The organism is Bacillus sp. UNC438CL73TsuS30, assembly GCF_000482325.1.
Lineage (GTDB): Bacteria > Bacillota > Bacilli > Bacillales > Cytobacillaceae > Neobacillus.
The window spans coordinates 1,215,474-1,273,144 of record NZ_KI535295.1 but is presented as its reverse complement, the minus strand read 5'-3'; the positions used below and the strand labels follow the sequence as shown (position 1 = coordinate 1,273,144).

Annotated in this window: 63 protein-coding genes, 2 pseudogenes and 1 riboswitch (2 of these 66 cut by a window edge); of the genes and pseudogenes, 23 read left to right on the top strand and 42 right to left on the bottom strand. The window is 38.1% G+C overall.

The window, feature by feature from the left end; translation table 11 throughout:
• A pseudogene (locus tag M028_RS30510) lies at positions 1-440 on the top strand (MBL fold metallo-hydrolase) (its annotated part extends 208 nt beyond the left edge of the window); the annotation flags it as partial.
• 419 nt (positions 441-859) lie between these two features.
• Here M028_RS30510 and M028_RS0120115 read toward each other — a convergent pair.
• From M028_RS0120115 to M028_RS32925, 4 genes are all read right to left on the bottom strand, one after another.
• On the bottom strand, positions 860-1,822 hold the full coding sequence (locus M028_RS0120115; RefSeq protein ID WP_026575477.1) for an aromatic acid exporter family protein: 963 nt from the start codon (positions 1,820-1,822) through the stop codon (positions 860-862).
• A gap of 210 nt (positions 1,823-2,032) precedes the next feature.
• A complete protein-coding gene (locus M028_RS0120110; protein ID WP_026575476.1) occupies positions 2,033-2,308 on the bottom strand; it encodes a hypothetical protein in 276 nt (91 codons plus the stop codon).
• Between the two features lie 213 nt (positions 2,309-2,521).
• On the bottom strand, positions 2,522-3,679 hold the full coding sequence (locus tag M028_RS0120105; protein ID WP_026575475.1) for a DUF4317 domain-containing protein: 1,158 nt from the start codon (positions 3,677-3,679) through the stop codon (positions 2,522-2,524).
• A 235-nt stretch (positions 3,680-3,914) separates the two neighbouring features.
• A complete protein-coding gene (locus tag M028_RS32925) occupies positions 3,915-4,049 on the bottom strand; it encodes a BA3454 family stress response protein (protein ID WP_133333306.1) in 135 nt (44 codons plus the stop codon).
• A gap of 398 nt (positions 4,050-4,447) precedes the next feature.
• Here M028_RS32925 and M028_RS0120095 point away from each other — a divergent pair, with 398 nt between their 5' ends.
• A complete protein-coding gene (locus tag M028_RS0120095) occupies positions 4,448-4,750 on the top strand; it encodes a hypothetical protein (RefSeq protein WP_026575474.1) in 303 nt (100 codons plus the stop codon).
• Positions 4,751-4,983: 233 nt separating this feature from the next.
• Positions 4,984-5,424 (top strand): YaiI/YqxD family protein, encoded by a 441-nt coding sequence (locus tag M028_RS0120090; protein WP_026575473.1) that lies wholly within the window; start codon positions 4,984-4,986, stop codon positions 5,422-5,424.
• Between the two features lie 176 nt (positions 5,425-5,600).
• Here the strand turns inward: M028_RS0120090 and M028_RS32215 are convergent, their stop codons facing one another.
• Both M028_RS32215 and M028_RS0120080 read right to left on the bottom strand, forming a co-directional pair.
• Entirely contained in the window at positions 5,601-5,741 is a 141-nt protein-coding gene (locus tag M028_RS32215; RefSeq protein ID WP_081810794.1) for a DUF3934 domain-containing protein, read from the bottom strand.
• A 61-nt stretch (positions 5,742-5,802) separates the two neighbouring features.
• Positions 5,803-6,912, bottom strand: a complete 1,110-nt coding sequence (locus tag M028_RS0120080; protein WP_026575472.1) for an alpha/beta fold hydrolase — start codon at positions 6,910-6,912, stop codon at positions 5,803-5,805.
• A gap of 260 nt (positions 6,913-7,172) precedes the next feature.
• Between M028_RS0120080 and M028_RS0120075 the strand changes: the two genes are divergently transcribed.
• Positions 7,173-7,739, top strand: a complete 567-nt coding sequence (locus M028_RS0120075) for an MOSC domain-containing protein (protein ID WP_026575471.1) — start codon at positions 7,173-7,175, stop codon at positions 7,737-7,739.
• A 149-nt stretch (positions 7,740-7,888) separates the two neighbouring features.
• Here the strand turns inward: M028_RS0120075 and M028_RS0120070 are convergent, their stop codons facing one another.
• Complete coding sequence (locus M028_RS0120070) at positions 7,889-8,515, bottom strand: fumarylacetoacetate hydrolase family protein (protein ID WP_026575470.1); 627 nt, start codon at positions 8,513-8,515, stop codon at positions 7,889-7,891.
• 177 nt (positions 8,516-8,692) lie between these two features.
• Between M028_RS0120070 and M028_RS0120065 the strand changes: the two genes are divergently transcribed.
• On the top strand, positions 8,693-10,066 hold the full coding sequence (locus M028_RS0120065) for a dipeptidase (RefSeq protein ID WP_026575469.1): 1,374 nt from the start codon (positions 8,693-8,695) through the stop codon (positions 10,064-10,066).
• A gap of 56 nt (positions 10,067-10,122) precedes the next feature.
• Here M028_RS0120065 and M028_RS0120060 read toward each other — a convergent pair whose 3' ends face one another.
• Both M028_RS0120060 and M028_RS0120055 read right to left on the bottom strand, forming a co-directional pair.
• Entirely contained in the window at positions 10,123-10,491 is a 369-nt protein-coding gene (locus M028_RS0120060) for a Gp49 family protein (RefSeq protein ID WP_026575468.1), read from the bottom strand.
• Positions 10,492-10,718: 227 nt separating this feature from the next.
• Positions 10,719-11,174: a C40 family peptidase gene (locus M028_RS0120055; RefSeq protein WP_026575467.1), complete on the bottom strand. Its 456-nt coding sequence runs from the start codon at positions 11,172-11,174 to the stop codon at positions 10,719-10,721.
• 212 nt (positions 11,175-11,386) lie between these two features.
• On the opposite strand from M028_RS0120055, the gene M028_RS0120050 reads away from it, so the two are divergent.
• On the top strand, positions 11,387-12,847 hold the full coding sequence (locus M028_RS0120050) for a flavin monoamine oxidase family protein (RefSeq protein WP_026575466.1): 1,461 nt from the start codon (positions 11,387-11,389) through the stop codon (positions 12,845-12,847).
• Positions 12,848-13,121: 274 nt separating this feature from the next.
• On the opposite strand, the gene M028_RS0120045 is transcribed toward M028_RS0120050, so the two are convergent.
• Positions 13,122-14,192 (bottom strand): BMP family lipoprotein, encoded by a 1,071-nt coding sequence (locus M028_RS0120045; protein WP_026575465.1) that lies wholly within the window; start codon positions 14,190-14,192, stop codon positions 13,122-13,124.
• Between the two features lie 225 nt (positions 14,193-14,417).
• Between M028_RS0120045 and M028_RS0120040 the strand changes: the two genes are divergently transcribed.
• Together M028_RS0120040 and M028_RS32920 are read left to right on the top strand one after the other, a co-directional pair.
• Positions 14,418-15,290 carry an SDR family oxidoreductase gene (locus tag M028_RS0120040; protein ID WP_026575464.1) on the top strand — a complete coding sequence of 291 codons (873 nt, stop codon included), beginning with the start codon at positions 14,418-14,420 and terminating at the stop codon, positions 15,288-15,290.
• Between the two features lie 263 nt (positions 15,291-15,553).
• Complete coding sequence (locus M028_RS32920; protein WP_155925666.1) at positions 15,554-15,700, top strand: hypothetical protein; 147 nt, start codon at positions 15,554-15,556, stop codon at positions 15,698-15,700.
• On the opposite strand, the gene uvsE is transcribed toward M028_RS32920, so the two are convergent.
• Both uvsE and M028_RS32915 read right to left on the bottom strand, forming a co-directional pair.
• Complete coding sequence (uvsE, locus tag M028_RS0120030; RefSeq protein WP_026575463.1) at positions 15,688-16,653, bottom strand: UV DNA damage repair endonuclease UvsE; 966 nt, start codon at positions 16,651-16,653, stop codon at positions 15,688-15,690. The genes M028_RS32920 and uvsE overlap by 13 nt on opposite strands.
• A 100-nt stretch (positions 16,654-16,753) precedes the next feature.
• Positions 16,754-16,924, bottom strand: a complete 171-nt coding sequence (locus M028_RS32915; RefSeq protein WP_155925664.1) for a hypothetical protein — start codon at positions 16,922-16,924, stop codon at positions 16,754-16,756.
• 262 nt (positions 16,925-17,186) lie between these two features.
• Between M028_RS32915 and M028_RS0120020 the strand changes: the two genes are divergently transcribed.
• Complete coding sequence (locus M028_RS0120020; protein WP_026575462.1) at positions 17,187-17,360, top strand: hypothetical protein; 174 nt, start codon at positions 17,187-17,189, stop codon at positions 17,358-17,360.
• Positions 17,361-17,404: 44 nt separating this feature from the next.
• Entirely contained in the window at positions 17,405-17,764 is a 360-nt protein-coding gene (locus M028_RS0120015; RefSeq protein ID WP_026575461.1) for a carboxymuconolactone decarboxylase family protein, read from the top strand.
• A 161-nt stretch (positions 17,765-17,925) separates the two neighbouring features.
• Here M028_RS0120015 and M028_RS0120010 read toward each other — a convergent pair whose 3' ends face one another.
• The 4 genes from M028_RS0120010 to M028_RS0119995 all read right to left on the bottom strand — a co-directional run bounded on the left by M028_RS0120010 (position 17,926) and on the right by M028_RS0119995 (position 21,046).
• Complete coding sequence (locus M028_RS0120010; protein ID WP_026575460.1) at positions 17,926-18,438, bottom strand: DUF3231 family protein; 513 nt, start codon at positions 18,436-18,438, stop codon at positions 17,926-17,928.
• 98 nt (positions 18,439-18,536) lie between these two features.
• A complete protein-coding gene (locus tag M028_RS0120005) occupies positions 18,537-18,878 on the bottom strand; it encodes a hypothetical protein (RefSeq protein ID WP_026575459.1) in 342 nt (113 codons plus the stop codon).
• Between the two features lie 109 nt (positions 18,879-18,987).
• A complete protein-coding gene (locus M028_RS0120000; RefSeq protein WP_026575458.1) occupies positions 18,988-20,364 on the bottom strand; it encodes an amino acid permease in 1,377 nt (458 codons plus the stop codon).
• Between the two features lie 229 nt (positions 20,365-20,593).
• Complete coding sequence (locus M028_RS0119995) at positions 20,594-21,046, bottom strand: MarR family winged helix-turn-helix transcriptional regulator (protein ID WP_026575457.1); 453 nt, start codon at positions 21,044-21,046, stop codon at positions 20,594-20,596.
• Positions 21,047-21,200: 154 nt separating this feature from the next.
• Here M028_RS0119995 and M028_RS0119990 point away from each other — a divergent pair, with 154 nt between their 5' ends.
• Positions 21,201-22,124, top strand: a complete 924-nt coding sequence (locus tag M028_RS0119990) for a DMT family transporter (protein WP_026575456.1) — start codon at positions 21,201-21,203, stop codon at positions 22,122-22,124.
• 242 nt (positions 22,125-22,366) lie between these two features.
• Here M028_RS0119990 and M028_RS31565 read toward each other — a convergent pair whose 3' ends face one another.
• The 5 genes and pseudogenes from M028_RS31565 to M028_RS0119960 all read right to left on the bottom strand — a co-directional run bounded on the left by M028_RS31565 (position 22,367) and on the right by M028_RS0119960 (position 27,989).
• Positions 22,367-22,888 (bottom strand): ferric reductase-like transmembrane domain-containing protein, encoded by a 522-nt coding sequence (locus M028_RS31565; RefSeq protein ID WP_026575455.1) that lies wholly within the window; start codon positions 22,886-22,888, stop codon positions 22,367-22,369.
• Between the two features lie 275 nt (positions 22,889-23,163).
• Positions 23,164-23,690 (bottom strand): annotated as a pseudogene (locus M028_RS30500) (DinB family protein).
• A gap of 33 nt (positions 23,691-23,723) precedes the next feature.
• The gene (locus M028_RS0119970; RefSeq protein WP_026575454.1) at positions 23,724-24,050 is read right to left on the bottom strand and encodes an antibiotic biosynthesis monooxygenase family protein; all 327 of its coding nucleotides are present in this window, start codon (positions 24,048-24,050) and stop codon (positions 23,724-23,726) included.
• Between the two features lie 174 nt (positions 24,051-24,224).
• Positions 24,225-26,357 carry an outer membrane protein assembly factor BamB family protein gene (locus M028_RS0119965; RefSeq protein ID WP_026575453.1) on the bottom strand — a complete coding sequence of 711 codons (2,133 nt, stop codon included), beginning with the start codon at positions 26,355-26,357 and terminating at the stop codon, positions 24,225-24,227.
• Positions 26,358-26,507: 150 nt separating this feature from the next.
• Positions 26,508-27,989, bottom strand: a complete 1,482-nt coding sequence (locus tag M028_RS0119960; protein WP_026575452.1) for a multicopper oxidase family protein — start codon at positions 27,987-27,989, stop codon at positions 26,508-26,510.
• 256 nt (positions 27,990-28,245) lie between these two features.
• Between M028_RS0119960 and M028_RS30495 the strand changes: the two genes are divergently transcribed.
• Positions 28,246-28,752 carry a hypothetical protein gene (locus tag M028_RS30495; protein WP_051591114.1) on the top strand — a complete coding sequence of 169 codons (507 nt, stop codon included), beginning with the start codon at positions 28,246-28,248 and terminating at the stop codon, positions 28,750-28,752.
• 221 nt (positions 28,753-28,973) lie between these two features.
• Positions 28,974-29,207, top strand: coding sequence for an ABC transporter (locus M028_RS0119950; RefSeq protein WP_026575451.1), 234 nt, complete (start codon positions 28,974-28,976; stop codon positions 29,205-29,207).
• 50 nt (positions 29,208-29,257) lie between these two features.
• Here the strand turns inward: M028_RS0119950 and narI are convergent, their stop codons facing one another.
• From narI to M028_RS0119890, 12 genes are all read right to left on the bottom strand, one after another.
• Positions 29,258-29,947: a respiratory nitrate reductase subunit gamma gene (gene narI / locus M028_RS0119945; RefSeq protein WP_026575450.1), complete on the bottom strand. Its 690-nt coding sequence runs from the start codon at positions 29,945-29,947 to the stop codon at positions 29,258-29,260.
• Positions 29,948-29,959: 12 nt separating this feature from the next.
• A complete protein-coding gene (gene narJ, locus M028_RS0119940; RefSeq protein ID WP_035424215.1) occupies positions 29,960-30,559 on the bottom strand; it encodes a nitrate reductase molybdenum cofactor assembly chaperone in 600 nt (199 codons plus the stop codon).
• Positions 30,559-32,061, bottom strand: a complete 1,503-nt coding sequence (gene narH, locus M028_RS0119935; protein WP_026575448.1) for a nitrate reductase subunit beta — start codon at positions 32,059-32,061, stop codon at positions 30,559-30,561. Before narH ends, narJ begins: the two co-directional genes overlap by 1 nt.
• Entirely contained in the window at positions 32,051-35,716 is a 3,666-nt protein-coding gene (locus M028_RS0119930; protein WP_026575447.1) for a nitrate reductase subunit alpha, read from the bottom strand. Before M028_RS0119930 ends, narH begins: the two co-directional genes overlap by 11 nt.
• Positions 35,703-35,993, bottom strand: a complete 291-nt coding sequence (locus M028_RS0119925) for a hypothetical protein (RefSeq protein WP_026575446.1) — start codon at positions 35,991-35,993, stop codon at positions 35,703-35,705. The genes M028_RS0119930 and M028_RS0119925 overlap by 14 nt, the downstream gene beginning before the upstream one ends.
• Positions 35,994-36,010: 17 nt before the next feature.
• Positions 36,011-36,316 (bottom strand): hypothetical protein, encoded by a 306-nt coding sequence (locus M028_RS0119920; RefSeq protein ID WP_026575445.1) that lies wholly within the window; start codon positions 36,314-36,316, stop codon positions 36,011-36,013.
• A complete protein-coding gene (locus M028_RS30490) occupies positions 36,300-36,764 on the bottom strand; it encodes a hemerythrin domain-containing protein (protein ID WP_051591112.1) in 465 nt (154 codons plus the stop codon). The genes M028_RS0119920 and M028_RS30490 overlap by 17 nt, the downstream gene beginning before the upstream one ends.
• 152 nt (positions 36,765-36,916) lie before the next feature.
• A complete protein-coding gene (locus M028_RS0119910; RefSeq protein ID WP_026575444.1) occupies positions 36,917-37,297 on the bottom strand; it encodes a VOC family protein in 381 nt (126 codons plus the stop codon).
• Positions 37,298-37,415: 118 nt separating this feature from the next.
• On the bottom strand, positions 37,416-39,068 hold the full coding sequence (locus M028_RS30485; protein ID WP_051591111.1) for a PAS domain S-box protein: 1,653 nt from the start codon (positions 39,066-39,068) through the stop codon (positions 37,416-37,418).
• The gene (locus tag M028_RS0119900; RefSeq protein ID WP_026575443.1) at positions 39,069-39,269 is read right to left on the bottom strand and encodes a PAS domain S-box protein; all 201 of its coding nucleotides are present in this window, start codon (positions 39,267-39,269) and stop codon (positions 39,069-39,071) included. It lies immediately after the preceding gene.
• Positions 39,270-39,374: 105 nt separating this feature from the next.
• A complete protein-coding gene (locus tag M028_RS0119895; protein WP_026575442.1) occupies positions 39,375-40,070 on the bottom strand; it encodes a Na-translocating system protein MpsC family protein in 696 nt (231 codons plus the stop codon).
• Positions 40,071-40,289: 219 nt separating this feature from the next.
• Entirely contained in the window at positions 40,290-41,030 is a 741-nt protein-coding gene (locus tag M028_RS0119890) for an HAD family hydrolase (RefSeq protein ID WP_026575441.1), read from the bottom strand.
• Positions 41,031-41,365: 335 nt separating this feature from the next.
• Between M028_RS0119890 and spo0A the strand changes: the two genes are divergently transcribed.
• Entirely contained in the window at positions 41,366-42,133 is a 768-nt protein-coding gene (gene spo0A, locus M028_RS0119885) for a sporulation transcription factor Spo0A (protein WP_026575440.1), read from the top strand.
• Between the two features lie 167 nt (positions 42,134-42,300).
• Here spo0A and M028_RS0119880 read toward each other — a convergent pair whose 3' ends face one another.
• From M028_RS0119880 to glnA, 4 genes are all read right to left on the bottom strand, one after another.
• Positions 42,301-42,765 (bottom strand): hypothetical protein, encoded by a 465-nt coding sequence (locus M028_RS0119880; RefSeq protein ID WP_026575439.1) that lies wholly within the window; start codon positions 42,763-42,765, stop codon positions 42,301-42,303.
• 251 nt (positions 42,766-43,016) lie between these two features.
• Entirely contained in the window at positions 43,017-43,148 is a 132-nt protein-coding gene (locus M028_RS32210) for a YjcZ family sporulation protein (RefSeq protein WP_081810793.1), read from the bottom strand.
• Positions 43,149-43,179: 31 nt separating this feature from the next.
• Positions 43,180-43,290 carry a YjcZ family sporulation protein gene (locus tag M028_RS32205; protein WP_081810792.1) on the bottom strand — a complete coding sequence of 37 codons (111 nt, stop codon included), beginning with the start codon at positions 43,288-43,290 and terminating at the stop codon, positions 43,180-43,182.
• Between the two features lie 144 nt (positions 43,291-43,434).
• A complete protein-coding gene (gene glnA / locus M028_RS0119865) occupies positions 43,435-44,799 on the bottom strand; it encodes a type I glutamate--ammonia ligase (RefSeq protein ID WP_026575438.1) in 1,365 nt (454 codons plus the stop codon).
• 318 nt (positions 44,800-45,117) lie between these two features.
• Between glnA and M028_RS0119860 the strand changes: the two genes are divergently transcribed.
• The 4 genes from M028_RS0119860 to M028_RS0119845 all read left to right on the top strand — a co-directional run bounded on the left by M028_RS0119860 (position 45,118) and on the right by M028_RS0119845 (position 49,254).
• On the top strand, positions 45,118-46,086 hold the full coding sequence (locus M028_RS0119860) for an NAD(P)-dependent alcohol dehydrogenase (protein WP_026575437.1): 969 nt from the start codon (positions 45,118-45,120) through the stop codon (positions 46,084-46,086).
• 206 nt (positions 46,087-46,292) lie between these two features.
• Entirely contained in the window at positions 46,293-47,717 is a 1,425-nt protein-coding gene (locus tag M028_RS0119855; RefSeq protein WP_026575436.1) for a Na+/H+ antiporter NhaC family protein, read from the top strand.
• Between the two features lie 330 nt (positions 47,718-48,047).
• Entirely contained in the window at positions 48,048-48,794 is a 747-nt protein-coding gene (locus M028_RS0119850) for a LysM peptidoglycan-binding and 3D domain-containing protein (protein ID WP_026575435.1), read from the top strand.
• Between the two features lie 268 nt (positions 48,795-49,062).
• Entirely contained in the window at positions 49,063-49,254 is a 192-nt protein-coding gene (locus M028_RS0119845; protein WP_026575434.1) for a hypothetical protein, read from the top strand.
• 154 nt (positions 49,255-49,408) lie between these two features.
• On the opposite strand, the gene M028_RS0119840 is transcribed toward M028_RS0119845, so the two are convergent.
• From M028_RS0119840 to M028_RS0119825, 4 genes are all read right to left on the bottom strand, one after another.
• A complete protein-coding gene (locus M028_RS0119840; RefSeq protein ID WP_026575433.1) occupies positions 49,409-50,209 on the bottom strand; it encodes a rhamnogalacturonan acetylesterase in 801 nt (266 codons plus the stop codon).
• A 271-nt stretch (positions 50,210-50,480) separates the two neighbouring features.
• On the bottom strand, positions 50,481-50,711 hold the full coding sequence (locus M028_RS0119835; protein ID WP_026575432.1) for a DUF2187 family protein: 231 nt from the start codon (positions 50,709-50,711) through the stop codon (positions 50,481-50,483).
• Between the two features lie 74 nt (positions 50,712-50,785).
• Positions 50,786-51,955 (bottom strand): hypothetical protein, encoded by a 1,170-nt coding sequence (locus M028_RS0119830; protein WP_026575431.1) that lies wholly within the window; start codon positions 51,953-51,955, stop codon positions 50,786-50,788.
• A 158-nt stretch (positions 51,956-52,113) separates the two neighbouring features.
• On the bottom strand, positions 52,114-52,599 hold the full coding sequence (locus tag M028_RS0119825) for a GNAT family N-acetyltransferase (protein WP_026575430.1): 486 nt from the start codon (positions 52,597-52,599) through the stop codon (positions 52,114-52,116).
• Positions 52,600-52,833: 234 nt separating this feature from the next.
• Positions 52,834-52,942, top strand: a riboswitch (TPP riboswitch).
• A 16-nt stretch (positions 52,943-52,958) separates the two neighbouring features.
• On the opposite strand from M028_RS0119825, the gene M028_RS0119820 reads away from it, so the two are divergent.
• Together M028_RS0119820 and thiO are read left to right on the top strand one after the other, a co-directional pair.
• Positions 52,959-53,672, top strand: coding sequence for a thiamine phosphate synthase (locus M028_RS0119820; protein ID WP_231510843.1), 714 nt, complete (start codon positions 52,959-52,961; stop codon positions 53,670-53,672).
• Positions 53,656-54,780, top strand: a complete 1,125-nt coding sequence (gene thiO, locus M028_RS0119815) for a glycine oxidase ThiO (protein WP_026575428.1) — start codon at positions 53,656-53,658, stop codon at positions 54,778-54,780. Before M028_RS0119820 ends, thiO begins: the two co-directional genes overlap by 17 nt.
• A gap of 39 nt (positions 54,781-54,819) precedes the next feature.
• On the opposite strand, the gene M028_RS0119810 is transcribed toward thiO, so the two are convergent.
• Complete coding sequence (locus M028_RS0119810; RefSeq protein ID WP_026575427.1) at positions 54,820-55,569, bottom strand: MBL fold metallo-hydrolase; 750 nt, start codon at positions 55,567-55,569, stop codon at positions 54,820-54,822.
• A gap of 141 nt (positions 55,570-55,710) precedes the next feature.
• On the opposite strand from M028_RS0119810, the gene thiS reads away from it, so the two are divergent.
• The 3 genes in view from thiS to M028_RS0119795 are tightly spaced (at most 1 nt apart) and all read left to right on the top strand, a layout consistent with a single transcriptional unit that may run on beyond the window.
• Positions 55,711-55,914: a sulfur carrier protein ThiS gene (gene thiS / locus M028_RS0119805; RefSeq protein ID WP_026575426.1), complete on the top strand. Its 204-nt coding sequence runs from the start codon at positions 55,711-55,713 to the stop codon at positions 55,912-55,914.
• Position 55,915: 1 nt separating this feature from the next.
• Positions 55,916-56,683, top strand: coding sequence for a thiazole synthase (locus tag M028_RS0119800; RefSeq protein WP_026575425.1), 768 nt, complete (start codon positions 55,916-55,918; stop codon positions 56,681-56,683).
• Positions 56,680-57,671: the 5' portion of a thiazole biosynthesis adenylyltransferase ThiF gene (locus M028_RS0119795; RefSeq protein ID WP_026575424.1), read on the top strand. It continues 28 nt past the right edge of the window; the window shows 992 of its 1,020 coding nt (coding positions 1-992); the start codon lies at positions 56,680-56,682; the stop codon falls past the right edge of the window. The genes M028_RS0119800 and M028_RS0119795 overlap by 4 nt, the downstream gene beginning before the upstream one ends.

Here is a 57,671-nt window from a genome sequence, read left to right as displayed (position 1 = left end):
TTTTACAGGAAGATACAGTTTTTGAAGATATCCAATTAATTAAAACAAAAGGCGAGCACGGAAGAGGAGAAAAGTTATTAAAACGTGCCGGTCTAGTGTGTGGTGTAGTCTTCAAACACTCAACAGAAAAAACGCTATATGTGGCTGGAGATACAGTTTGGTATGAAGCAATCCAGGAAGTAATCGATACGCACAAACCAGAAATCATTATTGTAAATGGTGGAGATAATCAAATATTAGAACTTGGTTCTCTGGTAATGGGGAAAGAAGACATCCTTGAAGTGTATAAGGCTGCTCCTAACGCCAAAATCATTTCTGTTCATATGGAAGCTGTCAACCATTGGACATTATCAAGAGATGATTTGAAGAGCTTTATAAATAAAAAAGGAATCTCTTCTCATATTTTAGTGCCTGATGATGGTGAATCTTTCACATTTTAACTTTTAAAAAAAACAGTTTGCCAATGTGGTGGTTTAATTTCTTATTTACTTTATAGACCTATAAGGTGCCATGATGATGCTGTTGATCATCATGGGCTTTTATCTTGTTAAGTGACAAGAATTGAATTTATTTACCCTTAAGTAACGGCACAATTTTCGATTCTAATATTATAGGAAAGAGGAAGTACTACCTTATCATTTCCGCATGACGATAATAATTTTGTGGTTTCAATCCTCCATTACTTCTCTTTCTTTGATCTTATCCAAATACCAATAGCACAAGCAATTACCACTGTAATAGTTCCTAAATAAAATTGTACCTTCAGATAATTTGGGATGTATTCCATCAGACAAAAAATCCCCCTTCAAAGGAGTCATATCTCTTATAAAAGGATGCATTTTTTAAAAGCGTGGTGTTTTTAGGAAACATCAATTTGTTTTTCGTCGTAATAGTTTATTTTTGTTTTTAAATAATACTCCATCTCATTCATTAAATGGAAAACAGATGCCCTAGTTTCAAATTCTATGCGGGATTTTGGCAACTCAAGCTCGTTCATTTTTTGGTGCTGACTTTCCAGTTTTTGAAGATGTTTGTAAGCTGTGTTTGCACTCTTCACATCGGCGCTGATATCGTAAAGAAATTCGGAGAAAACATGACGTTGGACGACATCTTCATCGAGCGACGATACAATGGGCAGCATGCGACTTAAAATAACAAACTGTTTCTCCCTCATATCGAAATAATAAAAATATCCCTTTTTATCAGAAAGCAATTGGTTTTCGTCATACTGGATAGCTAACCTTTTACCTTCATTAAGATTTTCTTCCAATTCTAAAAGTTCTTTTCCGTCCCACCCTTGATCCCCTTTTTCCAAATAGGCTCCATATTCAAATAATATTTTTTTGAACTTCTCTTCTATGGCTGATTGGGTTGCCTTAAGGTTTTTTTCTACGTTTGGCATGTAACTGTTTAACAGAATCGCAACCCCTACACCAATGATGACGATTTGGAGTTCATTTAAAGCGATGGGAAGAGTGAATTTCTCAAGCGTGAAGATGTGAAGAACAATCACTACGCTATTCACAAACCCTTTTTGCAGTCGAAGTCGAACTAACAAGGGAATCAGAATCAAAATGAATAACGAAAATACAAGAGGATTAAATCCCAGCATTCGAAACACAAGACCACTCAAAACCAAAGAAAGTGTACAGGCAGCAAATCGTTCTAGTGAAGATCGGATGGACTGCTTTTTTGTCTTTTCTATGCAAAGGATGCAGATAATGGCGGCGAAACTAGCAAACTGAAGCTGAAGCAATTCGGCAATCCAGATGGAAACCCCCGCACCCAACGCTGTTTTGATTGTCCTTAAACCAATTTTCATAAAAACACCCCAGTTATTTCTATTCATGCTAGTTTACCATGTTTAGCATGGATTTTTGGGTTATTTGTTTGTAAAATTTTTGGCATCGCTTTCTTTGATGGTCAAGGGAGTGGAGTTATGGAATATGCAATTACAGGAAATACTCGTGGATGAACGTTGACTATTCTCGGATAGGCAATAAATACTCTTAAAAATGGATTTTCCTCTGCTCTAATTCTTCATCCAGGTAAGTACCCTTACAATTTGAACTGGTTGGCTCCAAACAATAATAGAACTTAAGAAAAATAACGCAGCAACTGATAAAAACTTTGCATTTCCTTTTTCACTTTTAAATAGGGCTCCGAAACAAAATAACGAGCCAACAATTAGTAATCCAAATCCTGATGCCATAAGCGGCTCAAAAAATTTTGGAAACAAATACGAAGACCCCAAAATCAAAACACCAAATACTGCAAATACGAAAGACCAAAAACTAAAACTTTTCATTAAGACACCCCCATTTAACTTATTTTACCAAAAACCCTTAAGAGTTGAGAAGAAATTGGATAAAATTTGAGCTTAAACAGTTCGATGAACCTACATCATGAACTAATTCTTCATTCTACAATATGAAAAGACCTTACTCGGTACCGAATAAGGTCTTACAAGGAATTACGCTTTAAATGGATGAAAGTTTGTGGTGAAAAAGTGTTATCACATCTAGAGTGTCTCTGATTCTAGTTTAAATCCTTCCACCATCACTTCTTCATCGACCTCTAACAAGAGGCACCGTTTTCCCTCGAATGTGATATATTTTACATATTTCAAGTCTTTTGGGTTAATCGTAACGTCTGCTAGTTTTGTATTGATTTTAATTGTTTTTGGTACTAAATTGCTTGCTTTGAATTCATATTTTTCATCATCTATGATCGCTTTGAAGGCATGTTCCACTTTAGCTGGCTCTACATTTTCGACCCCGCTGACCGTTAAGATTCTTTCAATGTCCCGAGTATCCAATGTTGGGATTTCACTTTCTTCCTTTTCTGCATTCTCTTGGATCATCTTATCGATTTCTTCATAAACATTGGAAATGACCCGAGGTTCAACTTCGTCACCCATCACTTCTTTTAAGATAAAATCGAAGCAATCCTTATCATCCTGAGCAGTCATGATCTCTTCACTATTTAGAACCTCTTCAATAAATCTCAAATCCGGCTCATTGGCTTTTCCGGCACAATAAAGAATATGGTTTACATCTGAAGCATTATCATTAAACGTTGGGAACAGAAAACCTGACATAGGAGATTCTAAATTAATTATAGGATCCACCACATGAAAGGACTTATATTCTTTTTCGATATAGTCAAACATCAAGGCTTTTTTCGGATGATCGGTTTTATTAAGGCTGCAAAGGATAAATTCATTGGAATAAACCGCATCATCCCCACCTTCTTCTGATTCAGGATTCCGCTTCTTGGTAGGCTTTCGGTATTCTCCCCGGATAAATGTTACCACCATATCAAAGTCATAAGTACCTTGGGCCAGCATTTTCCCAACGATTTCCACCATGTTATCTTGCCAATCTTCTGAGTCTGCTTGTAAACCTTCGAAAAGGATTGATTGTGTACTATATTCCACATCCCGCTGGAATTTTAATTCAAACAATTTAGCATCAAGATTACCTGTTAAAACCTTTTTAAAGTTGGCTAAAAACAATTCTTGTGCTTCCTGTTCCAACATTTGAAACGGTTGACAAACTTGATGGTAAATCTCGCCCGATTCTTTCTGAACATACACATTGAAGATTTCACGGATGTTCATACGATAATTATCTAATTTAAATTGCTTTCGGATATTCGCGATGTCTTTTTTATTCATATATCTCATCTCCCATTCCTGATTATACTGTTCCAACAAGAAAATAGTAATACTTGATATTATTTCAATTCTAATAGCAAATAAGCAGTAAGTTGGGATTATCCCATTTTAATATTGAATAAATCTTCACTCACTTTTAATGATTTTTAACGTGTTACGAAAAAATAATTCAAATTTAGGTCAATAAAAAAAGCCGCCATTGGCAGCTAGATACATAAAAGCCTTGGATTCTTATTTAATTTGCCCATTGCTTCAAAACTTGTTCTTTTGCTATACGATGAACTTCTTCTTCTGTTTGGTTTTTATCCGCAATTACATTTGTTTGATAAACCTTACCATTATGTGTTACATAAATTGTATACTTGTACATGTTTTCGACCCCTTTATATCATTCTAGTAATTTGCTCACTAATTTCATTTAGTTTTTTAACTTTTTTTTATTTTACAAATAAAATGAAAGTGATGAAAGCTAAAAAAAAGGTCAAGATTTGACAAACTCTCAACTTAACAAGAATGAATATACTCACTAATATTGGTTAATGACTCACAAAGCCAATAAAATCAACGAACTTTTTATGATATTAATTGGCTTATGTTTAACTGGATCATTACTAAAAATGCTGAAACTTGTCGAAATAAAATTGCAGTGTCCTTAAACCTTTGTCTAAATAGGGTCAACTTTTGTATACTTTAAACTAGAATAGCTATTGGTATTTCAAATGTCCGTTTGGTGAATTTCCCCATTCCCCAAAACCAAGGAGTGATGATGTGATCAATCGTGTTAAAGAAAAATTGGAAACTGCCCTTGAAGATTGGGAGTTGATGAAAAAAGCGACCGAGGATGAAAGTGAAGAATGTGCCGAACGGTTCGAGAGGCATTTTTATGAGTTTATTGATGAATTAAAGATCTGGTTTCAGCATTTAGATCAACCTCCATCAACGATCGAAGAGGCAGAAGATCTTATCGATATCAGGGAAATTATTAACCTCTTACCTGCCCCGCTAGAACTCAACTTTTTAACAGAACTTGAGCTAATTATTGAAGGGAAAGATCAAGTTCGCTATGATTAATTGACACTTAGGGCATGGGATTTATCTAACAGGTCCTCACCTAGTCCATTCAAAAAAGCCAATCAGTAAGATTGACTTTTTTTGATTTAGATTGAATTTTTCTATTATTTGGGAGAGAGTATCAGAAAAAGTTTTACGAATGATAACTGGTTTTTAAAGATCTTCTTTATCGTTTGACAAAGGCTAAATTTGCCATTATCATCAACTCAAACTTATTTACGGGAGCGGTAAAGATGAAAATCTATGTTGATGCAGATGCTTGTCCGGTGAAAGATATCATTATCTCTGAAGGTACCAATGCTAAAATTCCTGTTATCCTTGTTACTAGCTTTTCTCATTTCTCAAACGCGGAACAACCATTAGGAGTAGAAACCATTTATGTTGATTCTGGAGCAGATGCTGCGGATTATCGGATTATGAAGTTAGTTGAAAAAGGAGATCTAATCGTTACGCAAGACTATGGTCTAGCTTCGCTAGGTTTAGCAAAAGGGTGTACCGTACTTCATCATACTGGGTATACTTATACGAATGAAAACATTGAACAATTATTACAAACACGTTATTTGAGTGCCATGGCTCGAAAAAGCGGTAAGCGCACAAAGGGGCCAAAACCATTGACTGCTGAAGATAGGGAAAAATTTAAAGAGCTTTTTATAAGAGCGATTTTACGTTAAAAAGAACCATACATTTTAAGAAAAACTTGGAAAAATAAATTGTGACAAATATTTAACCTAACCTGCCCCCGTTAGCTGGAAAATTAAAAAGCGAACTCCTTTAAAGGAGTTCGCCACAAGTTGGATCATAAAAAATGGATTTATTCAGCATAAATGACTTAACTATTGCCCGTGGCTCATTCCACATCCGTCTTTTTTGTCCCTTTACTTGTATAAGGTTTTGCACTCTTTTTTTTGTTTGCACTTGCCTGCCAACGGTTCCAACCCTTCTTGTCTGTTCCTCTCCCGGTTCCGCCTTTTCCTTTAGCTTTACTCATAAGATCACCTCATTCTCATCTATTTTTCTATTCGTTCCAACAAAATACAAGTACTACTCCTTTAATTTAAAAATTCAGCTATCTTTTCACCAAACAAATGTGTTTCCAATACGCCGGCCAGATGTCCTTTTAAACTAGCAAATTCATATAGTTCCGCTTGTTTATCTTGCGTTTTCATGATTTCGATCATTTCTCGATTATAAACGGTAGGCTGCAATAAATCACTGGTACAGGATACCATTAATACCTTTGCGGTGATTTTCTCCAAAGCCGTTTCCAACGATTTCTGACCGTGTGCGATATCATGCATCATCGTTGCCCTGCACGTGTAATACCAATGACTGGCATCAACAAATGCCGAACCAGATTCAATCGCCTCTGCAACTTGTTTTTCATAAGAAGCTGGCACCATATAATCCTGATAAGGTCCTTGCTCACTACTATCTCTTGGATAGGTGGTTTCATAGAATTCCGGAGTAAATGCCCCGGTATTCATCATTTGAACAGCTAGATGAAGGCCTTCTAGCGGTTCCTTCCCGTCCTGATAAAAACCATCCTTCCAATTGGGATCAAGGGCAATGGCACGCATCCCCTGTTGGGTCACATTTAATGAGGTAAGAATTGGATTTTGCGGATTGGTGATTACGCCAATCATCCGTTCCACTTTTTCAGGGTAATTCACGGCCCAATGAAGCGAAATAAATCCACCGGCAGAAGCCCCCATCACGGCATATAGTTTGTTGATCCCTAATTGTTTTGTTATAAATTCATATTGAATACCTGCAATATCACGGTACGTGAAAGCCGGAAAATCAAGGCCCCATATTTTACCTGTCTTCGGGTTGATGGATCTTGGTCCTGTCGTAATCACATTGGGGTTTTTCACCTGGACATTGGCAAGGTTATCAGTGCTTATGACAAAAAATTTATTGGTATCTACTGCTTTTCCGGGGCCAATTAAATCATTCCAATATCCTGGATTCGGGTCCTCCGGTGTGTATTTTCCTGCGGCATGGCTTGTACCGCTAAAATAATGAGGAACTAAAATCACATTCGATTTATCCTCATTTAATTCCCCATAGGTTTCATATCCAAGTGTAACTGGAATACTTTTCCTATTTTCCAACGTATAGTTTTCAATTGTAAATTGTTGTTTCTTTACATGATTCATATCCATTATCCTTCGCCTCCAAGGTTATTCCCTTTTTCAGACCATAAGTACGAGCTCATCTTTAAATATATACGCTTTCCCCTTTAATCGGATAACACCCGATGCAAGAAAAAGTACCTGACCCCGGTGCTTTACGTAATTTCTATGTTTCTTGGTGTGGAGTAACCTTCCATTAAGTGCTACAATACTCTTGAAATGGTAAATTTACAATATACTAGGAGTACATACCAGTTTAACGATATGTTCAAAGAGGTGCTTAAATGAAAACTGCAGAAGCAGAAGTACGTGCAATCCTGATAGCGGATAACCCAGAAACGTTTGTTACACGAAGAATTCCTGAGGTAAATCTTGAATTTGGCGGAATCCGCGGGGATCGTCACTTTGGAGTTACTTTCCCCGCGGATTCGCGCCAGCCCATGTATCCTAGAGGTACAGAAATCCTCAATCGCCGTCAGATTACCATTTTGGCTGAAGAAGATTGCAGGCAGATTTCTGAACAATTAGGTATTGAGAAGGTACTGCCTGAATGGCTAGGGGCAAATCTATTGTTGAGTGGATTCCCTGAGCTGACAAGTCTCACGTTGGGTTCACGAATTCTCTTCCCTAATGGTACAGGCTTGATTTGTATGGGTCAAAACCTGCCATGCGTTTTTCCTGGCGAAATTATTCAACAACAATATGAGGATCGTCCGAAATTAGCAACAGATTTTGTTCGTGCGGCCTTTAAGCGAAGAGGTATTGTTTGTGCAGTAGAACGACCGGGTAAAATTCATCAAGGAGATCAGGTACAGATTCTAATTAATAACTTTTCAAATCCAATGCAATAAGAGGTTGTTATTCGACTTATTGGGAACCATGCGCCCAGATCACGTTTAATTTACCTCAGTAATGTAAATATTTTTAAGCCTCTAATGAATTGAATAGAGGCTTTTTCTATCTTTAATTAGGATTCCTATATATGCCAAATCTGAAATTCTTAAGTTAATTTAATCAAACACTCACCAAGAACCTTATTATCCCAAATCAGTGAAAGCTGATCTCCGTCCGAAACTTGCCCGACCCCTTCTGGTGTTCCGGTAAAAATGATATCCCCTTCCCCCAATCCGAAGTTCTTTGCTGTAAAATCTAAAATCGTTTGCAAATCAAAAATCATATTTTTTATATTTCCTTGCTGAACCTTCTCCCCATTTTTCATCAGGATGAAATCCGCTTTCTCTACTTTTTCAAGCCCAGGAAAATCAATGAACTCACTTACAACTGCCGAATCTGGAAACCCCTTTGCAAGCAACCATGGGTGGCCTTTCTTCTTCAGTTCCGTTTGAACATCCCGTAAAGTAAGGTCAAGCCCGATTGCCATACTGTCGATCGCTTCATCTACACCCATGCCCATCTCATATCGTTTACCAACTCTTACAACAAGCTCTGTTTCAAAATGGATAGAACCACGATTACCTGGCAGCTGGATTTCTTGTCCTTTCGCTTCTACCAAGGCATGAGTAGGTTTTGAAAAAAGAAATGGTGAAGTAGGCACTTCATTGTTTAATTCCTTTGCATGTGCTGCGTAATTCCGCCCCACACAATAAATATTTTTGATCTCCTTCATGTCCGATCCCTCTTTTTTACTATGTAATGTTATCACTTTTCATTCTACCACATTGAATTTGATCCGTTTTTAGAATATTTCATTTTCTGCCCGCTCATGTTTTCAACTTGAAACATTTAACATTTTGATTCAAAATTAACTTATCGGTAAAAACTAGATTTTTAGGAGGTTATATTCTTGGAGCAATCTGTTATTACATACCTTACAAAAAACAGAGAAAAGCATTTAACGGAATTAAAGGAGTTTTTGGCGATTCCAAGTATCAGCTCTCTCCCTGAGCATAAAGAGGATGTTCAAAAGGCTGCAAAATGGGTGTCCAATGCCCTTCAAGAAATCGGAATGGAAAAAATTGAAATCTACGAAACAAAAGGTCACCCTGTTGTTTATGGGGAGTGGTTGAAGGCAGAAGGAAAACCAACTGTTCTAATTTATGGCCACTATGATGTCCAGCCCGTTGACCCGGTTGAATTATGGGACAGCCCTCCTTTTGAAGCAGAAATTCGTGATGGAAAAATCTATGCTCGCGGGGCTAGCGATGACAAAGGCCAAGTGTTTATGCATCTCAAAGCATTGCAAGCGATTTTTGAAAGCACTGGAACCCTTCCCATCAATGTAAAATTCCTGATTGAGGGCGAAGAAGAAATCGGCAGCCCTAATCTCCCACTTTTTGTAAAAGAAAATAAGGAATTATTGTCATCCGATGTGATTGTGATTTCCGATACGAGCATGATGGAGCGTGGAAAGCCCGCCATTTGCTATGGGCTGAGAGGTTTGTGCGGTGTACAAATTGATGTTAAGGGACCAAAAAGCGATCTTCATTCGGGATTATACGGCGGCATGGTTCAAAATCCGATTCATGCATTAGTCGATATTATAAATTCCTTCCATAATGAAAAAGGACAAATCACCGTTGAAGGCTTTTACGATAAAGTTGCCGAGTTAACAGCGGATGAAAAAGCTGCTTATGCATCACTAGGGATTACGGATCAGTCTTTTATTGACCAATTAGGGGTTCCGGAAATGTTTGGCGAAGAAGGCTTTACGTCATTAGAAAGAAATTGGGTTCGTCCAACGCTTGAAGTGAACGGGATTTATGGCGGGTTTCAAGGCGAAGGCATTAAAACGGTTCTTCCGTCAGAAGCACATGCGAAAGTCACTTGCCGTCTCGTGCCAGATCAGGACCCAGATGAAATTGTGGAGCTATTGCAAAAACATATCAAAACGCATACACCGCCTGGAGTGACAGTAAATGTATCTCTTTTTGACAAAGGCCCTGCGTTTGTTACACCATTTGACCATCCAGCGATTCAAGCTGCTGGGAGAGCATATGAAAAAGTCTACAATGTACCTACCTCCTATACACGTGGAGGCGGTTCGATTCCAATCGTAGCTACCTTTGATCAAATTTTAGAAAAGCCGGTTGTGTTAATGGGATTTGGACTTCCGGATGAAAACTTCCACGCACCGAATGAACATTTCAACCTTGAGAATTTCGATAAAGGGATGGAAACGATTTGTTACTATTGGTACGAGCTGGAACAATCTTTATAAAAATTGTAAAGGGCTACTCCAATTGGATTAGCCCTTATTGATCATACTTTTTCAAATTATACTAAGTATGCACCTAATGCAACCATAGCCTTCTTTAAGGCTTGTTCATATGCTTTGTCTTTACCAATAATCGTTCGAAAATCAGCCATGTCGCGAACCGTTGAACGTCCTTCAATTTCATAACCATTTTCAAAGATTAGTAGGCAAATAGTTGATTTATCACTCATTCGATGAAATTTTTTCTCGACAATCATTTCCTCTAATTTTTTCCTTCGATCATCCTTAATTCCAGCGGTTCTGGAATAAGGAATGACTATATGGTCATAGATATGTTTGTTTTTACAAGTAACAAATAGAAGGTCTTCCCCTTTATGCTCAACATTATTTATTTCTCCACATTTTGGGCAAATACTTTCAATCATCATAGTGTTTCTCTCCCTTAGGTTATAATATTTTCGGACTTTCCACTTACCCCTTTGTTTATTCACAAAGGTTCAAGAAATGGGAGTTTCTTTATGAAATTTTCCTTAGTTTATTACGGAAAGTATACACAGTCAAATTAAACTTTCTCTAATTTTTCTGATAATTCAATAAAGTTTTTCAATGGTTAAAAAAATCAGAAAATAGAAAAAGACCACCGTTCCCGATGATCTTACACTCGTTTTGCTCCAATATATCTAGCATGCCAATATGGGTTGCTTGTTTTTGTAATCATAACTCCCTTTGAAGAAGAAGCCATAATCATTTTCCCGTACCCGATATAGATCGCAACATGTGTTGGTCTGCTTGCTTTTGATGGTGCGAAGAACATTAAATCGCCAGTTTTTAGTGAAGATACATGATATCCGTTCCCATAATACATTGTTGCCGCAGTACGGTTTAACGTTCTTCCAGCTTTTCCATAAGAATATTTAACAAGACCTGAACAATCAAAACCATATGGTGACATCCCGCCCCATTGATAAGGCACTCCCATATGATTTTCTGCTACTTGAATTGCTCTGATATGATAATTATAAGATGCCGCTTCCGCTTTATCACCAACATTGGCAAACAATGTGCCACAAGAAGCAAGAATGACAAAGGCCATGATGAATTTTTTTAGCATATTGGTTACCTCCTCGTGTGATTTGATAGTTCCAATATACTAGGAAGGTATAACAGGGACATCACAGCAAATTTACAGTTTTGTTACAAAGTTATTCTGAGATAATTTTACTCTTTAACGTCTTCATACAACTCTTTAACACATAGGCGTCTCTCCAAGTGAATATAATGTAATATTCCTTTTCCAAAAGGAGAGATGAAATGCCTGAAAACATAAACGAGCCCTTAACTATACAACAGATGATTTGCTTTATTCGGAATGGTCTTAAAAAATCGACAGTCCCTAAGAGGATTACGATTGTCGGTGCAGGGATATCAGGACTTGTTGCCGCGTCGCTTTTGAAGGAGGCCGGGCATCAGGTAACCATCCTGGAAGCAAACAGCCTTGTTGGAGGCCGGATCTATACCATCCGTGACCCTTTTAGCAACGGACTTTACTTAAACGCGGGACCCATGCGAATTCCCGATACTCATTTATTGACGTTAGAGTATATTAAAAAATTCGGGTTACCTTTAAACCTTTTTATCAACCGAACAACTACAGATATTCTTTATATAAATGGAATCCGGACACGTCTCAATATGTATGAACAAAACCCAAGTATTCTAAACTTTCCGGTTCGTCCCAATGAAAGAGGTAAAAGCGCAGAAGAGCTGTTTAATTTAGCTTTCCAGCCCATTGTTAATTTTATTAAAAAAAATCCAAAGAGAAATTGGCCTTTAATAGCAAAAGAATTTAAAAATTACTCACTTGGTTCTTTCTTAAATTCGTACCATTATCAATACGGTACTATCTTCTCAGATGGGGCAATTGATATGATAGATGTGCTCCTTGACTATGAAGCCTATATGGGAATGTCATTTCTTGAAGTTTTGCGTGAAGCATCAACCTTTAGTACCAATCGTTACTATGAGATCACTGGTGGTATGGATCTTCTCCCAAAGGCATTTGTGTCCCAATTAAAAGAGAATATCAGGTTCAATCAGAGGATGACTAAAATGATCCAACATAACAATCGTGTCACCATCCATTCCACCGATCAGACCAACTTAGAAAATTCCTCTATTACGAGTGATCTTGCCGTCATAACAATCCCCTTTTCAGTGTTACGATTTGTGAAGATTGAACCATTCCATTCTTTTTCTTACTATAAACGCAGAGCCATTCGTGAAATCAACTATATGGCAGCAACAAAAGTTGGAATTGAATTTAAAAGTAGATTTTGGGAAAGGCATGGTCAATATGGTGGTAAATCTATAACGGATTTGCCGATTCGGTTCACCTATTACCCGAGCCAAGGGATTGGCTCTGAAGGACCCGCGGTTGTTTTAGCAAGTTATACATGGTCAGATGAAGCTTTAACATGGAATGGTTTATCCGATGAAGATCGCATTCAATATGCCTTAAAAAACCTAGCTGAAATTTTCGGTGACCAAGTCTATTCTGAATTTATAGGAGGAACTTCTTTTAGTTGGATCGATAACCCCTATTCTACAGGAGCTGTTGTGGCATTTGATCCGGGCCAGGAAAATGAATTGTTTCCTTATATCACGTTGCCCGAGGGAAGAGTTCATTTTGCAGGTGAACATACAACCCTAACCCACGGTTGGATGCAAGGAGCGATTGAATCTGGAATTAGGGTTGCCAATGAAGTGAATGACTTACCGAAATAAAACCGGGAATTCAGTTCATTTTGCTTTGATCGAACAAAAAGGCACATGTCGGCAATCTTCCTTAAAAAATAACCTTCATAAATTTTCTATGTTTTTTCAAAGAAAAACTTATAACTTTCTGAATTTAGTTCATAATAAGATTACTTCAAGAATACCCCTAAATTCTTGAAATTGTTGTTTATCCATCCTTCACTATTAGAAGGGTGGATTTTTTATGCAGAAAAATTCCAAAAGAATTGAATAAAAGCTGCCAAGGGGCAGCTTCTCTTCAAAATTATTTAACAGTAAAAGTTTTTAATTCATTAAGAGTGCCAGGAACTTTGAGAGCACCAGATTTAATTTTATCAGTCCAATCTTTTACTGCCTTTTCAATAGCAGCTTTGTTTGCAGCCTTGGCATTAATTGGAGCTAAAGCTACACCATCTTCTTTTAGACCATAAAGAATATCCTGTCCTCCAGGGAATTTGCCGTCTTTTGCTTTTTGTGCAGTATCCTTTACAGCTACGTCCACACGTTTCAGTGCAGAAGTAAGAACAACATCAGGACCCATGTCGCTTTGATCACGGTCTACACCAATTGCCCAAATTTCACCATTTGGATTCTTTTTCTTTCGGTCTGTCGCTTCTTTAAATAAACCGTTACCAGTACCACCAGCTGCATGAAAGACCACATCTGCTCCAGAAGTATACATTTTAGATGCAATTGCTTGACCAGCCTCTGGTTTATCGAAAGCACCTGCATATTGGACATCAACCTTAGCCGTTGGTTTTGCTGCTTTTACTCCAGCAAGAAAACCAGCTTCGAAACGTTCAATTACAGCATTTTTCATACCGCCGATAAAACCTATATGATTACTTTTTGTTGTAAGCCCTGCTGCAACCCCTGCAAGGAATGCTGCTTCCTGCTCTTTAAAAAGAATGCTAACAACGTTTGGCTCCTTCACTTCCGAATCAATAATGGCAAAATTCGTATCCTTCTGCTGCTTTGCCACTTGATCTACCGCGTTTTGCATTAAGAACCCTATACCAAATACTAAATTAAAGCCTTGGCGGGCAAGTGTCGTTAAGTTTGTCACATAATCAGCATCAGATGTAGATTGCAGGTAATCATATCCACCTTTTCCTTTTTCCATGTTATTTGCTTTACCAAAGGCTTGAAGACCTTCCCAAGAAGATTGGTTGAAGGATTTATCATCCACCCCACCAACGTCCGTAACCATGCCAGCAGAAAAGCCATTCTTTTTGTTACCTCCAGTTGCGTTGTTATTACCCTTTCCACATGCACCCAGAATGGTCCCTGCAGCTAGCAATAACGTTAATAGCAATGCCATTTTTCTCTTTATCACCTTAAAGTCCTCCTAAAAAGTTGATGAAATACAAAAACTAACCTGTCTTTTATAAATTAGTTTGTCAAAAAAGGACAGGTTCATTCCATAAATCTTTAATGGCACAATTTCTCCTTTAAACTCTTTTCCATTTTATTATTTACGTTATTGACAAAATCACATAAAGTAACTATTATGATTACAGGTAACTTATTTAATTACATTTAAAAATTGGAGGAAATAATGATGAAAATGCTCGTTACGGGTGCTACAGGAAAATTAGGATCTAAGGTTATAGAAACTCTATTGAAAACTGTACCAGCAAGTCAACTCGCTGTAAGTGTACGTAATCCGGAGAAAGCGGAAAATTTACGGGCTCGTGGAGTAGAAGTTCGCCAAGGAGATTTTGATCAACCGGAGAGCTTAGATTCAGCTTTTGCGGGAATTGACCGCTTGCTTCTTATTTCTGCCGATAAAGACAATGAAACACGAATTCGACAGCATGCGAATGCAGTCGCTGCGGCAGAGCGTGCAGGGGTTAAATTTATTGCCTATACTAGTTTAGGCAATGCAATGGAGAGTAAAAATCTGTTCGCTCCAACTCATCAGGCAACCGAGGAAGCGATCCTGAAAACAGGTATTCCCTACTCCTTCTTGCGCAATAACTGGTACTTAGAAAATGAAATACCAAGCATTCAAGGTGTCATAGCAGGTGCGCCGTGGGTGACATCAGCTGGAAACGGAAAGGTTGGTTGGGCGCCACAGCAAGATTATGCCGAAGCTGCGGCAGCAGTTCTCTCAGGTAACGGTCACGAGAATACTATTTATGAACTTTCTGGTAAAGTATTGACCCAGGAAGAACTAGTAGATGCTCTTGGAACTGTACTAGGTAGAGAAATACCTGTGCAGCAGGTCGATGACTCCACTTATGCCGACATTATGAAGGGTGCGGGCGTACCGGAATTCCTTCTTCCATTGCTTGTAGACATTCAAAGAAGCATTCGAGAAAGCACACTAGATGTTGAAAGCAATGATTTTGAAAAACTAATCGGCCGTCCAGCAACACCAATTAAAGAGGCGTTATCAGAAATCGTGAACGGAATCTCTCAAGTAAAATAATGAATGAAAAAACGACCTTATAAAAAAATAAAGGGTTCCATTTTCGAGTGCTTTCTTATTAAAAGACACAAGAATTGACGTATGTATCATTGGCATACGTCTTTTTCTTTATTTATTATTGGTTTTGGGAAAAGGTTTAGCACCCGAGCTGATAAATAGACGAAAAAAATTCGCTTATTTAGAAATTATTATTAAAAAAGGCTTAAATAAACGCAGAAATTTCGCCTATTAACTCAAAAAATGCGAAAATAGGAGATTTTGCTTTGCATAATCGAAAAATCTTCCCTTATTTACTCCGAAATGAGCTCCATTCTGCATTTAACCGAAAAATCTCCGTTTATTTTACTTTTACTGATTACTCGATTAAGGACAAGACAGCTTATTTAAAAGGGAGTGATTACCTTACGTAAAATGAAGAACCATCGATCACCTCGATGTCATTCCTCGTTTTGATCTCTTCCATTAATTTAAATAAAGAATCATCTTTTCTTTTTGCCTCAATCATACAATCAATTTGCGGAATGCTGCCTTTAATCTCTTTTAGGAACTTGAAAAACATATCAATATCTATGTAATCTGAATGGTGGCGAATTTCTTTTTCACTTTTGGGACTTGATATATGCATTTTTATAGGGAGAGGAGAATCCACCCATGTGTGTACAACTTGACTCCAATTCTCTTCCCAATTTGGATTTTTATGATGGACAAGATGATGATGATAATCGAAAACAAGTGGAATCCCTAACTTTTCACATAGAAAAAGTGTATCTTCTAAGGTAAAAGAAGTATCATCATTTTCAAGCATGATTGTTTTTTGAATAGAACGCGGAACTTCCATCCAATTATCAATAAAGCGTTCAAGAGATGTTTCTGTTTCCTTATAGTTTCCCCCAACATGCATGACACAACGATGGGTCGGATCTATTTTCATCCCCTTTAACAATAAGTAATGCATTTTTAAAGTCCTTATTGAATTTTTCAAAATATCCTTATTGGGTGAATTAATTAGGACAAAGTGATCGGGATGGAAGTCAATTCTTATGTTATGTTTTTTGACAAAATCACCTATCTCCTTCAAATCTGCTTTTAAAGGATCCATATAATCCCAATCAGGGAGCTCCTCATGGTTCGCTAAGGGTATAAGGCGGGAGGTTAACCGATAAAAATGAATCTTAGAAGCTGCAGCATGCTTTAAAATCCTCAATGTATGCTGTAAATTTGATAGGGCAATCCGTTCTAATTTGCGAATCGCCGCTTCCCTATCTGCTATCTTCTGGAATTGTGCAAAGGTCATCGTTTGAGAGGGGGAAGCATTTTTTAATTCCATGCTCATCGCAACAAAGCCAAGGCGTACAATCGTCACTTTCTTCACCCTTTCTCACTCATGGGTATGAATCGTTGATATCTTAAACACTAAAAAGTAAGGCCATCAATGTTGATGACCTTTTAATCATTAAAAACAATTATTGGCTAGTTTTATTTGTGTTGTTGCTTAAACCTTGTGCATTTGGGTCTACAATATTTGCTCCGTAATCTGGGACATGACTTGCATGCTCTTCATGATATCGGGACCCTGATCCTTGCTGATACTTCCCGCTTTGTTTTTGATTATTAAGAGCTTGTTTATTAGACATATACTTATTCTCCTATCAAAGGTATTCTGAAGTTTTAGCTATTAATTATTATCGATATGGATATGTTCTAACAGCTATCCACTCCTTATATTTTTCATTTGTACTATTATGTATTCATCGGAAGTTGTTTGCACGTTGTACCATTAAGAAATATACAGGGATTTTTTCTCTTGTATCTAATCTCTGTACCGGAAAAATACTATTCCTGAACGCTCAATGAGAAGGTTCAATTAACGATAACTTTACTGGGGGGTAAAACAGTATGAATATTAAGGAAGGTATCATTCCTGCTGTTTTAGGCACAGCGGTTACTGCAACTGGTTATGCACTAAAACAGAAACGAGGATCTAATAAAATGATTGCCAATACTGTATTTGGTTTTGGATTAGCTCACATCGTTTTGGGATCAATTGATCTTATTCAACATCGTCGATAGACATATGCATCTTTGGTTTAAAATTCACTTAAGGAGTGAGCCACGTGGAATTACAAAATCAATCAGTATCCTCGTTATATGATTATAAAGAAGGAATTGGCAACTTTACTAAGAAAATGCCGAATTTGGCAAGGGCCTATAATGAATTTACAGAAATCTGCTTTCAGGAAGGGAAATTGAGTCAAAAAGAAAAACAATTAATTGCTTTAGGCATCAGTCTTCATGCTCAAGATGAATATTGCATCATTTATCATATGAAGGGCTGCCTAGACCAAGGGTGTTCTGAGGAAGAAATATTAGAAGCAATTGGTGTTACAGCAGCATTTGGCGGCGGTGCAGTTATGAGTCAAGCAGTAACATTAGTTCAACAAGTAATGAATGATTTTAATCAAATAAAACAATAAAATTTATTTATCCCCGAGGAACCGATACCCCGGGGCTTTTGAATTTACTGCAAAAAGACGTGTCAAAAATTCACACGTCTTTTTGTCTATCCTAAACGGAACCTTTTAGACATATTTCAAGGTCTCCCCAAGTGGAAAAACCCTAAAGATCGGTTAACCGTTTAACAATCCCCATGCTTATTCAGATGTAATGGAGGAGGAACGAGCCAGCCTTTCTCCTTATTTAATCGGAGTACCTTTGCCCCGAGTGCTGCTTTTTGAATATGGATTTGGCCATACATTAAAGCAACATCTTCCCTGATTGATTTCCCTATAATTTGACTGCACGCCACTAAACCAGCAGCAATATCAGCGGCAAGTGTCGCAGCAATGGCGGGATCAGGAATTCTAGCTCCTACTGGAATATCCTCTAAACAAGCTTCAGGTGGTTCTGGTGAAGCTGGCGGTAACCCAATTCCATTCTCTTTTAATAACTCCTCTACTTGCTTTTTTTCCTGCTGACATGTATCGGCGGCTTCTAATAATAACTTTTTTAAATCCTCGTCCCCCGCATGGTTGATCAACGTTTGATACCCTGCAATCATTCCATTTCCCGCTAATACTGAAGCCCATAGATCAAAAACTTCTCCATAATGCAAAGGCTCTTCCTTCGGATTCCCACTTAAAATTCCCATTGTTGCCCTCCTTAGCGTGTAAACAAATTTATTCATTGACAGAAACACCTTTCATGAACTACCCATTTAGTTTTCCCGGCCATTGGTGCGGCTATGAATTATTTTTTATTCCCTTTTTTATCACTTTCCTTCTCACTTAACGTTCGAAAAATTTGAGTATACATGCTGCCTTGGACTATATTTTCCAAAAAAAATTCTCCAATTAGCTCTATGTACTCCTCATCTTCAAACATCTTTTTTCCTTGCAATTCCATTTCAGCTAATCCTTCATATGTCGTTAGAAAAGTGTATGTATGGTCTTGCCCCGTAACAGGGGTTAATATTTCAACCTTCTGATCATAATGATCATTTCTAAACTTTTTAATCTCCCTTAAATTATTAATTGCCTCTTTATATTTATCCTGTTTGATTTCAAATGTTTGATAAACTAAAACGGCCATGTATTTCACTCCTTAAAGAGCTTCATATTTTGGTTATCAGGGAACTATTGTATTATTTGGTTAGGAAAATACCCCCCCCTTTTTGATAGGGGCCAGAACGGATACTAAGTTATGAGAACTCTCCCAAAGGATTATGCCCTTCTTTCTTATTCCAAATCTTCTTTTGCATGATAAATGAAACAATGCCAATAATCGCTACAAACAGTAAACTAACAAAGAAACCCATTCGAATATTTTTTTCCATCAACGTCCCGCTCACCGCAGCTAAAATGAGCGCGATTCCGATAAAAGCCATGATCTTTCCCCATATTTTTATCTTTAAAATATGAAGTGCAGAAATAATGATGAACGACCAGTTAAATAAGATTAAGATGCCTGCGGCGGTAGTAATATATTCATAAATTTTACCAGGCAAAAATAAGGCGGTTATGATTGAGGCTATCAATCCAATTGTCGCAAGGCCCAAAGAAGGTAAGGGAAGCTGCTTAAAATTTTTTAGTTTTTTTGAAAATAACTTCGGAGCGTCCCCACTATTTGCCAGAGTCACAAGAAGTGTCGTTACCCCAAATAAGGACGCTGTCATCGTTGAAAATCCGGCTAAAATAATTGCTGCATTAAATACATGTGGAAAAAATCCAAAATGGTATTTATCTAATGCAGTTATAAAAGGACTTTCTTTTTCATTAAATGCCCCGTGAGAAGCCATATAAACGGCTAGTCCCAGTGAAATTATGTAAATCACGACAAGAACGATTAACATGATGATTCCTGCTTTGGGAGCATCTTCTTTCTTTTTAAGCCTTACCGACATAAGGCCAATAACCTCTATTCCACCATAAGCGTAAAAGGCATAAATTAAAGAGGACCAAAAACCTCTCCAGCCTTTTGGAAAAAGTTCATGAGCTGATTGGGGAAAACCAGGATGTTTTACATCTCCATGGAGCCATCCAAATACTGCCGCCGCGGCAAGTATAATAAACATAACGATCGCAGCTGTTTTTATAATGGCCAGTAGATTTTCTACCTTGTCGAAACCCTTATTTCCCATTATGACAACCATAATCGATAGAATCGCGTATCCGGCAGCAAAGATCCAAAGAGGAATATTTTGGAACCAAAATCTCGAAAGAATAGATAGTGCTGTCAGTTGACTTCCCATGATCAAAATATTGGAACACCAATAATTCCAGCCACAACTGAATCCCGCCCAACGCCCGTATGCTTTGTTTGCATAATAACAGAATGATCCTTCTTGTGGATCCTTTGCAGACATTTTAGCTAATAAGCTATAAACAATATAGGTTCCAATGGCTGCTAAGGCGAAAGAAAATACAATCGATGGTCCCGTTGTTTCAATGCCAATCGTCGATCCAAGAAAAAAACCAGTGCCAATCGTGCAGCCAACACCGATCAGCGACAAATGCCACCACATTAAATTCTTATCTTTACTTTCATTTTTTTTACTACTAGGTATAAAAAAATCCATTCTTAATCTCCTCGTATAAATGATTGCTAGGAAAATTCATCAAAGCCTTGTTTCCTCACTCTATCGTTTTCGTAATGATGGCTAAATATTCATACCTTCTTAGTTCCATCCCGGATTATTGTATTTCTTCCTATGAGTAATTTTTATTTGTCATCTTAATCAAAAAAAGAATGGTCAAGAAATTAGAAATGCCTACATTTTCTTAAAATGCAGGCATCTTCAATCCTCTTCAATATTCCCTCTTGTTCCCTTTTTTAACATACTCCCATTCTACATCGATATTCGATCTTACCCTTTGAAGTAGATGATGAATTGTCTCTATTTCATCTGGAGAAAATCCATTTAATGCAACCTTGTTTGAATAATCCCCTTCTCTTTTTAGAAATGGATACACTTCCTGACCTTTTTCTGTAGCATAGAGCTTTTTAATTTTTTTATTTTCTTCATCGTTTCTTTTTTCAATAAAGCCTTGAAGTTCAAGCTTTTGAATGGCCCGAGCCGCAGTTGTTCGGTCTACTTTAATCATTTCTGCCACTTTCTCTTGAATGATTCCAGGGTTTTCACATATGCGAATTAAGTACAAATATTGGCCTTTTGTTAGGTCGAATGCTTTAAATTCAATATTACTAATCGAATCAAGCGCTCTGGCAATCATTCCAATTTCTCTTAGTATTTCTCTCATAAAAACAATCCCCTCAAAATATTTTGTTGTATTTACAACAAAATATTTTTCATATATACTACATTATGACCTAACAAAGAAATATAGAAAAGTGAGCAAACCTATTTAGAAACACTCTGCACTGATTTGCCACTAAAAAAGGGAGTTGTTTTTATTGATTCATAATCGTTGGCTTGTTAATTCTGCATTGTTGAGTATCGCATTCATTTGGGGGATTACGTTTGTTGTGGTCCAAGAAGCCATATCAACCATCGATCCGTTTTCCTTTAACTTTCTACGATTTGGTTTAGCAGCCGTACTGATTTTTTTCTTTCTATTTTTTTCACAGAAAAAAAAATTTTCTCTTAAAATCCTCATCACTGAATTTAAAATTGGTTCTTTTCTTGGGTTATTATTGTTTTTAGGATATGCCCTGCAAACCTTTAGTTTATTACACACGACATCAGGGAAATCTGGCTTTTTAACTGGATTGGCCGTTGCACTTGTGCCGATTATTTCATATTTCATTCTGCGGCAAAAACCTACCTTTCAAGGAATAATTGGCGTTCTATTCGCTGTTTTTGGACTTTACCTATTGGCCTTTATGGGCATGACAGGAGTAAATATCGGGGATTTGTTAGCACTTTTATGTTCATTTGCGTTTGGTCTCCAGATGGTTTTTACAGGAAAGTTTGCTTCTCTGGCCTCTGTCTTATATCTTGTTTTATCTCAATTAATTACCGTTTCGGTTTTGAGTGGAATTTTCGCCTTGATCTTTGAACCTACGCTCAGTGTAACGATTTTGTCACATCCATCGGTGATTATTGCGTTATTGATCACAAGTATTTTTGCAACAGCGTATGCGTACATTGCCCAGACTTTTTTTCAAAAGTCGACCAGTCCTTCAAAGGTGGCTTTAATGTTTTCAATGGAACCTGTTTTTGCTGCATTAGCTGATTATCTTTGGAATGGAATAACTTTGGGAACCCGCTCCATTTTCGGATGCCTATTGATTTTATTTGGTATGTTATTAGCTGAAATCCCATTCTCGAAGTATTTTCCATTTTTAAAAATAAAAAACCAAAAGGTTAATATGTAAGAAAAAAACGGCATCTGCCGTTTTTAATCTATTCGTTCATCATTTTACTAAACATAACAGAAGTTGCTGCCATTGCGATAACAAACAATCCAAGGATAACATAAAGACCGTAATCCATTTTTTCACCTCCGTACGCTAACTAACCAATTTTTAATTACATCTAAAACAACCATAATTATAACATTCTATTAAACTAAAAACTATTACAAAAATCCCATTCTGACCCTACTAATTTGGTTCAATTAAGCTTCTAGTTTATTTTTACTCGAAGGCAACATTCCGGCTATAAAAATGATTGGAACTAGATTAACAGCAGCCAAAATGGTTCCCGGAAAATCCGAACCACTTAATAGACCATGTAAAGTCACGAGGATATACAAGATGGGATTTAGTGCATGCAATTTTTGCCATCTTTGATAACCAATTTTCTTCCGGAATTTTGATGTTAAAAAGGTTAATATGAAAAAATAAAAGCCAATCGTCCCCATCGCCATTGAAATGGTTTCATATCCGCTGGTAAAAGGGATCAGCAATTCAGACAGTTTAAATGGGAAATAAGAATCAATCAGTAAAATCCCTAAATGTCCACATGTCATAATTAATGACCAATCGGAAAGCATCTCATGGAAATGAAGGATGCCATTTATTTTCTTTTTTCGTTTTTTCTGAACCGCAGAATAAAGTCCGGTTAATGCCGCTAGATATAATAATAGATATGCCACCACCCCTGTAGCTCGTATTGCGTACCATTCAAGAGATTCCATATTATTCGCTTCCTCTCTATTTCCTCATTACAGTTCGATTAGATTAAATTGTGATTTAATTTTGCATGTCAGGTTATTCCTGCAGAATTAATTTATAAAAGTTAACTTAATTAATCCTTAATTTATTTCCATTTACGGAACAAATTCTTGATTAAACCTATATGAAAGGGGTCTTCATTGATAAAAAATACAAGCAATAACTCCAGTTGTTCAGTTTAGCCCAAATTTAAACAGGAAAAAGAGCTGCCGCAGCAACTCTTAATTTTTGAAAAAAATCATTTATTTTTCAATATTCCCAAATACTCGATCCAAGGACCAACATCCGTCCTGTACCTTTCAGCCATTATTCGTACAATTTGGGCAATATGGGTTAAATCATGAACAACCCATGTCGAAAGTAGTTCTCTTACCTTCACCTTACCAAATGCTGGATGTATACCGGTTAAATCAAGATGCCTTTCAGTTCCAATAAGATTCTTAAGTTTTGTCACATTTTGTGTCCGTAATACACTGAATTCTTGCACTTTTCTTCAATCGATCTATTAGGGTTTTCGTTTAAGTGAGAATATCGGTCAAATGTAGGAAATGGTTTACCCTCGCCCTCCTGAAGAATGATCTCCAGCCTTGGGATCCAATCATGTTTTTCACCTTCGATGAGGTGCCAGATCACTTCAGAGATATTCCAGGTTCCTTCGCCTTCATTAGCTTGAAGCCATTCTTTCGATAAACCTGATAAAAAATATTCTAATGTTTGTGGTGTTCGTTCCAATACTTCAATGGCTTCATTCAAATTAAAATTCATAAATTACCCCTTTCAATAGGATTAACGAGATTTTCACATTTCAAAAAAGCTATGTCTTTCTACTCTGCAAACTCTAAGAGCAAAATTTTTGTACCACACTGTTTTCCCTTTTTCTTGTGCAATTTTGTGGGCTGAATTTTCCTTCCATTCTTGAATAGATTCTAATGAATCCCAATAAGAAACTGTAATCCCTAATTCTTCGTCTCTTGCACTTTCCATTCCCAGGAATCCATGATGCTCAGAAGCTAATTCAACCATTTTGTCTGCCATTTTTGCGTACCCCTTGTCTCCATCCGTTCTCTCCGACGCAAAAATCACTGCGTAATATGGCGGTTCGGGAGTTTTTTCAATTCCACTCATCCGTAGACTCCTCCAAAAAATTTTAATTTACGTTCATTTTTATTCATTGAAAATAAAAAATATCATTCTTTACTATTATTAAAATATTTAATGTTTATTAAAGTACAATAATAATTTGATAAATTCAAGATAAGTTCAAAAAAGAGGGCTCGAGGCACCCTTTATAAAACATTATTATTTTACAATGGTCAATTTTTGTCCGATATAAATCGGTTGATTAGGATCGAGGTTATTGGCTTTAACGATAGAGTCAATCGTTACCCCGAACTTCTGAGCGATCTTCCAGAGCGAATCTCCCGCAACAACAATATAAATGATAGTGGATACAGTTGGAAGGGTTACAATATATTTTGCTACATACCCTTGATCAGAATAATAGGCATCTTTCTTGTATTCTACTATATACCAGTCTCCAAGAGCGGATACAATTTTGATATCGGTATTCATCTGGAGCAAGAATTTTATATCATACTGCGTCCCGGCATAAGTCCGAACATTGGCATTTACCCTTGTCTTCCCACTGTCTATCTGAAGAATTTCCTGATTCGATGGAACCTTGATTAATGGCTTGGAGATATATCCTTTCAGAACCGAAGTGACCATACTATAGGTTACCTGATACCAATCACCTGTTTCCCCTGTTATCGTAACTTCCGACCCGGCGGGAATGGTCAGTAGGATTGGATTTTGTGTGCTTGGTCCTGTGCGCAGGTTTGAATTTTTCACTGTTATACCAAAACCTTCTGTAATCTGAATGATGTTGTCACGTGCATCATACACATTCGTGTTTCCGGCAAGATCGGTGAGCTTGACAACAAGATGGTAATTGCCCCGAGTTACGTTAAAGCCGCGGTTGTTTTTTCCATCCCAATAAAAATAAGATGTACCCTTCAAATGGCGGTCCCATCCGATCGTCTGTACTACTAGGCCACTTTCGTCAACAACGGTAACATTCATATCTGCCGTTTCACTTATGGACACCGGGATTTTAATTTGATTCTTCCCATCCTGAACCGAAAGCTGATTGACAGGTGCCAAATCGATGGTTGCGGTTGGCTTTTCGGTATCTGCCTGGGTTGGTTTTGGTACTGCATACGTATAAAGGATTTGATTGGATTCTGTTACAAAAATGGTGTCTTGGATGACTCCAATTGGTCGTACACCAGGACCGCCAGTGGTGGTGGACAACTGGATGGTTGATGAAATTAGCTGGCCAGTTGCTGAATTATAAAATTTTATTTTGTTGTAGTTCTCCAAAATAATTTTGTCCGACGCGACAACCATTCCTCTTGAGCCTACAACAGTCTGAAGTCCGCCAGCAACAAACTGCTCTGCGTACATTGTCTTCCATTTTTGCGTTCCTGTATTTTTATCAATTCCAAAAATATTTTTTTCATCCAAAACAATTAGAGAATCATTCGTCACGGACATTGGCTGTGTAAACATACCCGTAAGAGCAAATTTCCATAATGTCCTACCGGTTGCCGGATCAAATGCCCATAAATTTCTTGTATTATCTTTGGCATCCACATAAAGCTTCTCATCTTTATAGACCGGTGCTCCGTAAATGGATGCACCGGAAGAAAAATCGAATGTCCAAAGAACCGTGCTGCTAGCAGAATCGAATGCGTATAAGCGAACGGTCATTTGAACGGGATTCCGGATAATAGCATACAGCCGGTTACCGCCAACTGCGAATGCTCCATCTATTCTCTCATTGGTTTTAAGCGTATAGTTCCATTTTCTTTGTCCCGTTTTTGCATCTACTGCAACAATCCCCTCAATCATGTTAACATCTCTAGTGTAGTAATATATGGTATTTTGATCAATTAAAAGCCGGCTGGCAAAGGTATCAATTGTCCAAAGTGTTTGCGGAACCGCCCCAGTATCCTGGATGGCGTACAGTTGATTCATTGTTGAAGCATAGATTACTCCATCTTTTGCAATGAGGTCTTGAAAGGCATCTTTGTTTTCGATTGAAAAATCCCATTTTTCTTTAAAGGTATCCAGGTCGGTTGCCGAAAGGATTTTTTTCTCAATCCGTTCAACAGAATAGAGCTGATTCTGGTCGACACTAAACAGGGATGAAGCATTATTAAATGGATCTTTCTTTAATGTCAAATTTACAGGCACAGTTGCAGTTGAATAATTGGTATTTCCCGAATCAGCCAAATGCATTGGCCAGTTCCCGTTATCAGCCCTTATGTTCCGGCCCTTAATTTGATCCTCTAATTCAGCTATCCTTTGCCTTAATTGCATATTTTGGGTTATTAAGCTATTTATATAATGCTGATTGAAATGCATCATTTATGAACATTACACCTCCCTTTTGCACTATTCATTTTATGCATAGGTGCCTACATGGTGAGGTTATTCTTGGTTACGTTTAAAACACAAAATTAAAAGGATGACCGCATGAGGGTCATCCTACTACAAATCTAGTCTCTTAAAATATGTTTATTCATGGTGACCATTATGTTCATATTGCATATCGTTTTTAGGCAACTTTTTGGATACTTGTGATTCTGTACCTGGTTTTACGAGTAAAAATTGCCCCATCATCCCGGAATCCTCATGTTTTAAAAGATGGCAGTGATACATAAGCGGGTGCTTAGGGTCGGCAAAGTTCGCAAATTCCACGGCAAGCCTCACCGTTGCTCCATTGGGAATAAACACGGTATCTTTCCTTCCTCTTTCATACTCTGGTGGTTTCTGACCGTTTATGTCCAATACTCGGAATGCTGCATCATGAATATGAAAGTTATGTGACGAGCCAAAATTGTCAATTTCCCATATTTCATTCGCCCCCGCCGGCACAATCTCATCAATTCGATCCATTACCATCTTTTTGTCGTTAATCTTTGAATCCATCGTCATTTTAAATTGACGTAGCTTCGCATTCTTTGGAACCTCGATTGGCGGTACGGTAGAAAGTTGGCCGGCTAATGGAGCGGATTCTGTTAATTTAGAAGTTGCATCCATTTTCAACAAATCAAATTCACCATGATCAATTTCTCCACCACTGTTATAACTGTGGAGAATGGTTTTCTCACCCGGTTTAAATTCAACAACAATCTCTGCACGCTCCCCCGGACTTAACTTGAAGCGTTTTAATGTGACCGGCTTCTGTAAAAGTCCGGCATCATTTGCTACAAGTTTAAACGACCTGCCATCCGTAAAGCCAAAATTATAGGCTCTTGCATTGGAAGCATTAAGCAGTCGAAAACGCACTTGACTAGCTGTTATCTTAAGAAATGGGTCATACGTACCATTCACGAGTATTTCATTTCCAAGTGTTCCATAGGTGGTATCGTCCTTCTCTGATAACTGCCCATCTTTTGTAAACAATTTATCTTGCACAATTAGCGGAATATCATCGACACCATAATTAGATGGCAATTTTTTTGAATCCTTATCATCGATAATAAACATTCCTGCAAGTCCCCGGTACACATGTTGTGCTGTTTTACCATGCACATGCGGATGGTACCAAGTAGTTGCAGAAGGTTGATCAATGGTCCAATGAGGCGACCACGTCTCTCCTGCTTCAATCATCTGATGTGGGCCCCCATCCATCACTGCCGGTAATTTCATCCCATGCCAATGTAGAGTTGAAGCCACTTCCAAATGATTTACTACATCAAAGGATACGTGGTCACCTCGTGAAACCCTGATGGTAGGACCAAGATAAGAACCATTGAGTCCCCATGTTTTCGCCTTTTTCCCTGGTAAAAATTCTGTCGTTCCTGATTGCATCGTTAATTGAAAATGTTTCGTACCGTCCGAACTTATGGTTGGTTTTAGAAGTTGCGGAATTTTTAATGGATGGTCAAAATGTAATTGACCAACATTCGTTACCGGTTTATCTCCGCCACACCCAGCCAAACCGAAAACAAGTAACACCAACAAGGGGATCATTAATTTAGTATATGATTTCAACTTCTCCTTTTACTTCCTTTCTACTTCAAACCTCTTCATATTTGAATATAGTAATTAACTCGTTTTATTCCTCCGAATCTATCATAAACATGAAAAAATAAAAATTCAATACAATATGCTTCCTTACGAATTGAACTTCCCATTAAAGATAGAAGGAAGAAAGAATATTTTTCTACATCCTTTATATCGACATCATTTTCAAGTTTCACCCATTATATTTTGGGTATAGATACAAATATAGTGAGGTGAATGACGAATGAAGTTCAGAAGATTAATAAAAATAATTTTTCCCGTATTCTTAATTTTTACTATGTTATTACTGTCTTTACCTATGTCACAAGTAAACGCAAAAATGCAGACTACCAAACATTCTAAAACAGTAAAAGCCGCTACCTATATCACATCCTTCAAAAAGGTTCATGGGAAATCGGTAGGAAAATTCGATTATATCCAATGGTATTTTGGGAAAGCGGCTGACAGAGAATTTTTAAAAGACTGTAAATGCAGCAAAGAGATGGATGGTGCCCCCGATGGTTACTGGATTCGAAACGTAAATCCTAGGATACGGACCTTTACAATTTCGAAAAATGCTCAATTTGTTTTACAGACAAGGAATTCTTATCAAGTAAAATGGAATGAAAAGGTGACAAGAAGCCAATTTATTCGATTTTTGAAACAACGGAATAAAGACCATCAAGTTCCTTTCCATATTGAAATTAAAAAAGGTGTTGTAACGAAAATTACGGAACAATATATTCCTTAACTTTGATTCGATAACATGTATTGGCTCCCCTCAAGTGTGTGCAGCCTGAGGAGGAGCTCTATTCTACTAAAATCCCCCTAGCCCCCCATTCCATCAATGGATTCATCTTTTTAGGAGATGATGCCTTTTGTGCAGAAGCCTCTTTTTGTTCGTTTTAGAATCAAGGCTTTAATTTTCCGCATACCATAATGTTGAACAAGCATTGACAGGAGGTGAACTTAATGGGTCATCATTGTCATGGTCACTGTCACATTTTTGGAATTTTCCTTGGGTTTTTTACAGGTTTCATTTGGATGCTATTAGCAGTATTGGGGTACATTTCTGATTTCTTTGGTTTAATTGACTTAGGAAACCTTGGTCATTTTTTCACGATCCTTATTGCGGTAATAGGCTTCCTTGCCTTCTTTGTTTTTGGATTATATGTATTCAAGCGAGCGTGGAGCTGCTGCCGTTAATGATAAAATGATAAAAAACAGTCCCTCTAGTAGTGAGACTGTTTTTTATCTTACTGTTTATTATAACCATTCCTTGAACGATATTGCTGCGGTGCCCTTGTTGGATACCGTAAAGGAAAGCTGAACATATGCACGAGTTTCGTAAAAGGAATGGAAGCGAATAAGATAAACGAACAAACGACATGGACCTTAAAAAGAGTGGGGATCCCCAACATTAATTCAGACTTTGGGTGTAAAGTAAACAAACTTCTAAACCATGGCCCGATTGATAAACGGTATTCGTATTCACCGACTGTTGTATTGTAAATGAGAGTCATATAGGTACCTAATCCTGCCACTAGCAACAACCAAATAATGGTAAAATAGGAGCCGCCTGTGGTATGGACACGAACCCTTGGAGTTGTAAATTTTCGAATGAGCATTAATACTAAACCAATTACCACCATTAGACCAGCAACCCCACCACCTGCAATGGCAAAGAAATGGTACACATGGTCTTCAACTCCAAGTGCATTATAAACCTCCAATGGGATTAATACGCCCATTACATGCCCAACAAAAGCAAAAATAATCCCATAATGAAAAATAACCGACGCTGCTCTTAACCCTTTTTTTTCAAAAATTTCGGTTGACGGGGCTGTCCAACTTTTCCCTCGAAACACAAAGCGGTAAAAGGTTGCTACGATTAGGATTGTTCCGCATATATACGGAAAAATGGTCCACCAAAAAACAACTTCCATCTCATCCCCTCCTTAGCGATACATCAATGGATATGGCAATTCATCTAGATCTGCTTGCTCCCGGAGTACCTCTAATGCAGAAATTTCGTCCGTCCCAGGAGCCTCGAATACATACATCATCAATATTTCTATAGCCTGTTTGTAAGGATTATCTTCCGGAAGATTTGATAAAATCCGATTAATGGCGAAAGCAACCCTTCGTGAAAGTTTGTTGAATTTTTCTTCCTCTGGGGCAACCGCTAATAATTCCAACAGCATCGGGATGTAATCCGCCAATTCCTTTCCGACTGTCTCGAATCCTTCTTCAAAAATAAGCTTTTGCAATTCGATTAGGGCAAAACCGCGTTTTCTACTGTCCCCTAACTCGTGGGCCGTTAAGTACAGGTTGGTTTTGTCCTTGTAATCGAAGGTTAATACATATAACTCTTGTAACTCCTTTAAAGGCATTTCGTAAAGAGGATGAAGTCTCTCTACTACCTCCCTTTGTATTTCCTCTGTTGAAATTGCTTCATGAATAAAGGATTCAACAGTCGTTCGTTCATTTAAAAACGTTTCCTCAGGGTAATCCATCATCCGTGCCAAGATGGCTAGAATGGCCTTTTTTTCATTCATTATGCATTTTCACTTCTTTCAAATGGGTAGGTTGTCATTCCTTCAGGTGGTGCTAGGTCTTCAATGCTGCACGCTCCCTGTTTATAATGCAAATCATCGTCCATTTCACGGCGGCCTGTTGGAATCACAAATCGTTCATTGTATTTGGCAACGGCAAGCAACCTGGCCATATCTTCTAGTTCTTCCTTTGTCGTGCTTGCTTCATCTATCAATTTCGTCATTTTCTGCGGGTCCACCCCGCCTACTGTTTTGGACCGCATATAGACTCTCATAGCTGCCATTTTGAGCAGAACCCTTCGGATTACAGTGGTATCATCTGCGGTTAATAGCGAAGCTAAATATTCCATTGGAATTCTCATTTGGTCGACAGCAGGTATATACCCTTCCGCACTTAAATCCTGTTCATTGGTGATATGATTCATAATTGGGCTAAGCGGAGGTACATACCATACCATTGGCATGGTTCGATACTCCGGATGCAGAGGCAATGCAATTTTCCACTTTATCGCCATTTTATAAACCGGTGATTCTTGTGCACTTTGGATCCAATTATAATTGATGCCTTGTTCCTGAGCTTTTTCAATTACTTCCGGATCAAACGGATCGAGGAAGACGGAAAGCTGGGACTCATACAGATCTTTTGGATCTTCAACGGATGCAGCCTCTTTGACTCGGTCTGCATCATATAAAACTACTCCAATATAGCGAATCCTTCCCACACAGGTTTCCGAGCAAACGGTGGGCAGCCCTGCTTCTGTACGCGGATAGCAAAAATTACATTTTTCCGCTTTATGTGTATTCCAGTTATAGTAAACCTTATGATAAGGACACCCATTCATGCAAAAACGCCAACCGCGGCATGAATCTTGGTCTACCAATACAATCCCGTCTTCATCTCTCTTATATAAGGCACCTGAAGGACATGAAGCGACACAGGATGGATTTAAGCAATGTTCACAAATCCGCGGCAGGTACATCATAAAGGTCTTTTCATATTCAGTTTTGATATGCTCCTGAAGTTTTCGAACATTCGGGTCATTTGGGACTGATTCGCTGCCACCGGCTAAATCATCATCCCAATTGGGGCCCCATTCGGGTTTATCGATATAGTTTCCTGTAATCATCGACCGAGGACGAGCAACAGGAATACTCTCCCCTTTTTTTCGTTTATGAAGATGTTGAAAATCATATGTCCACGGTTCATAAAATTCGTTTAGGTCTGCCATGTTCGGATTGTAAAAAATATTTGCTAGCTTTGAAAGGGGCCCGCCGGCTCTTAAATGCAATTTCCCATTTCGAAGGACCCAACCGCCTTTATAGCGGTCGGTGTTCTCCCATTCTTTTGGATAGCCCACACCAGGTCTGGTTTCGACATTATTAAACCAGACATATTCCGTACCCGGCCGGTTTGTCCAAACATTTTTACAAGTGACAGAACAAGTGTGGCAGCCAATACACTTATCAAGGTGCATAACCATCGCCACTTGTGCTTTAATCCTCAAGCCAATCGACCTCCTTCAATGGTCGGATAATTGTCATCGTATCCCTTTGACTCCCGGTTGGTCCGTAATAGTTAAATCCATAGCTTAATTGTGAATATCCGCCAATCATATGGGTCGCTTTTGGCACAATTCTAGTGACACTATTATGAGTTCCTCCGCGATTTTTGTTAATGGTGTTTCCCGGAACTCCCATATGACGGTCTTGTGCGTGGTACATATAAACCGCTCCTCTTGGCATCCGGTACGTTAACACGGCTCTTGCCACCACAACCCCATTACGGTTATACATTTCAATCCAGTCATTATCTTTAATCCCAATCGAAGCCGCATCTTCCTCATTCATCCAAACTACCTGCCAGCCACGGAATAACTGAACCATATTATTCGTGTCCGTAAACATGGTATGAATCCCCCATTTTTGGTGAGGTGTCATATAACGCAGCGTAATCGATTTACCGTTGTTCTCGACTTCTTTTTCTCCTTTGATAAAAGCCCCTTTGGTAATTGGAGGGATGTATAAAGGAAAGCCCTCTCCAAAATCAAGCATGACTTCATGATCGAGATAAAAACTTTGTCTCCCCGTTAGGGTATGCCAAGGAATATTAAATTCTTTATTAACGGTAAATGGAGAGTACCGGCGATTATCATTTTCCAATCCGCTCCAGACAGGTGTAGAGATTGCTGGCCTCGGCTGGACGGTTAAGGCATCTAAGGTATAATCCTCTTCCTCGCGCCCTTCAGAGATGTGCTTCAGTTTTTTGCCTGTCTTTTCCTCCATCGATTTCCAGCCTTCAACCGCTCTTTTCCCATTCGTCGCTCCTGACATTAAAAGAATCGCGTTGATTGCTTTTTTATCAGAATAAAGATCAGGAAAACCTTTTCCAATACCAATATGTTTGGAAGGTCCAAGCCGGTCGAGTAATTCTTTATAAACTCTATCTCCAGGGATTTTCACCCCTTTTGTACCATATCCATTTTTAATATTCGGTCCAACGGTAATCCACATATCATAGACATTTGGATAATCCCGTTTAACGAAATTAAAGTTAGGAAGGGTTTTACCCGGGATTGCCTCGACTTCCCCTTTCCGCCAGTCCTTTACCTTTCCGAAAGGCTGAGCGATTTCATTAATCGTATCGTGTGCCAGTGGTGACAGGACGAGATCATCCTGGGCCGGGAGGTGTTTCTTGGCCAGCTCTGAAAAGCTTTTAGCAATTTCTCTGAAAGCATCCCAATCACTTCTCGTCTCCCATGGAGAAGTGATCGCTGCATTAAACGGATGTACAAATGGATGTAAATCGGTACTGCTAATGTCGTACTTTTCATACCATGTAGCCGCCGGTAAAATGACATCAGAGAAAAGCCCTGAACTGGTCATTCTGAAATCCATGCTGACAAACAGATCCGTTTTCCCTTCAGGCGGCGTTTCGGAAAGCTTAATATCCTCAGGCTGCCAGGAGCTTTCAGTATCTCCTAATACAGAATCCTTTGAGCCGATTAAATGTTTGACAAAATACTCATGACCTTTACCGCTATCACCTAAAAGATTGGAACGCCAATTGAAAAAGACACGCGGGAAGTTCCGAGGGTCATTTGGATTCTCAATCGCAAAATCCAGTTTCCCCTCAACTAGTTGTTTTGTAATATCTTTGATTACCGCTTGGTCATCCTTATTGTGTGACCGGGCCTCTTTCACTACATCTAATGAATTTTGCGAAAGTTGAGGGAAGCTTGGCAGCCATCCTAATCGAGCAGAGAGCGCATTGAAATCAGCAGGGTGCATATTGGAATAGTGACTGCCCCATTCTGTTTCGCCTTCCCTTTTTTCATACTCATAGCGGAATTGTTCGGTGGCAAAATAAAAGAAGGAAGTTCCATTCATAAATCTTGGAGCTTTCACCCAGTCATTCGCAAATGCAATTTGTGAAAAACCTTCTAATGGGCGCACCTTTTCCTGCCCGACATAATGTGCCCAGCCTCCGCCGTTGACCCCTTGTGAACCCGTTAACAGCACAAGGTTTAAGATCGATCGATAAATCTGATCACTATGATACCAATGATTCGTACCGCCCCCCATGGCAATCATCGATTTCCCTTTTGTTAACGCAGCATTTTCTGCAAATTCTCTGGCAACTTGAATGACATGCGCTCGGTTAACACCGGTAATGCTCTCTTGCCATGCAGGTGTATAGGGTCTTTGTTCATCATTATAATCAGATGGGTATTCGCCTTTTAACCCTCGATTGATTCCTGTATGAGCCAACATTAAATCATATACCGTGGTAATAATTAACTCGTTCCCGGATTTGTCCTTAATTTTTTTAACAGGGACTTCGCGTTTCACTAAACCGCCATCTTTTTCACCGAAATACGGAAATTCAACCATGGCCCTTTCATCCGAATCATCTAAAAAACTCATTCTTGGATTAATATTGTATAAATCTAAATTCCACTGATTTCCTTTATCCCACCGAAATCCTTCGCTGCCGTTTGGAATTGCAAAATTATCGGTAGTTTCGTCCCAGACAACAGTTTTCCAATCACCAAGCTCCTCTTGATCTGAAAGATCTGATGCCCGTAAGAAACGGTCAGACCGGTAATTTTCATTCTTTTTGTTCAACGTAATTAAAAAAGGTAAATCTGTATATTGTTTGGCATACTCCAAAAAGTAAGGAGTTTCTTTATCCACATAGAATTCCTTTAAAATTACATGGGTCATGGCCATCGCAAGTGCCCCATCGGTTCCTTCTTTCGCCGGTAACCACAAATCTGCAAACTTTTCATATTCCGCATAGTCTGGGCTAACACCCACAACTTTTGTTCCGTTGTATCTGGACTCGACCATAAAATGGGCATCTGGTGTTCTAGTTTGAGGAATATTCGTTCCCCAAATAATAAAGTATTTCGTGTTATACCAATCTCCACTCTCCGGTACATCTGTTTGGTCGCCCCAAACCTGTGGAGAAGCAGGCGGAAGGTCAGCATACCAATCATAAAAACTTAAAATGGTCCCGCCGATTAAGGATAAAAATCTTGTTCCTCCAGAATAACTAACCATCGACATCGCCGGTATTGGGCTGAATCCGACAATTCGGTCGGGACCATATTTTTTAATCGTATAAATACTTGCAGCAGCAACCATTTCACAAATCTCTTTCCATGTTCCCCGGACAAACCCGCCCTTGCCGCGTGCTTTCACGTATTGTTCACGTTTTTCGGGATTCGAAACAATATTTTCCCACGCCTGTACAGGGTTGTCAGCTTTGCCCACTTCTTCCTTCCATAGTGCATAAAGGTCTCCGCGGATATAGGGATGCTTTACCCGTGTTGGGCTATATGTATACCAAGAAAAACTGGCACCACGAGGACATCCTCTTGGTTCATATTCAGGAAAATCATCACCCGTTGACGGGTAGTCAGTTTGTTGGGTTTCCCACGTGATAATGCCGTCTTTCACATGGATTTTCCAACTGCATGAGCCTGTACAATTCACTCCGTGAGTGGACCGGACTACCTTATCATGACCCCAACGGCCACGGTAAGCCGATTCCCAATCCCGAGACCGCGGATTTTCCTCTGTCCATCCATCATTAATGCGCTCTCCTCGGACAAGATGCTTAAGTGAATGAAGCAAATTATTTTTATGCTGTTCCATCGAAACCATCTCTCCCTTTCAATCGATCTCTTAACGGGTTAAAATTTTCACCCAATAATCGAAAAGAGTCTCTACCTTCATTAAAATCTTCCAAAAAAACATTCCAATTTGCTGCGTTTGCAGCTGATAGAATGAGTCGTTGCAGCGAATTCATATCATCAATTCCGTAAATGTTCTCAATTATTTCACCAGGAATGGAGCCGAATCTCATCCGCAGCACAGCAATTAAATCTTCTCGGTCATCAACAAGTAGGGCATCATCTTGAAATGAAAACAAACGACTTTCAACTCCTTTTAGGGCTTTATCATTTTATAGTAATCTGCAATTAACAAAGACTTACATTGATCTGCAGCCCTTTCAAAAAATTGGGTCACCCCTTCATCAGGTTCTGCCACCTGTTTAAAGGTGAAATGTTGTGTGACTGATTGAGAAAAATCAGTAGAATACTTTAATGAAACCTCATACCCATTCTCTTCTTTTAAAGCGGTAGCATGAACATCATAGGGATGTAGATGATAGGTTGAAAAGATTTCTACCATTTTGGTATATAGTGCTGGTGCCGCATAACGTAATAATTTTTCTTCAAGCAATATCTTCACCTTTTTCCATAACTTTCTTGTCGTAGCTTTCGTTATTTGTTAGTAGTTTATTCATTTCATCTTCATTATGGATGGAGTCCACGATAATTAAGGAATCAAGCAAAGAGATCATTCTGTCATCAATCTCATCCTGAATCAGCAGGTTCCTCATTTGTTCTACGATTCTACGCATAAGATCATGATCACGAGTGAGCTGGGTGATAAGCGGGCGTAAATAAGGCTTCTCCTCTGCCATTTCCTTATATAACCCTTCTTCTTCGGATTCTGCATGCTGTAATGTCCGCGATTCCCAATGTTCAATGGTTACCTCTGCAACTTTGAGGGCTTTTTCCTTTTGTTCCTCCTTAAGGCATTTATACAATAAAGTACGTAGTTCTTTTGCCTCATTTAATGCTGACTCATGAATGGAAGTATGGGCATCCTGTTTTCTTAAACTAGGTCCTGACAATTTGATTCATCCTTTCTTTTAGACATTCGATTCTTACCATTAGTAAGTTTTTCCAATCGATTTTTCTCTAATCATTCACCTCGGTAAATTTACCAATATAAAAAGGCACGAGTTTTTAGAAAACTCGTGCCTTTTTATCATTTTAGTCAACTTTACTTTTTTTCCATTACCGCAAAATAATTATTTTCACTATCGGCAAAATTGAATACTCTGCCTGTAGGCATATTTACAATTTCACCGACTGTAACGTTTTTATTTGTTAAGTCATTATGTAATTGAACGAAATTTTTCGTAAAAAACATCAAAGAAGGTGTTCCAAGATTTAATTCAGGCTGCATTTTAGCAATTAGTTCCTTATTGTGGAGAACAATACTCGTCTCTGCTTCCTTTGTCGGGGCGATTTCAATCCATCTCATCCCTTGACCGTTATCTTGCTCCGAAATGACAGTAAACCCTACCTTTTCTGTCCAAAAATTCACTGCCTCATCTTGATTATTTACATACAACATAATTTGACCGACGGTATTAATCAAAAAATCACTCCTCAATATCATTTAATCGAATTATATCACCTTTCTTAGATGGAAAAAAACTCTAAAATATTCTCATTCATCCAAATAGAATAGCGAGGACCTATATATCTCTAACTCATTATATTGTCAAACCATGATTAACCGGGATAATGACTTCAATAATGGTTCCCATATCATCGCTCCAAATATAAACGCTTCCATTATGATTTTCGATAATTTGCTTCGAAATCATAATACCGAGTCCTGTACCATTCTCTTTTGTTGTAAAAAATGGCTCTCCAATCCGTTTTAGAATATGATGCGGGATCCCCTTCCCGGTATCTTTAAAAAAGATTTTCACCTTTTTCTCACTATATTGTTTGATTTCAATTGTTATACTTCCGCCATCAGGCATTGCTTCAATCGCATTTTTTAAAAAATTAATAAAAACTTGTTTCAGCTGGTTTTTATCACAATTAATAGTTAGATCCTTACATTCATTCACGATTTCGATCAAAATATTATTCATGATGGCGTGCGTGTCTATTAATGTTTTGACATCATTGATTAATGTCTGGATATTTTCATTTTCAAATTTCAAATCTTGTGGTTTGGCAAGTACCAATAATTCGCTGAGGATTAGTTCAATTCTTTCCATCTCGGATTGAATAATTTCAAAGTAGGACTTATTCTTAACCTGCGCCTCCATTAGCTGGAGAAATCCTTTAATGGCAGTAAGAGGATTTCGAACCTCATGAGCGATTCCAGCAGCTAACTGTCCTGCAATCGTTAATTTTTCCGAATTACGTAAGAGTTCCTGTGTCTTTTTCTTTTCAGTAACATCCCGAATAATAATATGCTGAGCTGACTGATTTTGAAAAAAGGTAGGAATGCCTTTTACTTCACCATCAAAGGTACTTCCATCAAAACGGACGATTTGATAGGGTTTAAATTCAGTTCTATTCCCGTCCACAATACTTTTGATTCTATTTTTCGCTTCCTGATGGTCCCCTGGATGGATGAAGTCTAAGATGGATCTCGAAATGAAGTTCTCCTTGCGTTCAGGTCCTAATAAACCAATACCGGTTTCATTTATAAAAAGGATTTTCTCCTCCTTAGCAATAATCACCGCATCTGGAGAATGCTCTACTAAATCTCGAAAGGCTCTTTTCCTGCTCCATAATTCTTCTTCGGCCTGCTTTCTCTCCGTTATATCCCGGATCACACTGACGATTTCAATGATATTTTTTGTATCATGGTCCACGATGGGATTACAAATCGATTCAATCCAAACAAAACTACCGTCTTTTTTGACATACCGATATGAGTCTCTGCTATCTTCAAGCAATGTAAGTACTTTTTCACGTTCATTAAAAGCCTTTTCCTTGTCTTCAGGGTGTAACAATACCGAGAAATGTTGACCAATGATTTCATCCGCCTCATACCCAAGTATTTTTTCACAGGAAGGGGATACATAATGAATTTTTCCCATTATATTTGTAGTTAGGATGATATCTAGAACATGCTCAGTCAAGACACGGTGAAATGCTTCTATTCTTCTAACCTCAGATTTTTTCTTTTTTACTTGGGTAATATCTTTCACGGATGCACATACTCCAACCACTTTATCATCGGCAGATATAGGTATATTGGTTATATTTAAATCAATCAATTTCTCTTGTTTCGTTATCATTATACAATCAAAGTTTTGGACCTGACCGAATGAAGCTTTATGAAAATAGTGAAAAACCATATCCAAACTTTCAATCGGAAACAGCTTTTGCAGCTTCAATTAGATCGATTCTTCCGCTGTATAGAATGATAGTTTTTCAAAGGCAGGATTTACTTGGACAATATTGCCTTCTAAATCGAAAATGACAATTGCATCCTCATTCTCTTTAAACAAGGTTTGGTTACTGGTCATTCTTTCGGTTACATGGTTTATTAATAATTGCCTCTTTTCGCTTTTGATTGCTTCCATGGGACTGTTCATCTCTCTCTACCAGTTCCTTTCCCTGTTTTTAAATAAAAAAGCCAAGATGAGTAAAATCCCCATCTTGGCTTGTGTTTAGCTCTTTTGTCTAACTCACTTCCGCCTTTATGCTGTTGGTGATAAGATGAGCACGATGGCGCTCTTATCTAGATTAAAATCCCAATCCACAAAAATATCATTTACTTTTGTTTTGAGAATCGTTTCAAAATGATTGCTATTATGTAATAATCTTTTTTCAAGATTTCGTTTGGCCAGTCTTAAAGTTTCTGAACTCCCTAATCGAATTAATTCCCTTTCGATGGATACAAGGATCCCTTTTCGTATGATCACCAATGTTCTTTGGTTTAAAAGGAACGATTCCACTTCCTCCGGCTCTCTTTGAGCCTGAATACTGATTCTTATAATTTCTTCGTGAAGCTGCTCTTTTCCTACAAATAAATCAATAATGTTTTCACCAGGTTCTGTTGAAGAAGTATTTATGCCAATGAAGACACCACTTTTATTGTGAAGTCCCCAATCATAATAAAATTCCTTTATTTCCATCCCGGTTAAAATTTTAATATAGGCCTTAAATTCAGGAATGAGTGTTTGCATTAACATATCTCTTGTCTTTTGAACAATCGCTTCCTGATCTTGTGTTAACAAAACATTTTCAGATGGAGTAAGGAAGTTTCGTAAATAAACCGTCAAGATCGACTGATTGTAGGAAACAAATACCGATTCAGGTCCTTTTCCGAAATTTTCACGTAAAGTTCTTCCAATATAACTTGCCAACTCCATTTGTATCTGTTTGTTTTCCAAACCTGCTCATCCTTTATAAAGATAAAAGCTTTATTTCTTTTATCCTAATTTTTATTTTATATTTCCAAATCTTGAATTTCAATACTACTTAATTACTATATACTCATTTAAAAAAATTATTCAAGACAAACTCCTAGCTCATTTCTTCCTATGGACTGAAAAAACGGCTAATTCTCTAATTAGCCGTTTTTGTTATTTTGGATTAATCCGTAATGATCGTTAAATAACCGCATTAAAGAAGCAATATTCCCTGAGATAATCAGGTAATTGAAGCAACGATTCTAATTCAGCAAATGTCCCATTTGGGGTAATATCGATATCGACAATATTATAACTCCATTCAAACTTTGCCGGAATATGAATGGCATTAATACCCAGCTCAATCGCTGGCATTATATCAGTTTTCAGCGAATTCCCAATCATCCAAGTGGTTCTCTTATCAGATTTAATTTTGTTTAACACCTTCAGTAGCGTCTCCGTGTTTTTCTGTTCAAAAATAAAGATACCGCTTGAAAAATAGGGTTCCAAATCTAATTGAGTAATTTTTCTGCTTTGATTGGTTACGTCTCCTCCCGTAAATAAAAACAGTTGGTGGCCGTCTTTTAGAAGCTGGTCAAGGACCTCATACATATAAGGAAATGGCTGCGCCTTCTGTTGAAACACATTTTGGCCAATCTTCCGAACACGATCTTCATCCTTATTTCTAATTTTTCTTTTGTATTTTCTGCAAAAATACCAGTAGGTTCTTACAAGCGATTCAGGAAAAACAGATGAATGCAACCCCTGCATTTCCACACATTTCAAATCGATTTCTAATTGTTTCTGTATGATTTCTTCATGTGTTGGAACATCAAACCATCCCTTCAACAAATTCGAAAAACTGTTTCTTGCTGCTTGAAAGTATTTGTGGCAGTGAATTAATGTGTCGTCTAAATCCATTATTAAAGTTTGTTGTTTCATACGAACACTTCCTCCCTTTAATAGTGGTTAGAGTAATTATATGGGTGTGCTAAGGTTTCATGATTGAACAGCATTTCCCTTTTTCAGAATAGTACTTGTGTAGTAGGAATCTACTTATTTTGGATTAGACCAAACTATTAAATTGTCAAGAGCAACTTTAGTGCATAAGGCTATTTATTTTTACAAATAAATATTCAATTCGACATAACCAGACAAAAATCAATACAATTTATTGAATATTAAAAAAACGTGTCGGAATATTTTGCTTGTATCTCGCATTCATTTATCGAAGAATATGGAGTATTGAGACAGTTTAAGGAGGATATTGGTATATTATGATAAAAATTGGAATTATAGATGATAATGTATATTTAACTGAGGTACTTGAAAGTTATATATCGACCTTGAATGACATAGAGGTCATTGGAATCGCTCATAACGGGTTGGATGGAATGAAGTTAATAAAAAGCGAACAACCAAATCTTGTCATTTTAGATTTAATTATGCCGCATTCAGATGGATTTTCTCTGTTGGAGCAAATCTATGAAGGAAACATTGAAACAAAAGTTTTAATGTTAACCGCCTTTGGAAGAGATGACATTATAAAAAGAGCGAATGAATTGGGGGCTTCTTATTTTCTATTAAAACCTTTCGAATTATCTCATTTATCGGATACAATAAGAACCATTTGTTCAAAAAAGGATTTATTTCAAGCGCCAAAGGTTGACAAGTTGACCAACGTTCGCAAGGAAAGAAGTATAGAAATTAGGATTTCCGAAGTTTTACATAAATTAGGTATACCAGCCAACCTTAAAGGGTACATGTTTTTGAGAGAAGCGATTAAAATGGTTTACAGTAATCTGGAATCTCTCTCAGGGGTTACGAAGATTATTTATCCAAGTATAGCTAAAAAATTTCACACGACCTCAAGCCGTGTTGAAAGAGCGATTAGACATTCGATTGAGGTTGGATGGAATCGAGGTAGTATTGAACAATTAGATTCTGTATTCGGTAATATGGTAAATCCGTTAAGAGGAAAACCGACAAATGGTGAATTTATTGCTCTGATTGCTGATCATTTAAGATTGCAAAAAGCTTCCTAGGGGATATTAGTGTTGTTCAAACTTTTTTGCCTAGCTAATATTCCATGTTTTCATAAAACAAAAACCAGCGAACCATAAAGTTTGAACAACTATTTTTATTATCTATAATTATTTTAAAATAATACCTCCTTCGTCCATTTAGAATGTTTCACCAAAAAGAGAAAGGCCTAACTTTCCTGCCTAACCCTTTTTTGCAATATACCCCTTATTGCTGTCCCCACGATTAAGCCAGGAATTACACATAGTATGGGTAACCAAACGGGCCCTAGTAATGTCCCAAATAATTTAAAGTTTGATGAATAAATACACCCTACCGTTACAAAATATGCTGTCATTACAAATGGAAAAAACGAATGTTCTTTCGTTCCTCCCCCTGCATCTTTAAAGGAATCCCACATTGCAAACAAGTACAGGCAGGGGTAAAACATCAACCACTGGTAATTAGCTTGTGCAATTGCATTTTCAATCTCACCATGAAAACTTAATCGAATGATTTCGTTAAAATGAGCCTTAACATTAACGATAATTTCTAAAGTAATAAATAGGATTCCTTTTAGATATTTTCCATTATTTAACTGCCCAAAGCCTGGGAAGGCAATACTCCAAAATACCGCTTCTTTCGGATTCGTCACATTCTTCTAACCCCTTGCAATTTCTTTTCGATTTTGTGCTGAGGGTGGTTTTTCAAGCCAGCCATTTTTGATATTACTATTTGTTATTACAATCTCCTTAACCTCCTAAAATATGTAAAATAAACAAATGAATAATAATCTTAATCGATAAAGGTTGGATAGAATCACCCAAAAGCATATGACATAATTTAATTCAAGAAAAAAAGGCCAATACAGGCCTTTTTCTAATTTGAATTCCTATAGGCGTTTAATTAATAAAAGCAAACTGCTCCAATTATGATTAAAAGAATAAACAATACAACGATTAAAGCAAAGCCGCCGCCTGCTCCAAAACCACCATATCCATAACCGCCGCAGCCCCCAAATCCACCGTAACCATACATATTTATTCCACCTTTCTTAAATTTTTATTTTTTAATAAAAACCGCCGTATCCTCCGCCGATAAACGACGCTCCAATAATAATAAGAAGGATAAACAATACAACGATCAATGCGAAACCTCCACCAGCTCCTGCACCATCCATTCCTAAGACCTCCCTTCTTTAACTCCATATATACTATGCAAACGTCCTGATTTCGGCAGGGCTTGTTTAGTTTGGCGATTCCCTCAGGCAAGACTTCTCATTATTTAAATAAAAAAAACGGGGATATCCCCGCTTTTTCGATCATTAAAATTTAGTATGATAGTTTTCGATTTCCCATGTGTGGACGGCGGTGCGATAGCTATCCCATTCGGTTTTTTTCATAGAGACATATTCGTTGTAGACATGTTCGCCTAGGGTATTAGCGGCAATTTCGCCAGCTTCTAATGCACTGACCGCTTCTGCCAAGCTGCCAGGAAGGCTGTCAATTCCCTTGAACGCTCTAGTTTCTTCATCCATATGGAAAATATCTTCATTAATTGGAGCAGGTACTTCTAATTCCTTCTCTACCCCGTCTAACCCTGCAGAAGCAATCACCGCAAATGTTAGGTAGGGGTTGGAAGATGGATCTGGACAACGTAATTCTACCCGTGTGGCCAGACCTCTTTTAGCCGGGATTCGAATCAGAGCTGAACGGTTAGAAGTAGACCAGGCGATATAACAAGGTGCTTCATAACCCGGAACCAAACGCTTGTAGGAGTTCACAAGCGGGTTCGTCACGGCAGTAAAACTTTTCACGTTTTCTAAAATACCTGCAATAAATTGGTACGCTTTTTCTGATAATTGTAACTCATCCGTCTCATCATAGAAGGCATTCCCATTTTCATCAAATAGAGACATATTGACATGCATTCCAGAACCGTTTATTCCAAAAACTGGTTTCGGCATAAAGGTAGCGTGTAGACCAAATTTCTTCGCCACTGTTTTTACTACCCATTTGTATGTAGTGGAAAGGTCTGCAGCCGTTAAAATATCCGCATATTTAAAATTGATCTCATGCTGCCCTTCCGCCACTTCATGGTGAGAAGCCTCAATCGTAAAACCCATCGCTTTTAAGGCACGGTAGATTTCTAAACGAACGCGCTCGCCAAGATCGTGTGGAGATGGCTCAAAATAGCCTGCTTTATCCCCAAGTTCTTGGGTAGCATACCCGTTTTCATCTGTTTTAAAAAGGAAAAATTCTAATTCCGGTCCTACTGAAATCGTGTACCCTTTTTCAGCTGCACGATCAACAGTTTTCTGCAAAACATTTCTTGTATCTCCCTCATATGGCGTTCCATCTGGATTCTTTACCGAGCATAAGAAACGAGCTTCTGAATACCCCTCTTCAACTGTCCAAGGTAGAACTGCAAATGTATTTAGATCTGGCTGAAGATAAAGGTCGGATTTATTAATCGGTGAAAAACCTTTAATCGAAGATCCATCAAACATCATTTTTCCTTCAACTACATCCTCGAGTTGTTCTGTTGTTACGGTTACATGCTTTAAAATCCCTTCGATATCGACAAATTGTAAGTGTAAAAGTTCAACAGATTTTTTTAAAATGGTTTCTTTTATTTGTTCAAGAGTTGTACCCGCAGTAGTTGTTTTTGAAATAAGCGTTTCAGTCATGTCACATTTCCCCTCATTCTCACGTTATATTTCCTCACATTTAATATTTTTGATTATAGTGAAAAAATCATTCTTTGACAATCTATTTTTGAATATCTTTTGAATATTTATGATATTTTTTTAGAAAGCGTTTTCATTTATAGTGATTAATTAAGGATTTTCAACCTTTGTTTTTAATTAATATTTTAATAAATATACAATTACATGTATCTAAATCATTGTAGTCTTAATTTCCTCATACTCGTAATATCTTATTTAAGGACTCTTTTTCCGTAACTGTTGTGTAATCATCATTATTCAAAAAATAGGGGGTTTCCAATGAAGGCAATCGTTTATGACCAATACGGTCCGCCTGATGTCCTTAAAGTAACGGAAGTGGATAAACAAATTCCTAAGGAGAATGAGGTACTGGTAAAAATTCATGCAACATCCGTTAATTTTGGAAACTTGGTTCTTTTAACAGGCGAACCTTTCTTAGCCCGCTTTGCCTTTGGTCTATTAAAACCAAAATATCCCATACCTGGAGGTGACATAGCAGGAAGGGTTGAAGCAGTTGGAAAAAACGTTAAGCAGTTTCAGCCTGGTGATGATGTATTCGGAGACTTATCCGGTTGTGGCTGGGGTGGCTTTGCAGAATATGCAGCGATCCCCGAACAGGCAATTGCATTAAAACCAACCAATTTATCCTTTGAAGAAGCTGCTGCGGTCCCAATGGCCGGTGTAACAGCTCTTCAGGCTATAAGGAATAAAGGTAAATTACAGACAGGACAAAAGGTATTGATAAATGGGGCCTCCGGTGGTGTCGGAACTTTCGCGGTACAGATCGCCAAAGCATATGGGGCTGAGGTCACGGGTGTGTGCAGTACGAAAAATTTAGAAATTTTACGTTCGCTTGGGGCGGACCATGTAATTGATTATAAAAAGGAGGATTTCACCAAAAGCAATCATCTTTATGACCTAATTTTGGGTGTGAACGGATCTCATCCAATAACTGCGTATAAGCGAGTCTTAACTCCAAATGGTATTTTTGTACATGTAGGTGGTTCAGGTGCTCAAATGTTTCAAGCCATGGTACTAGGACCTTGGATTTCCATGCTTGGTAAAAAGAAAATGAGTACCTTCTTACAGAGGGCTAATCAACAAGATTTGATTTATTTAAAAGAACTTCTTGAAACTGGCCAAGTTAAACCTGTTCTTGATCGGTGCTATAAATTCAATGAAGTTCATAAGGCTTTCAGGTATTTTGCAGAAGGGCATGCTCAAGGAAAAATTGTCCTTACTGTATAAATTAAAGGTAGTTTCATTTATAAAAAATTCACACTGCAAATTCATTTGTAGTGTTTTTGTGTTTTTAACCTAAGCACTATCAAAGCTTTGATACCTTCCCCCTTTTCGACCCCCTAATTCTCCGGTTCCTCATTTTTCTTCTATTGAATGGTCATAATAAGGGAATTAGTTCTTCATATATAGGGATCAGATTGGAGGGAGATACTTTGAATCATACCTGGCTTTCTTTGTTACCATTTATTATCGTCATTTCCATGTCCATTTGGCTAAAAAACATCCTGCCAGGTCTTATTCTCGGTTTGCTAGTGGGGTCATTGATTTTTAAAGCTGATTTATTAGCTGGAGTCTATCAAACGGTATCTTATATTGTGACAACCTTATCCGCTGGAAATAATATTAAAATCATTGGATTTCTATATTTATTTGGCGGATTGGTTGGCATGATGAACATTTCTGGAGGCATTAAAGGCTTTTCAGAGTGGGTTGGGAATAAAATTCAAACAGAGCGCGGACTACTGGGACTGATTTGGTTTACCCTCCTTTTCACGTTTATGATGCCGATGTTTCGGATTATGATGATTGGTCCGATTGTTAAATCCCTGATTAAAAAAATGAATTTACCAAAGCAAAAGGTCGGACTAACGATGGATATTTCAACAGAGTCAGTGATTGTCCTTTTACCGGTTGCTACGGCATTTGTTGGCTTCATGGTGTCATTAGTGGAAGGCAATATAGGTAAGCTCCATTTAGGGATATCCGCTTATCATGTCTTCTTACTAAGTATTTTGTTTAATTTTTTTGCGATTGTAATGTTAGTCATCGGGCTTGTCCTAACCTTCTGGACTAGAGCGACCAAAACATCTCTTCTCACCCTAAAACAAGAACCGTTAGACGAGGAAGAGAATGACCTGCACCGGAGTGGAATTAAAAGAGAATTATCGATGGTAAAAGCTCAACCATGGAATTTGATTTTCCCCGTCTTTTTACTTCTCGGATTATCATTATTTCTATTGTGGCAAAATGGCAGAGCTAAAGGAGCTCATTCAATTTTTGAAGCTTTTTCGATGGCCGATGCGACCTTTGTAATGCTATTAGCCGTTTTCATCACCCTTGTGTTATCCTTTGTTTTTTACATAGTGAGACGACAGAAATTGGACGAAATCTTGTACCATTTTTTTGATGGGGGAAACCAAATGATGGAGGCCATCACATTGCTTGTCCTCATCTGGTCATTAACCTTATTGGCGGAAGATCTTGGTTTTTCAAAATTTATTAGTTCCACTTTAGGCTCATTCCTTCCCGCCTTTTTAACCCCGGTTACGATCTTTGTGCTGGGTTCGATTGTCGGTTACTTTATTGGTTCTTCTTGGGGAACATGGGGATTATTTATGCCTCTAGGGATGTCATTAGCGGTTTCAACCGGGGCTTCTATCCCATTAACCGTAGGTGCTGTTTTTGCAAGTGGAGCTTTTGGCGCTTTAACTTCACCATTAGGTGATACCACCATTACAACCGCTACGATTTTAGATCTATCCCTTGTTGACTATGCCCGCTTTAAATTAAAAGTTGCGGCGATTGGCGGAATGATTTCAATTGTTTTATATACGATTGGCGGGTTCTTTGTTTCTTGAACCGTTTTTTGTGAGCAAATTTTAAGGAATTAGCTAGCTTAAAATGTTGGTTATGTTGGAAAATGTTAGTATCTCACAAAAATATGACAAAATTCTTGTAACATTACTGTAATAATGACAAGTTGCATTTAAAGCACATCCTATTGGGCTTTTTCTAGATAATATTCCTTAAAAACACTATATTTCAGATTATTCTGCCAATTTAGAAATACTATCGCAATATACTTGCCATGCTTGTAATGGTTTTAACATCCTCCTGTTCTTTTTATCAGCAAAATTCATGTTAAGCTTATGAAAACTTAGCGGACAAAGAACACGGAGGGTAAAAAAATGCTAAACAAAATTAAAACATTTATGGCAGCTGTTGTACTCTCAGGTACTGTGAGTGCTAATGTACATGCTGCAACGATTACTGTACAAGAAGGAGATACACTTTCAAATCTAGCAAGTGTAAATCATACCAAAGTAGAAAACATCCGAATGTTGAATCATCTAACTTCAGATCTTATTTTTCCAGGTGAAAGATTAGAGATCGCACCTGAAAAACATTATATCGTAAAACAAGATGAAACCTTATTGGATATTGCCAAAAGGCATCATGTAAGTGTTTCACAAATTAAAGAATGGAATCATTTAATTTCGGACCTTATCCACCCTGGATTAGATTTAATCATCTTTGAGGATGTTTCTGAAACCAAATCAAAAAAGCAAGAAGCATCTGAAGTGACGAAACAAGATCAAGTGGATTCAAAAGATAAAGCAACATCACATCCTAAGAAACAGGCTGCTAAGCAAATTACCGTGAAGGCCACGGCTTATACGGCTTCATGTGAAGGATGTTCTGGAATCACAAAAACTGGAGTTAACATTAAAGCAAACCCGAATGCAAAAGTCATCGCAGTGGATCCAAATGTTATCCCTTTGGGTAGTAAGGTTTATGTTGAGGGGTTCGGTGAAGCGACAGCTGCCGATACGGGAAGTGCCATTAAAGGAAATCGGATTGATGTCTTTATTCCTTCAGAAGCAGATGCTATTGATTTTGGCGTAAAACAACTAAAAGTAACTATATTAAACTAGTAACGCAAAGGGCTTCTCCATTTTATTTTGGGGAAGCCCTACCTATGTGCCCCTGTTAGCAAAGCTAACTTAGTAATATTTTTCTACAAATTCCAAGGTTTTTTAGTTATTAGCTGTCGTCAGATGCAAGATCATCGCCTTTCAAAAAGAAATCTGCTGAGATATGTAGATAAGTTTTTTAAGGTATTAGCAGGAAAAACGGTGACCTTTCCCAAAATAATAGAAAAGACAAAAATGATGTCTATTGAAAAAGTTGAAAGGATGGTCGATGTCCGTGACAAAAGATTACACCCTACAACAACTCGCAGAAGGTTTACCAAAATCCCTATTAAATGCATCTGACAAAGAATTGGAAGGATTTCAACTAATTATTGATGAAACAATTAGATTGAGAGAAGGCCATCGGAATTTACAAAAATTGATTAAAACCTTTGCTACCTCACAAATTCAGCGCACATAATCCTGCCATGTAGAAGGTGAAATCACCTTCTTATTGAAACATTGGTATGAAAAAAGAACAGCTCTCGATTTAAGAGCTGTTCCCATTTTTGTCCAAATGATTTACCTTTCTATGATTCGCTGATAATAGGATCTCCTGGCAAAAAAAATTCTCTTTACTTTAGATGATTTCTTAACCCTACTTTTTCCTCCCGTATCCCCTCGACCACGAGTTTAGCGATCTCCTTCGCACCTTTATCCTGAAAATGAGTATTGTCCTGTACACCTCTCGGAAAATTAGGGTTCGTTCCTGGGTCTATCCACATAAAAAGATCTTTAGTTTTTTCTGGTCCGAGCTGTTGAAAAAGCTTCCTACTTTTCGCCGTTAAATCAATGACCGGAACATGCTCTTCGTGTCCCAACGCTCTCATCGCCGAAGGATACCTCCCGTGCGTATTCAAAGCACCGCCATCTGAGGAAAAACGTCTTCTTTCCACAGGAGTGATCAGCACTGGGTTTGCGCCCTTTTGACGAGCACCTCTAATATATTGCTTTAAATAGCTTTTATATGTAGTAGAAGGTTTCGTATAACGGGTCGGATCCTTGAATTTTTCGTCATTGTGGCCGAATTGAATGAAAAGGTAATCCCCCTTATGAATTTGTTTTAAGATTCCAGCTAATCTGCCTTCTATGATAAAACTTTTTGAACTTCTGCCAGGTACTGCTCTGTTCTTAATTCGAACCCTATCGTCAAAAAAAGACGGTAGCACCTGTCCCCAACCCGTCCGCGGTGCCATATTGTCAGGATAGTTGGAAACTGTAGAGTCTCCTGCTAGATACACGGTGATTTCCTTATCCTGCTGATTTGAGACTTTTGATAATTTTCCAAACACATTTGATGTAATGAATAATGTCATTATAACCACTATAAGTAGTGTGCTAACTACCATAGAATCCTTTTTTCGTTTATTATCCAAAGCTTTCCCCTCCCTTTACCTACTCATTGTAATTTATAATTTTACCACCATGGTGAATTTCCAAAACATTTTGTTCATTTTTAATTAAAAAAAGGTATCAGCCACCATTTGGTCGCCTGATACCTAAAATTATTTCTGATTTATTTACTTTTTACGCTTGTTAAAAAACGCAGGTATTCTCCCCATTTTTGACTGTTCCATCGGCTTCTATCCGGCTTCATGACAATCTTCTGAAACAAACCAGGATGGGCTTATCACACTAAAGAAGGAATTATTTATTAAGCTTTTTGTAATTTTTATGATTAACCACAGTTAATACTGGCTCTCCTGCCTTGGTCTTCATTCCCAGTTCCACAATAACTGAGTTATCGCGAACTTGTATAACTTTTGCCTTTTTCCCTTTGTATTCTCCGGTTTTAATCTCAACCAATTCATCTAACTGTACATTTGCAATGCTGTCTTTTTCCTTCCCGTTCTCATTTGTTGATTTTTCTTCTGCCATATTTTGTACCTCCACTTTGGTTTCATTTTTAGTATTACCAAGATATGGACACAACATTTAGTCTTTATAAAAAATTACTTTATCTTCAAAATTTCCATTTCAATGACCCGTTTCAAATATTCATATTCTTTTTGCTCGAGTATGTCGATTTCTTGGTTAGTAGCCTTTAGAATTTGATCTCGGCATTTGGCAATTCTTTGAATCATCGGGAAAATGGTTAGACTTGAAAGGTTCACAAAGTCATATAAATCAGTCAAACAAACAGGCAGTTTGTAGCCTTTATTGCTGCTCGCGATTAATAACCCGTGATCACGCAGCTTCGAGACGATGTTGGAGCGAAAATTATGCGGGTTCAACTCGATATTGCGTATAGCATTGAGATTATTTAATATTTCCTGTGTGTAAACATATTCATCTGGATTTTCTTTTAGATTAAACAGTAAAAACTTTAAAAAATCAATGCGTAGTTTTTCATCCTCATCGTCACTTTTTCGATACTTATCAATGTATTGATAAGTTAAATTGACTGCCTGTTTGATGATTACCTCGTCATTCTTAATGTCAGCAGAATCTACCTTGTAGTCATAGAGAAAATTCCGATAGTCATGGGGCCATAAATTGATTCGGACAATTTGAGGTTTGATGATTTTATAAAATGTTTGATAATATTTTGAAAGATTTTTCTCATACCCTATTGCCAGTGTTCGTGCAGTATATTCCGCCAATTGGATAAGAATATCTGATTTCGTGTTATTGAATCCGAAGCTTGAATAATTAAAGAGATCAGGTATACATTCTTGTTTTACATAGTTGATAAACGCATTCATAAACTCTTTCGGTTCCTGGTCGTCCGAAATAATATCAAGCTTTTCAAATGTATTCGATAAATCTTCGAGGACCTTGCGTGTTAAATATTTGATAAATGTATGTTTATAGGTGACTCCACTGTTTTCTCTTATTTTCTGCTTGTCGATTACATATGCATATATTTTAAAAGGTAATTCCTTCATTTCATTCAAAATTTGCAACATACGTTCTGGTTGATTTTTAATATAACTAAAATGTTTGTCTTCATTTTGAATATATTTTTGCCATATCCTTTCAATTTCTCCTTCTAACCCTTCTTTATCGGAATCTTTTACTAGAATAGCCGTAATGATAAAGTGGGTTGAGACGTCACTGTTGTCAAAATCAAAACTATAATCACCATACTCATTGAAAAATGCATATTGGATATCGTTCAACTTCCCCACCTCAATTGTCGATTAATTATTATCTAAATAGTTCGACAAACGGAAAGTAAACCCTCTAAAAGTTATTTTTTTCCTTAAACAAATAAAGAAAATTCGGGTGGTGCCAGGCACAACCCGAATTTTCTTGTTTCACATAATGTTCCACGGGATTATAATGATTTAACCATGTTATACCACGTAACTCCGGCATGCTGGGAGTCCGAGGTTCCTAGGTTTCGGTATCCATGATTTTGATAGAAGCCGATTAGTTCTTCTTTACAGGTAAGGGTAATGGTTTCGCGATTTTTTTCCTTTGCGGCTTTTTCAATATGAGAAAGGAGTGACGCTGCCACACCACGTGTTTGAAAATGTGGGGTTACCGCTATCCCAAGGATACTTTGATGTCCCCCCGTTTCTGGGTTTTCCTTTAAATCCTTAAATAAGTCATCCGTAATGAAGGGAGTTTTAATAACCGGTCCATTTACAAAACCGATGATTACCCCATTTTCTTCCGCAACAAAAAAACTATCAGGGATAACTTCAATCCTCATTTCAAAAGCTTCCTTTGTCGCCGCCTCTTCTTGAGGAAAACAAAGCTGTTCAATGATTACAATATCTGATAGGTCCTGCTCTTTTACGTTTCGAATATTCAACATGCCTAATCTTCCCTCCATCATCAATCTATTTTAGTTTAACACATGGAAGATAATATTTTCTTAAGAATGTCGAAAAATTGAAAAGTATTTATACAAAATTAGGACATTAGAAATGATAAATATTAAAATCTAGTAAAAGAAAACATTTTTAAAAGTTGACAAAATGATTTGACATATCCGACCAGCGTGTTAATATAATAACAGCAGGAAAACATTACAAATGAATAATTAAAGCTATTCCGCTAGAGGTGCCTTTTTAAAGGGCTGAGATTGAAGTGCTACTTCGGGACTCTATGAACCTGATCTGGTTAATACCAGCGTAGGGAAGTGGAAAATAGGATATTTGAGTAACCAAAAGATTGTTTATTTCAAATTTTCAAAAACCACTTCCTTACAAATTGGAAGTGGTTTTTTTCTTTTTAACAGAATCTTCTAAAGGGGTGACTAATATTTCAAAGGAATTCCATCTTATTTCAAATGGTCAAATGTCTATTGAGCAATTTGCTGAAATTGCTACAGATATCCATCCATACATAACAGCGATTCACCTGCGAGAAAAAATAAAAACAGCCAGAGAACTTTTTGATGCTGTGGAATTTTTAACAAAGAAAAACATCCCTTTAACCAAAATTATTCTTAATGATCGTGTCGATGTTGCCATTGTTACAAATGCCTCAGGCGTTCAATTAGCTTATCACAGTTTAGAGGCAGACATCGTTAAAAAAAATTTCCCACAACTTCGGGTAGGAAGCTCCATCCACTCTTATGAGGATGGACTAAAGGTGATAGATCGTGCTGATTACGTGTTGTTCGGCCACGTCTTCCCTTCTCATTCAAAACCTGGAAGATGCCCTAAAGGTCTTGAGGAATTAAAAAAGGTATCTCAATTAAACATCCCGGTTATTGCAATTGGCGGCATCACACCTGAAAATACTTATCAAGTTCTTCAGGCAGGTGCAACCGGTATTGCTGTCATATCGGGAGTGTTAGATGCAAAGGATCCAGTAGCAGCGGTAAAGTCATACGCAAATGAACTAAAAAATGGAGATGAATCAATTGTGTCATTCATATGATGTTGCCATCATCGGCGGAGGAATTAACGGTGCTTCCATCGCCTATCAGCTTTCCAAGTTGGGTAAAAAAGTCATTATTTTAGAAAAAGAACAATTGGCTTGCCAGGCTTCGAGTGCGGCCGCGGGGATGCTCGCAGCCCAAGCGGAAATCGAACAAGAAGGTCCCCTCTTCCAGCTGGCAATTAAAAGTCAGTCCATGTTTCCAGAGCTTTCGAACGAGTTATTCGAGCTTACAGGGGTCGATATTGAGTTCGTCCAAAAAGGAATGTTAAAAGTCGCCGAAACGGATGAAATTGCAACCGAGTTGAAAAATCAGGTTATTTTCCAACAAAATTGGGATTCCAAAATCCAATGGCTCGACTCATTGGAAATAAGCGAAATGGAACCAGCTATTTCACCAAGTGTTGCCGGTGGGATGTATCTCCCAAATGACGGTCATGTAAAGCCGGAAAAATTAACTCAGGGTTTTGCAAAAGCAGCCATCCACTATGGAGCAGAAATTCATGAAAATACCGAGGTCCTCTCTTTTCTTTTTGAAAACGGGCAGGTCAAAGGGGTTAAAACTTCAAATGGTCTCGTACATAGTGAACAAGTGATCGTGGCAACCGGTGCTTGGGCTGGCAGATTCATGCAGGAATCCGGCTTGGACCTTCCTGTGTTCCCTGTTAAAGGTGAATGTTTTTCTATTAAAACGGATGTACCATTCATTAATCGGACGATTTTTTCCGATAAACGCTGTTATCTCGTCCCAAAACAAAATGGGGAGATTTATATTGGCGCAACAATGGTAGAAGATACTTTTGATGACAAGGTCACTCCTCAAGGAATTGCAACATTAATTGAAAGAGCAACCCATCTTGTTCCTAAAATTAAGGGTGCAGCATGGGAGCGGGTTTGGTGTGGAATCCGGCCACAAACAGGTGATGGACTTCCTTATATAGGCGAGCATCCGGAATGGAAGGGTTTATTTGTCGCGACCGGGCATTTTCGGAATGGAATCCTGTTAAGTCCGATTACAGGAAAACTTGTTGCTGACTTACTAGTTGGTAATCAGGATTCTCTTCTTTCCGCGTTTCAGTTGGAACGGCACAATGAAACGGTAATTTGAGGTCGGAACGGAATATTGCGTTCCGACCTCAAAGATACATTACCCTTTTAAAATTTCTAGCAATCTTTCACGAAAATTGCCAGCAAATAGTCCGCCATGATAACAAATAACTTTTTCAATGTCATAGCCTAAAAGATTATCAAGTGATTTTATTGCCATTTCATTATCTAAGGCGTATTTCGGATCAGCCGGATATAATTGTCCTTTTTCAACAATTAATGCATCACCGGCAATTAAGGTTTTGCTTGCTCGATGGTAAAAACTCAAATGACCCGGGGTATGTCCAGCCGTGTCGATGGCAATCACTCCACTACAGTAAGGTAATTCCTGACCACCTTCAATTACATGGTCTACTTTTGCCTTTGGTGGATTTTCTAATCGAGACTTAAAAGCGCGGCGAAAGTCTTCTGGAACTTCAGGCGGAAGCGATTCCAAGGCTTTCGTAATGGATTCAGGGGTAATCCTTAGAATCATTTTTTCACCTTGAATAAACGGCTTTTCTAACTCACTCGCATAAACATCTATTTTTTCCGGGGATTCTTCCAGGATGGTTGGTAAACTGCCGATATGATCGATATCTTGATGAGTGATGAGGATTTTCGTCAGTCGTTCAAATAAAACGCCTGCTTTTTCAATCCCAACACGCAAATCATTCAAGTTGCCGGGATAACCTGTGTCAATTAAAAGTAGGTCCTCTTCATCCCAAATGATGGCTGGGTGGATGACATTTACCTCACCAGTAGAGTTGATGGAGATTTCTAACATGTGAATACCATTTTTCTTAAACATTGGATCCCTCCAGAGAAAATTAATCATCACTGCGAATCCAATATTACATCTTTAAAAAAGTTTTATCAATACACAAATATTTTATCATAACATATAAAAATTTTTCTGTCAAGATATTTATCAAGACAAAGGAGGCTTTACATGAAGCTTTTGTTAAATGGCGAAAGAGTTGTACTCCCCGATGATATTGTGTTTGTTTCGGATGTCCTTAATCACTATGAGGTTCACAATAAAGTGGTAGTCGTGGAACTCAATGGTAAGATTTTAACCAAAATGGAACACCAGAGTACTAGAATATCAGATAAAGATAAAATTGAAATTGTTCATTTTGTAGGAGGCGGTTGATATGTTAAAAATTGGTCCATTATCTTTTCAATCTCGTTTATTACTTGGAACGGGAAAATATCCAAGCTTTGAAATCCAGAAGGAAGCAGTTGAAGTTTCCGAAGCAGAAATTCTTACCTTTGCTGTTAGAAGAATGAATATATTTGAAGCCGGCCAGCCGAATTTTTTAGAGCAGCTTGATCCTTCTAAATATACACTCCTCCCTAATACAGCAGGGGCAAAAACGGCCGAAGAGGCGGTCCGAATTGCGAAACTAGCGAAAGCATCCGGCTTGTGCGACATGATTAAAGTCGAGGTGATTGGCTGCGATCAAACCTTGCTCCCTGACCCTGTTGAAACATTACGTGCGACCGAGGAATTGGTGAAGGAAGGATTTATCGTTCTCCCATATACCTCCGATGATGTTGTGTTAGCAAGAAAACTTCAAGAACTTGGATGCCATGCGATTATGCCGGGAGCTTCACCAATCGGATCCGGTCAGGGAATTATCAACCCGGTAAACCTTAGTTTTATAATCGAACAAGCAGTGGTCCCGGTCATTGTCGATGCCGGAATTGGCTCTCCTGCTGATGCGGCTTTGGCAATGGAACTTGGGGCGGATGGTGTGCTATTAAATACCGCTGTATCTGCAGCTAAGGATCCTGTGAAAATGGCAAAGGCTATGAATCTAGCGATTGAGGCTGGGCGCTTAGGGTATGAGGCCGGACGTATTGAGAAAAAGCGATATGCGACGGCCAGCAGCCCTAAGGAAGGAATGAGCATCGGGTGAACGATCGGTACTCACGCCAGGAGCTTTTTGCGCCGATTGGAAAAGACGGTCAGCAGCAAATTTCTTCTAAACATATATTAGTTATCGGTGCCGGTGCGCTCGGTTCGGGGAGCGCCGAGGCTCTAGTTCGCTCCGGAATCGGGAAATTAACGATTGTTGATCGCGATTATGTCGAGTGGTCCAATTTGCAGCGGCAACAGTTATATACCGAAGAAGATGCGAAAAGCCGTACACCAAAAGCGATTGCGGCTAAAAATCGCTTGAACGCGATTAATTCTTTTGTATCTGTAGAAGCCCTAGTTGCGGATGCCTCTGTTATAGAGATCGAGGAATGGGCTCGGAAAGTGGATCTGATCATCGATGCCACCGATAATTTTGAAACACGAATGATTTTAAATGACGTCTCGCAGAAGTATGGGGTTCCTTGGATTTATGGTGCCTGCGTGGGAAGTTACGGCATTTCTTATACGATTGTTCCTGAACGGACGCCTTGTCTTTCTTGTTTACTAGAAACGGTTCCTTTAGGAGGAATGACCTGTGATACAGCTGGCATTATTAGTCCAGCTGTGAACATGGTGGTTTCTTATCAAATCAGTGAAGCTTTAAAAATATTGGTCGGCGATTTGGATTCATTGCGCAACAAACTCGTATCGTTTGATGTTTGGAAAAACCAATATAGTGCTATTTCTGTAGATCCATTGAAGAATGCTGATTGTCCTTCGTGCGGTGTTGGGCGCTCTTATCCGTTTTTGTCATTTGAAAATCAAACGAAGACAGCGGTACTTTGTGGAAGGGATTCGGTACAGATTCGCCCCTCCTCTCCTGTTGTGCGTGATTTGGAGGCTTTGGAGAAGGTATTGGTGAATCAAGGAGGAATGGTACAGCGGAATCCTTATCTATTGTCTTATAGTGTAGATTCTTTTAGAATGGTTGTTTTTAAAGATGGTAGAGTGATTGTGCATGGGACGAAGGATGTTGCGGAAGCTAA

Coding starts and splice junctions, on each gene's coding strand:
- M028_RS0120115 (WP_026575477.1), bottom strand. CDS start 1,822: ATGAAAATTGGTTTAAGGACAATCAAAACAGCGTTGGGTGCGGGGGTT.
- M028_RS0120110 (WP_026575476.1), bottom strand. CDS start 2,308: ATGAAAAGTTTTAGTTTTTGGTCTTTCGTATTTGCAGTATTTGGTGTT.
- M028_RS0120105 (WP_026575475.1), bottom strand. CDS start 3,679: ATGAATAAAAAAGACATCGCGAATATCCGAAAGCAATTTAAATTAGAT.
- M028_RS32925 (WP_133333306.1), bottom strand. CDS start 4,049: ATGTACAAGTATACAATTTATGTAACACATAATGGTAAGGTTTATCAA.
- M028_RS0120090 (WP_026575473.1), top strand. CDS start 4,984: ATGAAAATCTATGTTGATGCAGATGCTTGTCCGGTGAAAGATATCATT.
- M028_RS32215 (WP_081810794.1), bottom strand. CDS start 5,741: ATGAGTAAAGCTAAAGGAAAAGGCGGAACCGGGAGAGGAACAGACAAG.
- M028_RS0120080 (WP_026575472.1), bottom strand. CDS start 6,912: ATGAATCATGTAAAGAAACAACAATTTACAATTGAAAACTATACGTTG.
- M028_RS0120075 (WP_026575471.1), top strand. CDS start 7,173: ATGAAAACTGCAGAAGCAGAAGTACGTGCAATCCTGATAGCGGATAAC.
- M028_RS0120070 (WP_026575470.1), bottom strand. CDS start 8,515: ATGAAGGAGATCAAAAATATTTATTGTGTGGGGCGGAATTACGCAGCA.
- M028_RS0120060 (WP_026575468.1), bottom strand. CDS start 10,491: ATGATGATTGAAAGTATTTGCCCAAAATGTGGAGAAATAAATAATGTT.
- M028_RS0120055 (WP_026575467.1), bottom strand. CDS start 11,174: ATGCTAAAAAAATTCATCATGGCCTTTGTCATTCTTGCTTCTTGTGGC.
- M028_RS0120040 (WP_026575464.1), top strand. CDS start 14,418: ATGAAAATGCTCGTTACGGGTGCTACAGGAAAATTAGGATCTAAGGTT.
- M028_RS32915 (WP_155925664.1), bottom strand. CDS start 16,924: ATGTCTAATAAACAAGCTCTTAATAATCAAAAACAAAGCGGGAAGTAT.
- M028_RS0120020 (WP_026575462.1), top strand. CDS start 17,187: ATGAATATTAAGGAAGGTATCATTCCTGCTGTTTTAGGCACAGCGGTT.
- M028_RS0120010 (WP_026575460.1), bottom strand. CDS start 18,438: ATGGGAATTTTAAGTGGGAATCCGAAGGAAGAGCCTTTGCATTATGGA.
- M028_RS0120005 (WP_026575459.1), bottom strand. CDS start 18,878: ATGGCCGTTTTAGTTTATCAAACATTTGAAATCAAACAGGATAAATAT.
- M028_RS0120000 (WP_026575458.1), bottom strand. CDS start 20,364: ATGGATTTTTTTATACCTAGTAGTAAAAAAAATGAAAGTAAAGATAAG.
- M028_RS0119995 (WP_026575457.1), bottom strand. CDS start 21,046: ATGAGAGAAATACTAAGAGAAATTGGAATGATTGCCAGAGCGCTTGAT.
- M028_RS31565 (WP_026575455.1), bottom strand. CDS start 22,888: ATGGAATCTCTTGAATGGTACGCAATACGAGCTACAGGGGTGGTGGCA.
- M028_RS0119970 (WP_026575454.1), bottom strand. CDS start 24,050: ATGAGTGGAATTGAAAAAACTCCCGAACCGCCATATTACGCAGTGATT.
- M028_RS0119965 (WP_026575453.1), bottom strand. CDS start 26,357: ATGATGCATTTCAATCAGCATTATATAAATAGCTTAATAACCCAAAAT.
- M028_RS30495 (WP_051591114.1), top strand. CDS start 28,246: ATGAAGTTCAGAAGATTAATAAAAATAATTTTTCCCGTATTCTTAATT.
- M028_RS0119950 (WP_026575451.1), top strand. CDS start 28,974: ATGGGTCATCATTGTCATGGTCACTGTCACATTTTTGGAATTTTCCTT.
- narI (WP_026575450.1), bottom strand. CDS start 29,947: ATGGAAGTTGTTTTTTGGTGGACCATTTTTCCGTATATATGCGGAACA.
- narJ (WP_035424215.1), bottom strand. CDS start 30,559: ATGAATGAAAAAAAGGCCATTCTAGCCATCTTGGCACGGATGATGGAT.
- M028_RS0119930 (WP_026575447.1), bottom strand. CDS start 35,716: ATGGAACAGCATAAAAATAATTTGCTTCATTCACTTAAGCATCTTGTC.
- M028_RS0119900 (WP_026575443.1), bottom strand. CDS start 39,269: ATGAACAGTCCCATGGAAGCAATCAAAAGCGAAAAGAGGCAATTATTA.
- M028_RS0119890 (WP_026575441.1), bottom strand. CDS start 41,030: ATGAAACAACAAACTTTAATAATGGATTTAGACGACACATTAATTCAC.
- spo0A (WP_026575440.1), top strand. CDS start 41,366: ATGATAAAAATTGGAATTATAGATGATAATGTATATTTAACTGAGGTA.
- M028_RS32210 (WP_081810793.1), bottom strand. CDS start 43,148: ATGTATGGTTACGGTGGATTTGGGGGCTGCGGCGGTTATGGATATGGT.
- M028_RS32205 (WP_081810792.1), bottom strand. CDS start 43,290: ATGGATGGTGCAGGAGCTGGTGGAGGTTTCGCATTGATCGTTGTATTG.
- glnA (WP_026575438.1), bottom strand. CDS start 44,799: ATGACTGAAACGCTTATTTCAAAAACAACTACTGCGGGTACAACTCTT.
- M028_RS0119860 (WP_026575437.1), top strand. CDS start 45,118: ATGAAGGCAATCGTTTATGACCAATACGGTCCGCCTGATGTCCTTAAA.
- M028_RS0119850 (WP_026575435.1), top strand. CDS start 48,048: ATGCTAAACAAAATTAAAACATTTATGGCAGCTGTTGTACTCTCAGGT.
- M028_RS0119845 (WP_026575434.1), top strand. CDS start 49,063: ATGTCCGTGACAAAAGATTACACCCTACAACAACTCGCAGAAGGTTTA.
- M028_RS0119835 (WP_026575432.1), bottom strand. CDS start 50,711: ATGGCAGAAGAAAAATCAACAAATGAGAACGGGAAGGAAAAAGACAGC.
- M028_RS0119825 (WP_026575430.1), bottom strand. CDS start 52,599: ATGTTGAATATTCGAAACGTAAAAGAGCAGGACCTATCAGATATTGTA.
- M028_RS0119810 (WP_026575427.1), bottom strand. CDS start 55,569: ATGTTTAAGAAAAATGGTATTCACATGTTAGAAATCTCCATCAACTCT.
- thiS (WP_026575426.1), top strand. CDS start 55,711: ATGAAGCTTTTGTTAAATGGCGAAAGAGTTGTACTCCCCGATGATATT.
- M028_RS0119800 (WP_026575425.1), top strand. CDS start 55,916: ATGTTAAAAATTGGTCCATTATCTTTTCAATCTCGTTTATTACTTGGA.